The following is a 57,671-nucleotide window of genomic DNA, read 5'->3' as shown; positions in this document are numbered from 1 at the left end:
GCGACCTGATCTACGTCCAGGGCCATTCCTCGCCGGGCATCTATGCCCGCGCCTATCTGGAGGGCCGCCTGACCGAGGAGCAGCTGCTGAGCTTCCGCCAGGAAGTCGGCGGCAAGGGCCTCTCGTCCTATCCGCATCCCTGGCTGATGCCGGATTTCTGGCAGTTCCCGACCGTCTCGATGGGCCTCGGGCCGCTGATGGCGATCTACCAGGCGCGCTACCTGCGCTATCTGCACCATCGCGGGCTCGCCAACACCGACGGCCGCAAGGTCTGGGCCTTCATGGGCGACGGCGAGATGGACGAGCCGGAATCGCTCGGCGCGATCTCGCTCGCCTCGCGCGAGAAGCTCGACAACCTGGTCTTCGTCATCAACTGCAACCTGCAGCGCCTCGACGGCCCGGTGCGCGGCAACGGCAAGATCGTCCAGGAGCTGGAGGCCAACTTCCGCGGCGCCGGCTGGAACGTCATCAAGGTGCTGTGGGGCTCGGGCTGGGACCAGCTGCTCGCCCGCGACACCACCGGCATGCTGGCGCGCCTGATGGAGGAGTGCGTCGACGGCGAGTACCAGGACTTCAAGTCGAAGAACGGCGCCTACATCCGCGAGCACTTCTTCGGCAAGTACCCGGAGACCGCCGCCCTGGTGAAGGACTGGAGCGACGAGGACATCTGGCGGCTCACCCGCGGCGGCCACGACCCGAGCAAGGTCTTCGCGGCCTACGCGGCGGCGGTGAAGCACAAGGGCCAGCCGACCCTCATCCTCGCCAAGACCGTCAAGGGCTACGGCATGGGCGAGGCCGGTGAGGCGCAGAACATCACCCATCAGCAGAAGAAGATGGGCGAGGCGGTGCTCAAGCAGTTCCGCGACCGCTTCGGCATCGACCTCACCGACGACCAGATCGCCGAGATCCCGTTCATCCGCTTCCCCGAGGGGTCGCCGGAGCACACCTACCTGATGGAGCGCCGCAAGGCGCTCGGCGGCCCGCTGCCGGCGCGGCGGGAGAAGTCTCAGGCCCTGCAGGTGCCGCCGCTGGAGGCGTTCTCGGCCCAGCTGAAGGAGACCGCGGGCCGCGAGATCTCCACCACCATGGCGTTCGTGCGGGTGCTCAACACCCTCCTGCGCGACAAGAACATCGGCAACCGCATCGTGCCGATCGTGCCCGACGAGAGCCGGACCTTCGGCATGGAGGGCATGTTCCGGCAATTCGGCATCTTCAGCCAGGTCGGCCAGCTCTACCGGCCCGAAGACGCCAACCAGCTGATGTATTACCGTGAGGACGAGAAGGGCCAGATGCTCCAGGAGGGCATCAACGAGGCCGGGGCGATGTCGTCCTGGATCGCGGCCGCGACCTCGTACTCCCACTCCGACGCGCCGACGATCCCGTTCTACATCTACTACTCGATGTTCGGGTTCCAGCGCATCGGCGACCTGGCCTGGGCCGCCGGCGACATGCGCGCCCGCGGCTTCATGATCGGCGGCACCGCCGGCCGCACGACCCTCAACGGCGAGGGCCTGCAGCACGAGGACGGCCACAGCCACCTGATCTCGGCCACCATCCCGAACTGCGTCTCCTACGACCCGACCTTCTCCTACGAGGTGGCGGTGATCGTGCAGGACGGCCTGCGCCGGATGTATGCCGAGCAGGAGGACGTGTTCTACTACATCACGGTGATGAACGAGAACTACGAGCATCCCGGCATGCCCGAAGGGGCCGAGGCCGGGATCCTCAAAGGCATGTACCTGTTCCGCGAGGGCAAGGCCGGCGCCGCGAACCGGGTTCAGCTGATGGGCTCGGGCACGATCCTGCGCGAGGTGATCGCCGGGGCGGAGCTCTTGGAGCAGGATTTCGGCATCGCCGCCGATATCTGGTCCTGCCCGAGCTTCACCGAGCTGCGCCGCGAGGCGATGGCGGTGGAGCGCTGGAACATGCTCCACCCGACCGAGCCGCAGAAGACCGCTTACGTCGAGACCTGCCTGTCGGGCCGCCAGGGCCCGGTGATCGCGGCGACCGACTACATGCGGCTCTTCGCCGACCAGATCCGCCCCTACGTGCCGGGCCGCTACAAGGTGCTCGGCACCGACGGCTTCGGCCGCTCGGATTACCGGGTGCGCCTGCGCGAGTTCTTCGAGGTCAACCGCTACTGGGTCGCCGTCGCGGCGCTCAAGAGCCTGGCCGAGGAGGGCGCCGTACCGGCCGCCAAGGTCGCCGAGGCGATCGCCAAGTACGGGCTGAACCCGGAGAAGCCGGCCCCCTGGACGGTCTGAACCATCAGCGGTGCGCGTGGCCCTGTTCTGCCGGACGTCACAACACGCTCCGGGGAAGCTGAATGGCGCGGGTCTCCCCTCTCCCGTGTGGGAGAGGGGCCGGGGGCGAGGGTGACACGCTTCAGGGTAAAGCGCTGAGCGTGGTGCTGGCAGCGAAACGGTTCGGTCTTCTTGCGGCACCGTCTCCACCCTCACCCCTACCCCTCTCCCAAACGGGAGAGGGGATCCCGCGCTTGATTCTCAAAGGGAATTTGCCCGGACAACCCTGCGGGTGCCCGGGACCGGATGGCCTCGCGCGCCAAGAACTTCATCTGCAAAAACAGCTTAAGCGAATACAGTGGGAGAGTGCGCAGTGTCGATCGAGGTCAAGATCCCGGATATCGGTGATTTCAAGAACATCCCGATCATCGAGATCCTGGTGAAGGAAGGCGACACCATCGGGGCCGAGGACCCGATCGTGTCGCTCGAATCCGACAAGGCGACGATGGAGGTGCCCTCCCCGTCGGCCGGCGTGATCGAGAAGATCCTGGTCAAGATCGGCGACACGGTGAGCGAGGGCAGCCCGGTCCTGCTGCTGAAGGGCGAGTCCGAGGCGAAGGCGCCGGCCGCCGCCTCCGCCGCGACCCCGAATGCTGGCGCGGCGCCCGCCGCCGACACCGCCGCCCTGATGCCGAAGCAGGAGCCGGATCCGGCCAAGCCCGCCGCGCCCCCGGTCCCGGCCGCCCCGGCGTCGTCGGCGCCGGACTTCTCGAACGTCCATGCCAGCCCGGCCGTGCGGCGGCTCGCCCGCGAGCTCGGCGTCGACCTCAACGGCATCAAGGGCTCCGGCGAGAAGGGCCGGATCACCAAGGAGGACGTGAAGGGCTCGCTGGTGCACTCCGCCGCCCCGGCGCCGGCCGCCGGCACCGCGGTCGCCACCGGCAGCATGGGCATCCCGGAGATCCCGGCGGTCGACTTCTCGAAGTTCGGCCCGACCGAGGTTAAGCCGCTGCCGCGGATCAAGAAGATCTCCGGCCCGCACCTGCACCGCGCCTGGCTCAACGTGCCGCTCGTCACCCATTCGGACGAGTCGGACATCACCGAGACCGACGCCTACCGCAAGGATCTCGACACCGCCGGCAAGGACAAGGGCTACCGCGTCACCCTGCTGTCGTTCCTGATCAAGGCCGCGGTCTCGGCCCTGCGTCAGCACCCGGAGTTCAACTCGTCGCTGAACCCCGAGAAGGACGCGCTGATCCTCAAGAAGTACTACAACATCGGCGTCGCCGTCGACACGCCGGACGGCCTCGTCGTCCCGGTGGTCAAGGATGCCGACCGCAAGGGCATCATCGAGATCAGCCAGGAGCTGGGCGCGCTGTCGAAGAAGGCCCGCGACGGCAAGCTCGGCAGCGGCGACATGCAGGGCGCCACCTTCACGATCTCGTCGCTCGGCGGCATCGGCGGCACCGGCTTCACGCCCCTCGTCAACGCCCCCGAGGTCGCGATCCTGGGCGTCGTGCGCTCCAAGATGGCCCCGGTCTGGAACGGCAGCGAGTTCAAGCCGCGGCTGATGCTGCCGCTCTCGGTCTCCTACGACCACCGCGTGATCGACGGCGCGCTGGCTGCGCGCTTCACCCGCCACCTCGCCCACGTCCTCGAGGACGTCCGGCGCCTCGTCGTCTGACGAGACCAACAGCGAGGCGATCCGAATGAGCAACGAAGTCCGTCTGCCGGATATCGGCGACTTCAAGAACGTCCCGGTGATCGAGGTGCTGGTCAAGGCCGGCGACACGATCGCGGTCGACGACACCATCGTCGTCCTGGAATCCGACAAGGCGACCATGGACGTCCCCTCCTCCGTGGCCGGCACGGTCGCGGAGGTGAAGATCAAGCCCGGCGACACGGTCACGCAGGGTGACCTGCTGCTGGTGCTGGAGGGCGCGGCGTCTGCCGGTGCCGCGAAGCCCGCGGTCGCCGAGAAGGCGGCCCCGGCTCCCGCGGCTTCCGGCGGCTCGCCGCTGGCGGCCGGCACCGGCCAGGCGGGCTACGGCTCGCCGGCTACCGCCGGCGGAACTGGGGCGTCCGCCGCCCCGGCCCCGAAGGGCGCGGCCCCGGTCTCCGGCGAGGAGATGCGGGCCGAGGTGCTGGTGCTCGGCGCCGGTCCCGGCGGCTACACGGCGGCGTTCCGCGCCGCCGACCTCGGCAAGAAGGTCGTGCTCGTCGAGCGCTGGCCGAGCCTCGGCGGGGTGTGCCTCAATGTCGGCTGCATCCCCTCGAAGGCGCTGCTCCACGCCGCCAAGGTGATCGACGAGAGCCAGGCGATGGCCGCGCACGGCATCAGCTTCGCCGCGCCGCAGATCGACATCGACCAGCTCCGCAGCTGGAAGGAGGGCGTGGTCAAGCGCCTGACCGGCGGCCTCGGGGGTCTGGCCAAGCAGCGCAAGGTGACGGTGGTCACCGGCACCGCCCGCTTCGTCAGCCCGCACCAGATCGAGGTCGAGCACGAGGGCGCGAAGAAGATCATCGGCTTCGACAACGCGATCATCGCGGCCGGGTCCGAGCCGATCAAGATGCCGTTCATCCCGCACGACGACCCGCGGGTGATCGACTCGACCGGGGCGCTCGAACTCGACGGGGTGCCGAAGCGCCTCCTCGTGATCGGTGGCGGCATCATCGGCCTCGAGATGGCGACGGTCTACCACGCGCTCGGGTCCAAGGTGACCATCGTCGAGCTGATGGACCAGATCATCTCGGGCGCCGACAAGGACATCGTCACCCCGCTGTTCAAGCGGATCTCGAAGCAGTACGAGGCGATCCACCTCAAGGCCAAGGTCACGGCCGTCGAGGCGCTGCCGGAAGGCCTCAAGGTGACGTTCGAGGGCGGCTCGGCGCCGGCCACCGACACCTTCGACAAGATCCTGGTCTCGGTCGGCCGCCGTCCCAACGGCAAGCTGATCGGCGCCGAGGCCGCCGGCGTCGCGGTGGACGAGCGGGGCTTCATCCCGGTCGACAAGCAGATGCGCACGACGGCAGGCCACATCTTCGCCATCGGCGACGTGGTCGGCCAGCCGATGCTCGCCCACAAGGCGGTGCACGAGGGCAAGGTCGCGGCGGAAGCGGCGGCCGGCCAGAACTCGTTCTTCGACGCCAAGGTGATCCCGTCGGTGGCCTATACCGATCCGGAGGTGGCCTGGGTCGGCCTGTCCGAGACCGAGGCCAAGGCCAAGGGCATCAAGGTCGGCAAGGGCGTCTTTCCCTGGGCGGCGAGCGGCCGCTCGCTGTCGCTCGGGCGCGACGAGGGCCTGACCAAGGTGCTGTTCGACGAGGCCTCGAACCGGATCGTCGGCTGCGGCATCGTCGGCCCCTCGGCCGGCGACCTGATCGCCGAGGCCGCGCTCGCCATCGAGATGGGGGCGGATGCCGAGGATATCGGGCTCACCATCCACCCGCACCCGACCCTGTCGGAGACGGTCGGCATGGCAGCCGAGGCCTTCGAGGGCACGATCACCGACCTCTACATGCCGAAGAAGAAGGCGCATTGAGGTAGTTTTCAGGGTGCGACGGCAGCGTTGCTGCCGTCCTTCACAAGTTCAGACAAACAGAACGCGGGATCCCCTCTCCCGAGTGGGAGAGGGGCAGGGGTGAGGATGATACGCTTCAGTGTGAAGCTAAGACCGTCGTGCTGGCAGCGGGACGGTCAGCGCTAGACTCAGAGCCGTAGCACCCTCACCCCCGACCCCTCTCCCACACGGGAGAGGGGAGGTCCTGCGCTCAAATCTTCAAACAACTTCTCAAACCGAATCATTCGGGCGACCGTGAGGGGATCTCACGTCCCGCCCACGGCTTCTCGCGGCCGAAATCGACCCTGACCCAACGCAAGCCGGCGGGATCACGACCCCAACCTTGAGCGTTGCCGTCCCGATCGGTGCCCTCGAACGGCGCCGGCCGGGAGGCGGCTCCGCGCGCCGCCATCCCACACAATCAGGAGGACACGTCATGGACGAGCAACTCGAGAAGGCCGCCCTCGACTACCACCGCTTCCCGACGCCGGGGAAGATCGCCGTGCTGCCGACGAAGGACATGAGCACGCAGCGCGACCTCGCGCTCGCCTACTCGCCCGGCGTCGCCGCCGCCTGCCTCGCCATCGAGAAGGACCCGGCCCAGGCCGCCGAGCTGACCTCCCGCGGCAACCTCGTGGCGGTGATCTCGAACGGCACCGCGGTGCTGGGCCTCGGCAATATCGGGGCGCTCGCCGGCAAGCCGGTGATGGAGGGCAAGGGCTGCCTGTTCCGCAAGTTCGCCGGCATCGACGTGTTCGACATCGAGATCGACGAGACCGATCCCGGCAAGCTCGTCGACATCATCGCGAGCCTGGAGCCGACCTTCGGGGGCATCAACCTCGAGGACATCAAGGCACCCGAGTGCTTCGAGATCGAGACCCGCCTGCGTGAGCGGATGAAGATCCCGGTCTTCCACGACGACCAACACGGCACCGCGATCATCGCGGCGGCCGCGATCCTCAACGGCCTCGAGGTGGTCGGCAAGCGCATCGAGGACGTGCGCGTCGTCTGCTCGGGCGCCGGTGCCGCGGCCATCGCCTGCCTGAACCTTCTCGTCAGCCTCGGCCTCGACAAGGCGAAGGTGCTGGTCACCGACAGCCGCGGCGTGGTCTACCAGGGCCGCAACAACCTCGACGCCCAGAAGGCGCAATACGCGCAGGTCACCGAGGCGCGCACGCTGGCCGACGCGGTGCCGGGCACCGACATCTTCCTCGGCCTCTCCGCCGCCGGCGCGCTGACGCCGGAGATGGTCAAGGGCATGGCCGACAAGCCGCTGATCCTGGCGCTCGCCAATCCCGAGCCGGAGATCCGGCCCGAGGCCGCCAAGGCCGTGCGCCCCGACGCGATCATCGCCACCGGCCGCTCGGATTACCCGAACCAGGTCAACAACGTCCTGTGCTTCCCGTTCATCTTCCGCGGCGCGCTCGATGTCGGCGCGACCACGATCAACGAGGAGATGAAGCTCGCCGCAGTGCGGGCGATCGCCGAGCTGGCGCGGGCCGAGCAGTCGGACGTGGTGACGGCGGCCTACGGCACGCAGGACATCGCTTTCGGGCCCGATTACCTGATCCCGCGCCCGTTCGATCCCCGGCTGATCACCAAGGTCGCCCCCGCCGTGGCGCTCGCCGCCACCGAGAGCGGTGTCGCGACGAAGCCGATGCTCGACGTCGAGGCCTATCGACGCTCGCTCGAGAGCCGGGTCTACACCTCCGGCACGGTGATGCAGCCGGTCTTCGCCGCCGCGACCGAGGCCGCCCGCGCCCGCGTGGCCTATGCCGAGGGCGAGGACGACCGGGTCTTGCGCGCCGCGCAGGTCATCGTCGACGAGGGCCTGGCCCGGCCGGTGCTGGTCGGCCGGCGGGAGGTCATCGCCGACAAGATGAAGGCCTTGGGGCTTCGCATCGAGGTCGGCCGCGACGTCGACGTGCAGGACCTCGACGACGATGTGTTCCAGGCGCAAGCCGCCGAGGGATACTACGCCAAGCGCAAGCGCCACGGCCTGTCGCGCGAGGTCGCGCTGGCGGAGGCGCGCCGCAACCCGACCCTCGTCGGCGCGATGCTGCTCTCCCTCGGCCAGGTCGACGGGCTCCTGTGCGGCGGCACCGGCTCCTATCACAGCCACCTGCGCCACGTGCGCGAGGTGATCGGGATGGCGCCGGGGGTGAAGGCGCTCACCGCCATGAGCCTGTTGCAGCTGCCGCGGCACACGCTGTTCATCTGCGACCCCTACATCCACCTCGATCCCGGCGCGGAGGAACTGGCCGACATGACGCTGCTCGCCGCAGCCGAGATGCGCCGCTTCGGCCAGACCCCGCGGGTGGCGTTGGTCTCGCATTCGAGCTTCGGCACCGCCCGAAACCCGTCGGCCGAGAAGATGCGCAAGGCGCTCTCCCTCATCACCGAGCGGGCGCCGGACCTCGAGGTCGAGGGCGAGATGCAGGCCGACGCGGCCTTGAGCCGGCCGCTGATGGAACGGGTGTTCCCGGAATCGCGCCTCACCGGCGAGGCCAACCTCCTGGTGATGCCGAACCTGGATGCCGCCAACATCACCCTCAACGCCCTGAAGGTGGTGGCCGGCCAGGGCATCAGCGTCGGGCCGATCCTGCTCGGCGCCGCCGCCCCGGTCCACATCCTCACCCACACCACCACCGTACGCGGCATCGTCAACATGACGGCGCTGACCGCGGTGGCGGCCGCGAAGGCGGGCTGACACGAATGCCGGCCGCCGGACGACCCGGCGGCCGGGCCCGGACGGCATACGCACCACCCGGACCGTGAGACGCCAACGCGCCGCACGGCCGGCGGTTCCTGGACACATGCCCGTTTCTGGATTGTCGCGTCGCATGACGCAGTATCCGCGGCTCCCGCTGCGCCGAGCGAAGGTAATCGCACAAGGAATATTAACGGACGCTAGGGAAACATGACGCTCCGCCTCAAGGGGAGCGTCATGAGCCTAGCCCGCAAATTCGTTGGTCTGTGTGCCGTCAGCTTGGTGTCGAGCGCGCTGCTGGCAGGAGCGGTCGGGCTGTACCGGCACGCGGACGAGCAGGTGAAGGCCGCCAACGAGAACCGCCTCGCCTCGATGCTGCTGGCCGACGAACTCCGGCAGACGTCCGACGACCTGACGCGGCTCAGCCGAACCTACATCGCCACCGGCAAGGCCACCTACAAGCAGCAATACAAGGACATTGTCGACATCCGCGCCGGACGCAAGCCGCGGCCGGTCGATTACCACCGCATCTATTGGGATTACGTCGCTGCCGGCGAGGCCAAGCCGCGCCCGGACGGCGAGACCGTGTCGGTGGACGCCCTGATGGACCGCCTCGGCGTCACGGGCGCCGAGAAGCAGAAGCTGGCCGAGTCGGTCCGCAACTCCAACGACCTCGTCAAGGTCGCCAATGCCGCGATGAAGCTGGCGGAGGGCGGCGAGCCGGGTGCCCGGGACGAGGCGATCCGGCTCGTCCATACCGACGAGTATCACGCCGCCAAGGCGCGGATCATGAAGCCGATCGACGACTTCTACGTCATGCTGGATGCGCGCACGAAGCAGACGGTCGCCGACGGCGAAGGACGCGCGCAGCTTGCCTTCGCGCTGGTCCTCGGCCTGCTCGCCATCACGATCGCCTCGGTCGTCGCCATGGCGTGGTTCGCCTGTGGCGCGCTGGTGCGCGGCTACGCCTCGGTCGGCACCGCGATGGGCCGGATCGCCGCCGGCGACTACGCCGCCGAGGTGCCGGGAACCGGGCGGCGCGACGAGGTCGGCGACATGGCCCGCAGCCTGGAGGCGTTCAAGGCCAACCTCGCCGCCGACCTGGAGGCCCGCCATGCCCGCGAACGCGAGGAGCGCAGGACGCTTCGGCGGACGCAGACGGCCGCCCTGGCCGACGCGTTCGAGGAAGCGGTGGGCGGCATCGCCCGCACCGTCGCGGCCTCGGCGACCGAGCTGCGGGCGACCGCGCAAGGCATGTCGCAGCTCGCCGGGGGCACGGCCGAGCGCTCCGCCACCGTGAACCAGGCGGCGCACGAGGCCTCGGCCAACGTCGCCACCGTGGCCGCCGCCGCCGAGGAGCTGAGCACGTCGGTCGGCGAGATCGCCCGCCAGGTCTCGGATTCGGCGGCCCTCGCCAAAGCCAGCGTGACGGAGGCCGCCCAGACCGCCGAGCTGGTGCGCACCTTGAGCCAGGCGGCGACCCGGGTCGGGGACGTGGTGGCGATGATCAACGGCATCGCCGGCCAGACCAACCTGCTCGCGCTCAACGCCACCATCGAGGCGGCGCGGGCCGGCGAGGCGGGACGGGGCTTCGCGGTCGTCGCCGCCGAGGTGAAGGAGCTCGCCACCCAGACCGCCAAGGCCACCGAGGAGATCGCGAGCCAGATCGGCGGCATCCAGGGCGCGACGCGCCAAGCCGTCGATGCCATCGGCGGGATCGCGACGCGGATCGAGGATCTGAGCGGCATCTCGACCGCCATCGCCGCCTCGATCGAGGAGCAGGGCGCCGCGACCCGGGAGATCGTCCGCACCATCAGCCAGGCCGCCGCCGGCACCGGCGCGGTGACGGCGACGATCACCGGCGTGGCCGACGCGGCGGGCGAGGCCGGGCAGGCGGCCGGACGGGTGCTGAGCGTCGCCTCGGCGGTCTCGCACGAGGCGGAGCACTTGAGCATGGAGGTCACGCGGTTCCTGGACCGGATCCGGGCGGCGTGAGCCGAGTCACCGGGGGCGGCCCGCCGCCCCCGGCTCACACCTGATCGAAATCCACCGTCACCCGCCCGGAGGTCGGGCGGGCCTGGCAGGTGAGGACGAAGCCGGCCTCCACCTCCCAGGGCTCCAGCGAATAGTTCACCGCCATGGCGACGCGGCCGTCGACCACCTTGGCGCGGCAGGTGCAGCACATGCCGCCGCGACAGGAATAGGGAAGGTCGAGGCCGGCACGGATCGCGGCGTCGAGGACCGCCTCGCCCTCGGCCACCGGCACCTCGGTGGCGATGCCGTCGGTGATCACCGTGGCGAGCGCGGCCGGCGCGGCCGCCGCCGAGACCGGGCGGGCGGCGCGGGTCCGGCCCGGCTCGGCCGGGGTGAAGCGCTCGACATGGACGCGCGCGCGGGGCAGGCCGAGCCCGATGAGCGCGCCCTCCACCGCGTCGATCATCTCGCCCGGGCCGCACACGAAGGCGTGGTCGACCATGGCCGCCGGCACGATGCTGCGCAGGAACAAAGCCGCCTTCCCGCCGTCCAGCCGCCCGTTGAGGACCGAGAGGTCCTGCGTCTCGCGCGACAGGACGTGGAACACCGAGAGCCGGTCGAGGAAGCGGTCCTTCAGGGTCTCCAGCGCCTCGCGGAACAGGATCGAGCCGGTGGCGCGGTTGCCGTAGAACAGGAAGAAGCGGCTCTTCGGCTCGGCGGCGAGCACGGTGCGGATGATCGACAGGATCGGGGTGATGCCCGATCCCGCCGCGAAGCCCACGAAGGTGCGGGCCGCGTCGGGCTGGATCTCGACGCCGAAGCGGCCCATCGGCGGCATCACCTCGATCTCGTCGCCCGGCGCGATCGCCTGGTTGGCAAAGCCCGAGAACAACCCGCCCTCGACCCGCTTGATCGCGACGCGCAGGTCGGGATCGCCGACGCCGGAGCAGATCGAGTAGGAGCGCCGCACCTCCTCGCCGTCGACCGTGGCCTTCAGGGTCAGGTACTGGCCACAGGCGAAGCCGAAGGCCTCCCGCGCCTCTTCCGGCACCGCGAAGGCGATCGAGACGGCGTCCGGCGTCTCGCGGCGGATCTCGGCGACGCGCAGGCGATGGAAGCGGGGGGTCATCGGCGCCTCAGATGCACTTGAAGGAATCGAACGGCTCGCGGCAGGCCCGGCAGCGCCACAACGCCTTGCAGGCGGTGGAGCCGAACTCGGAGACCTTTTCCGTGGCGGCCGAGCCGCAATGCGGGCAGGCGACCGTCTCCTCGCCGAACAAGGCCCGGCGCGAGGCTTTTCCCGCCGGCGGAGCGATGCCGTAGGCAGCAAGCTTCCGCTTGCCGGCCTCGCTCATCCAGTCGGTGGTCCAGGCCGGCGCCAGGACCAGGCGCACCCGGGCCTCCGGGATGCCGGCCTCGGCCAGGGCCGTCTGCACCTCGATGCCGATCACGTCCATCGCCGGGCAGCCGGAATAGGTCGGGGTGATCGCGACCTCGACCCGGCCATCCGCGACCGTCACGCCCCGCAGCACGCCGAGATCCGCGATGGTGAGGACAGGGATCTCGGGATCGCACACCGTCGCGGCGGCCTCGTGCGCGCGGCGGGCGAGATCCGCTTCGGCGGGGGTCACCAGGCCGCCCCCGGATGGGCGCGCTGCAGGTATTGCAGGTCGGACAGGATGAAGCCGAGATGCTCGCTGTGGCGTCCGGCCCGGCCGCCGCTCTGCATCCAGGTGCCGGGGGGGCGGGCGAGCGTCGCCTCGCCGAGGATGTGGTCGAGCGTGGCGTCGAACTCCGCCCGCAGGGTCCGGGGATCCGGCAGCGTGCCGGCCTCGATCAGCGCGGCCTCGGCGGCATCGACCTCGAACAATTCGCCCGTATAGGGCCACAGCTCGTCGAGGGCGGCGCGGGCGCGGGCATGGCTCTCGTCGGTGCCGTCGCCGAGCCGGATCAGCCACTCGCCGGAATGCCGCAAGTGGTAGGCGGTCTCCTTTTCGGCCTTCGCGGCGATGGCGGCGAGCGTCGCGTCGCGGGAGGCCATGAGCGCGCGGTAGTACGGATCGATGAAGGCCGAGACCAGCACCTGCCTGACGATGGTCGCGGCGAAGTCGCCGTTCGGCTGCTCGACCAAGAGGCAGTTGCGGTACTGCCCGGCCTCGCGCCGATAGGCGAAATCGTCCTCGGAGAGCCCCTCCCCCGCCACCTCGGCAGCGTAGGCGTAGAAGGCGCGGGCCTGGCCGACGCAATCGAGGGCGATGTTGGCGAGGGCGATGTCCTCCTCCAGCATCGGCGCGTGGCCGCACCACTCGGACAGCCGGTGCCCGAGGATCAGCGCATCGTCCGCCAGGGCCAGGATGCCGGCCAGCAGTGGGGTCTCGGTGAGGCTGAGGGAGGTGGTGGGCATGGAGGCCTCGGGAGGATCGGGTCGCGCCGGCGACGGATGAGGCGCGGGCAGATATGGCGTCACATATGCCCGACCTCGTCCGGCACCTCGTAGAAGGTCGGGTGACGGTAGATCTTCGAGGCGGTGGGCTCGAACATCACCTCCTTGTCGGCCGGGTCCGAGGCGACGATGGCCGCGGACGGCACGACCCAGAGCGACAGCCCCTCGCCGCGGCGGGTGTAGACGTCGCGGGCGGCCTGGAGCGCCATGGCGGCATCGGCGGCGTGGAGCGAGCCGACATGCTTGTGCGCCAGGCCGTTGCGGGAGCGGATGAACACCTCCCAGAGCGGGATCTTCGGCTCGGCCATCGTCCCCTCCCTCACGCCGCCTGCTGCAGGGCGTCGGCCTTCGCCGCCGCCCGACGGGCGCGCTTCGCAGCATGCGCCATCGCCGCCTCGCGCACCCAGGCGCCGGCGGCGTGGGCGTCGCGGCGCTGCTTCATCCGCTGGCGGTTGCAGGGGCCGTTGCCGGCCAGCACCTGCTTGAACTCCTCCCAGTCGATGGCGCCGTAGCGCCAGTGGCCTGCCGCCTCGTCGTAGGCGAGGTCCGGGTCGGGGAAGGTCAGGCCGAGATACTGGCCCTGCGGCACCGTCGCGTCGACGAATTTCTGGCGCAGCTCGTCGTTGGAAAAGCGCTTGATCTTCCACTTGGCCGATTGGTCGGAATGCTGGCTCTCGGCGTCGGGCGGCCCGAACATCATCAGGCAGGGCCACCACCAGCGGTTCAGGGCGTCCTGGGCCATCGCCTTCTGCTCGGGCGTGCCGCGGCAGAGGGTCAGCATGATCTCGTAGCCCTGGCGCTGGTGGAAGCTCTCCTCCTTGCAGACGCGGATCATCGCGCGGGCGTAAGGACCGTAGGAGCAGCGGCAGAGCGGGATCTGGTTCATGATCGCCGCGCCGTCGACCAGCCAGCCGATGGCGCCGATATCGGCCCAGGTCAGGGTCGGGTAGTTGAAGATCGAGGAATATTTCGCCCGGCCGGCGAGCAGCTGGTCGAACAGCTCCTCGCGGCTGGTGCCGAGGGTCTCGGCCGCCGAGTAGAGGTAGAGCCCGTGGCCGGCCTCGTCCTGCACTTTTGCCAGCAGCGCGGCCTTCCGCTTGAGCGTCGGCGCCCGGGTGATCCAGTTGCCCTCCGGCAGCATGCCGACGATCTCGGAATGGGCGTGCTGCGAGATCTGCCGGGTCAGCGTGCGTCGGTAGGCCTCCGGCATCCAGTCGTTCGGCTCGATCCGCTCCTCGGCGTCGATCCGCGCCTGGAACCGGGCGGCCCGCGCAGCCTCCTCCGGGCCGGCGACCGGGGCGGTGGTGTCTCTGGCGTTCAGGGCCTGCGTGTACATGGCCGCGCCTCCCTCGAAGTTCTGGACCTCGATATATCACGAAATTTTCTTATCGCAAGATTTTCCGTAACACGTTGCGGTGCGGGAGGGCCGTCGGGCCGCGTCGAGCCTGGGGCGGCGGCCCTTCGACGGCGGCCGATTCTCGCACCACCCCTGACGCGACAAGCGAGCAGAACCGGCTGGTCACCCGACGAACCGCGCCGCGAACTCCGCTCCCGGCAACGGCAGCGGGCCGGTGTCGCGCGTGGCGTTCGCATCGAGCCAGGCTTCCGCGGCCGGCGCGACGGCGCGGTAGATCGTGGCGCACAGTCTCCGCGCCGCGGCCCCGGGCCAGTCCTCCGGCAGGAGATCGGCCGGCAGCAGCGGGTCCTTGAGGACGGCGCGGCGGTACTCGTGGATCAGCAGGATGCGCAGCACCAGGGCGTCGAGCCCGGACGGAGGATGCGCGGCAACGGCTGCGCCGGCCGCCGCGAAGGTGCCGGCGAAGCGGGCGTAACGCTCGCCCACCTCCGCCACCGGCCAGGCCCGGGCGGCGAGGCGGCGCGCGGTGCCCGGATCCTCCGGCCGGGCGGCGAGGCGCAACACCCCCTGCGTCCCGGCCGCCTCCCTCGCCCCGATCATCAGGTCGGGCCCGAGGCTGCCGTAGCCGCACGCCGCGAGCTCGGCCCGCCGGTCGCCACCACCGTCGAGAAGCAGGAGGTCGAAGGCGCCCGACCAGGCCGGCGCCGCGGGGCCGTAGATCCGGGCGGTCGCCTGCGCGAAGGCGGCGGTGCCCGACGCGGACAGGCGGTAGAAGCTGTTGCGGCCGAGCTTCCAGCGCTCGAACCATCCATCGGCGACGAGCCGCGACAGGGCCGTGCGCACCACCCCGTCCCCGATGCGGAAGGCCCGGGTGATCGCGAGCAGCGATTCGAGCGACAGCACCCCGCCCCGTGGCACCACCGCGTCGCCGAACACCGTGACCACCAGGGAGCCGGCGCGGATCGGCGTGCGGGCGTGGAAATGGGCGATGAGTGGCGCCAGGAGGTCGGCCATTCCGGTCCTTCGGGATCAACGCTCCCCGATAAGGGCGCCGGCCCGGGGCTGTCGAGCCGCGCTTGACCAACCGGCCGGTCGGTCAATAATGGGCGCACAAGAACGGCAGGACGAACGGGAGGCACGCCATGCGGCTGGAGAGCTACGTCCAGGGACGCTGGATCGCGCCGGGGGGAGACTGGACCGGCATCCGCAGCGCCGTCACCGGCGCGGTGGTGGCGGAGGTCGGCAGCGGCGGCCTCGACATGGGCGAGGTGCTGGACCATGCCCGCCGGGTCGGCGGGCCGGCTCTGCGCCGCCTTACCTTCCACCAGCGCGCCGAGATGCTGAAGCGGCTCGCCGCCTATCTCAACGAGCGCCGGGACGGGCTCTACGCCCTGTCGCACCGGACCGGCGCGACCCGGGCCGACAACCTGATCGACATCGACGGCGGCATCGGGACGCTGTTCGTCTACGCCTCGAAGGGGCGGCGCGAATTGCCGAACGCGACGGTCCTGATCGACGGCGCGGTGGAGCCGCTGTCGCGCGGGGGCAGCTTCGTCGGGCGCCACGTGCTGACCAGCCGGGTCGGCTGCGCCGTCCACATCAACGCCTTCAACTTCCCGTGCTGGGGGCTGCTCGAGAAGCTCGCGCCCGCGATCCTCGCCGGCGTGCCGGTGGTGACGAAGCCCGCCACCATCACGGCTTACGTCGCCCATGCGCTGGTGCGGCTGATCGCCGAATCCGGGATCCTGCCGATTGGTGCGCTGCAATGCGTGGTCGGACCGACCGGGGACCTGTTCGATCACCTCACCGGACAGGACGTGGTGTCGTTCACCGGCTCGGCCGAGACCGCGCAGCGGCTCCAGCGCCATCCGGTGATCGCCCGCGAGGCGGTGCATTTCGTGGCCGAGCGCGACTCGCTCAACGCCGCGATCTTAGGGATCGATGCCGGGCCGGGCAGCCCGGAATTCGACCTCTTTATCCGCGAGGTCGCCAAGGAGATGACCGTCAAGGCAGGCCAGAAATGCACGGCGATCCGCCGGGCCCTGGTGCCCCGCGCCCAGGTGCCGGCGGTGATCGAGGCCCTGAGCCGACGCCTGGCCTCGGTGCGGATCGGCGACCCGGCCCGCGACGACGTGCGGATGGGGCCGGTGGTGGGGCTCGCGCAGCGCCGCGACGTGCTCGCCCGGGTCGAGGCCCTGAAGGCGGAAGCGGAGCTGGTCTTCGGCGATCCGGCGCGCCTGACCGTCGAGGGGGCGGATGCCGAGACCGGCGCCTTCCTGCCGCCGATGCTGCTCCACTGCGCCGATCCGCTGCGCGCCCGGCAGGTGCATGCGCTGGAGGCCTTCGGCCCGGTCTGCACGGTGATGGGCTATGACGGGCTGGAGGAAGCGGCGACGCTCGCCAATCGCGGCGAGGGCAGCCTCGTCGCCTCGCTCTACACCCACGACCCGGCGGCGGCGTCCGAGCTGGTCTTCGGGGTCGGGGCCTATCACGGCCGCCTCGTCGTCATCGACCGCGACTGCGCCAAGGAGCAGACAGGCCACGGCTCGCCGATGCCGCACATGATGCATGGCGGTCCCGGCCGGGCCGGCGGCGGCGAGGAACTCGGCGGCGTGCGGGCGCTGTCGCACTACATGCAGCGCACGGCGCTTCAGGGCTCGCCGGCGATGCTGAGCCGGATCACGCAGAGCTGGATCAAGGGCGCGCCGGAGGACATCCGCCCCGAGCATCCGTTCCGCTGCCACTTCGAGGATCTGGCGATCGGCCGCAGCTTCCACTCGGCCGAGCGGGTGATCACGCTCGCGGATATCGAGCATTTCGCGCATTTCACCGGCGACACCTTCTACGCCCATATGAGCGAGGAGGCGACGAAGGGCCATCCGTTCTTCCCCGGCCGGGTGGCGCACGGCTACCTGCTTCTATCCTTCGCCGCCGGCCTGTTCGTCGATCCCGATCCGGGCCCGGTGCTGGCCAATTACGGGCTCGACTCCTTGCGCTTCCTCAAGCCGATCCAGCCCGGCGAGGCGATCCGCGTGCGCCTCACCGCCAAGGAGAAGTCGCCGCGCAACGCGCAATACGGCGAGGTGCGGTGGGACGTGGAGATCCAGACGGCGGCCGGGGAGACGGCGGCGACCTACGAACTGCTGACCATGAACGCGATGCGGGGGGCGTGAGGAACCGCGCGGCCCGCCCCCTCCCCCTGTGCGGGGGAGGGGGCGGTAAGCGTCGCGCCTCAGCCGAACCGTCCCGCCCGCAATGCCTCGATCGCCATCCCGGGCCTCCGCCCCGCCAGCAGATCCGCCACGATGCGCCCGGTCCCGGCGCTCTGCGTCAGGCCGAGATGGCCGTGGCCGAAAGCGTAGATCACCCGCGGGCTCGCCCGCGACGGGCCGATCACCGGCAGGCTGTCGGGGAGCGACGGCCTGAATCCCATCCATTGCCGGCCGCCCTCCGTCCGCAGGCCCGGCAGGAAGGCCGCGGCCTTGCGTAGCATCGCGTCGGCGCGGGCGAAGTTGGGCGGGCGGTCGAGCCCCCCGAACTCGACGGCGCCGCCGACCCGGATGCCGGTGGACAACGGCGTGACCACGAAGCCATGGCCGCCGAAGGTGAGCTGGCGGCGCAGAGCGAAGGCGCCGGGGGGCAGCGTGGTGTTGTAGCCGCGCTCGGTGTCGAGGGGCACCCGGTCGCCGAGGCGGCGCGCCAGCGCCCGCGACCAGGCACCGGCGGCGAGCACGCAGGCCTCGGCGTCGCGCGACGTTCCGTCGGCGAGGGTCAGGCGCACGCCGTTGCCCTCGGGCGCGATGTCCCGCACCTCGCCCGGCGTGAGCACGGCGCCCTTCGCCATCACGTCGGCGTGGAGCGCCAGGGCGAACCGGTGCGGATCGTCGACCGTCATCCAGTGCGGCGTGAAGGTGCCGGCGACGAAGCGGGGCGACAGGCCGGGCTGCAGCTCGGCGAGGCGCTCAGCCCGGACATGCTCGAAGGCGATGCCCTCGCGCTCCCGCGCCGCCCAGCCGGGCCCGGCGGCGGCGAGCTCCGCCTCGCTCTCGTAGAGTTCGAGGTTGCCGTCGCGGCGCAGCCGCCCGCCGAGGCCGGCCGAGGCCACCATCGCCTCCATCGCCTGCGCGGCGAGCCGCATCAGGCCGGACTGGACTTGCGTCGCGTGGCGGTGGCGATCGGGTAGGCTGGCGCGCCAGAAGCGCAGCAGCCAGGGGGCGATCCGTGGCAGGTAGGCCGGCGGCAGCGCCAGCGGCCCGAGGGGATCGAGCATCCAGCGCGGCGCCCGCCGCAGGATGCCCGGCGAGGCGAGCGGCAGCACGTCGGTGAAGGCGAGCGCCCCGGCATTGCCGAAGCTCGCCCCCTCGGCGACGCCGCCGCGCTCGATCAGCCGCACCCGCCAGCCTTCCGTGAGGAGGTGGTGGGCGCAGGCGAGGCCGACGATGCCGGCCCCGACGATGATGACCTCGCGGGCCAAGGCGGCTCCTTTTAAGCGGCGAGCTTCAGGGTCGGGCGACGCTCCAGGGCGGTGCGGATGATCGCCTCGACGGCGGCCCGGCGCTCGCCCGAGAGCGGCTTCCGCGGCATGCGGACGTGCTCGGTCGAGCCGATCGCCAGGGCCTCGGCGAGCTTGATGTTCTGGACCAGGAAGGTCGAGACGTCGAGGTCGAGGAGCGGGCGGAACCAGCGGTAGATCTCGAGCGCGTCCGCCGTGCGGCCGGCCTTCATCAGGCGGTAGATCGCCACGGTCTCGTCCGGGAAGGCGACGACCAGGCCCGCGACCCAGCCGACCGCGCCGACGCTCAGCGCCTCGAAGGCGAGGTTGTCGACGCCGGTCAGCACCGCGAAGCGGTCACCGAAATGATTGATGATCTCGGTCGAGCGGCGGATGTCGTCGGAGGATTCCTTGATCGCGACGAAGCGGGAATCGGAGGCCAGCCGCTCCATGATCCGGGGCGTCACGTCGACCCGGTAGGCGACGCGGTTCGAGTAGATCATCACCGGCAGGTCGCCGGCGGCAGCGACCGCGCTCAGGGTCGCGACGGTCTCGTCCTCGTCGGTGTGGTAGATCGGGCTCGGCACCACCATCAGGCCGGAGGCGCCGGCCTTGGCCGCACGGGCGGCGAGCGCGCAGGCCTCGCGGGTGCCGGCCTCGGAGACGGTGAGCAGCACCGGCTTGCCCCCGGCGACCGACTGGGCGGTCTTCAGCACCTCGAGCCGCTCGTCGGGCGACAGCATCGGGCCCTCGCCGAGCGAGCCGCAGACGATGAGGCCGTCGCAGCCGGCCTGCATCTGGAGCGCGAAGCAGCGCTCCATCTCGGCGTGGTCGAGCGCGCCGTCGGCGGTGAACTTGGTGGTGACGGCGGGAATGACGCCTGTCCACATGGTCGTATCTCCTTGAGGTGTGATGAGGGGGTGAAGGGATCAGGCCGCCTCGGCGACCGGGGACGACTGGGGGCTCTGCGGCGCGGTCCGGGCGGCGCGGCGGTGGCGCCAGTGCAGCCACTCGCCGACGACGCCGCGGCGGAAGAACGAGACGCAGAGGATGAAGATCAGGCCGATCACGACGGTGACGAGGTCGCCGATGGTGGCGAGGTAGTTTTGCAGCCCGACCACCAGGGCGGCGCCGACGAGCGGCCCGAACAGGGTGCCGACGCCGCCGAGCAGCGTCATCAGCACCACCTCGGTCGAGGTGTGCAGCGACACGTCGTTGAGCGAGACGAGGCCGAAGACCAGGGCCTTGAGGGTGCCGGCATAGCCCGCCACCGCCGCCGAGAGCACGAAGGCGAGGAGCTGGAACCGGGCCGCGTCGTAGCCGAGCGACACCGCCCTCGGCTCGTTGTCGCGCACCGCCTGGAGGATCTGGCCGAAGGGCGAGTGCACCACCCGGTGGATGAACAGGAAGCCGGCGACGAACAGCGCGAGCGCCACGTAGTACATCGCGGTGTCGTTCGAGAGGTCGACGAGGCCGAAGAGCGTGCCGCGCGGAATGCCCTGGAGCCCGTCCTCGCCGCCGGTCCAGCGGAACTGCACCGCCAGGAAGTAGACGATCTGCGAGAGCGCCAGCGTGATCATCGCGAAGTAGATGCCGCGCCGCCGGATCGCGAGGCCACCGATGGCGAAGCCGACGAGCGCTGCCGCCGCGACGCCGGCCGCGAAGGCCGCTGGCACCCCGAGCGGGTGGGCGCCGAGCCGGATCATCAGCGCGCCGGTGACGTAGCCGGCGGTGCCGAGGAAGGCGGCGTGGGCGAAGGAGACGAGGCCGGTGAAGCCGAGCAGCAGGTTGAAGGCGCAGGCGAACAGCCCGTAGGCCATCACCTTCATGACGAAGATCGGGTAGATCAGCGCCGGCACCAGCGGCACCACGAGGAGCCCGGCGACGAGGCCGGCGAACAGATGCCTGGAGTTCATCTCACGCCTCCCGCCCGAACAGGCCGGCCGGGCGCAGCAGCAGCGCCAGGGCCATGATCACGAACACCACCACGGTCGAGGCCTCCGGATAGACCACCTTGGTCAGCCCCTCGATCAGCCCGAGGCCGAGGCCGGTCACCATGGCGCCGAGGATCGAGCCGAGGCCGCCGATCACCACCACGGCGAAGACGATGTTGAGGAGGCTGCCGCCCATCAGCGGGGTGATCTGCATGATCGGCGCGGCCAGGACCCCGGCGATGCCGGCCAGCGCCACGCCGAAGCCGTAGGTCAGGGTGATCATCACCGGCACGTTGATGCCGAAGGCCTGGAGCAGGCGCGGATTCTCGGTGCCGGCCCGCAGGTAGGCGCCGAGCTTGGTGCGCTCGAACAGGTACCAGGTGGCAAGGCAGATCAGCAGCGAGGCCGCGACCACGAAGACCCGGTATTTCGGCAGCAGCATGAAGCCGACATCGACCGGGCCCTGCAGGATCTCCGGCGGCTCGTAGCCCTGGCCCGACACCCCGAAGAAATAGCGAAACCCCCCTTCCATCACGAGCGCCACCCCGAAGGTGAGGAGCAGGCCGTAGAGATGGTCGAGGTGGTAGAGCCGGCGCAGCAGCGTGCGCTCGATCGCCATGCCGAACACCGCGACGAGGGCCGGCGCCAGCACCAGGGCGAGCCAGAAATTCACCTGGAGGTCGGGCTGGCCGAGCCAGGGGCCGACCTGCGTCAGCCCGATCCAGGCCAGGAACGCCGCCATCATGAACTGCGCGCCGTGGGTGAAGTTGATGATGTTGAGCAGGCCGAAGATGATCGCCAGCCCCATGCTCAGCATGGCGTAGAAGCAGCCGCCGATGAGCCCGATGGTGAGCTGGGCCATGAAGGCCTGGAGGGAGATGTCCGACATGGGGAGCACCGGGGAAGGACTGGCGGGACGGTTCGGTTCATCCCCTCCCCCCCGCAGAGGGGGGAGGGTCGAGGCGTCGTGTCACCCCTTCGCGTTCAGCGGGCAGGCGTCGCTCGGCTTCGGGTAGACGTCGTCGCCCTTGAGCACCGCCTTGACGTGGTAGAAGTCCCAGTCGCGCTTCGACTCCGCCGGCTTCTTCACCTGGAGCAGCAGCAGGTCGTGCACCAGCGCGCCGTCGGCGCGAAGCTTGCCGTTGCGGATCACGGCGTCGTCGATGGTCATCGAGCGCAGCTGACCCATCACCGCGCCGGCCTCGTCGGTGCCGGCCGCCTGGATCGCCTTCAGGTAGCTCAGCACCGCCGAGTAGATGGCGGCCTGCGAGGCGCTCGGCATCCGCTTCATCTTGGCGAAGTATTTTTCCGCGAAGGCGCGCGAGCGGTCGTCGTAATCCCAGTAGAACGCCTCTGTGAGGTACATGTCCTGGGCCTTGGCGAGGCCGAGGCTCTTCACGTCGGTGATGTAGGTGAGGAGCGGCGCGATCACCTGCTTGTCGCTGCGGCCGATGCCGTATTCGGCGGCCTGCTTGACGGCGTTGACGGTGTCGCTGCCGGCATTGGCCAGCGCGATCACCTGGGCGCCGGTGCTCTGCGCCTTCAGCATGTAGGACGAGAAATCGCCGCCCGGGAAGGGATGGCGCGAGACGCCCAGGACCTTGCCGCCCTCGGCCTCGACCACCGCGGCCGCGTCCTTCTCCAGCGAATGGCCGAAGGTGTAATCGGCGGTGACGAAGTACCAGCTCTTCTTGCCGGCCTGCATCAGGGCCTTGGCGGTGCCGGCGGCCAGCGCGTAGGTGTTGACCATCCATTGCGCGCTCAGGGGCGAGCACTTGTCGGTGATCGCCGCCATGGCGACGCCGGCCGAGAGCATGGTCACCCGGTTCTTCTGCTTGGCGATCTCCATCACGGCGAGCGCCGTCGAGGAGGTCGGGAAGTCGGCGATCATGTCGACCTTGCCCTGGTCGAACCACTCGCGGGCGAGGTTCGCCGCGATGTCGGGCTTGTTCTGGTGGTCGGCGGCGACGAGCTCGACCGGCGCGCCCAGCACCTTGCCCCCCATCTCGTCGATGGCGATCTGCGCCGCCACCGCCGAGCCGCGGCCGGTGAAGTCGGAATAGATGCCCGACAGGTCGTTGAGGATGCCGACCTTCACCACCCCGTCGCTGACCTTGTCGGCCGCGAGGGCGCCCGACGCCACAGCGGCGAGCGACAGCCCGAGGGCACACCCGATGACACGCGACCGCATGATTCCCACCTCCTTGATGATCCGGTTGACCGACGCGCACCGCCGCCGGGGGTCACACCCCGAGCAGCCGGCCGACCTCCTCCTCCCGCGCCGCGACCTCGTGCGCCGCGATCTCCGCGGCGATGCGGCCGTGCTCGACCACGTAGTGGCGGTCGGCGAGGTGGCGGGCGAAGTGGAAGTTCTGCTCGACCAGCACGATGGTGAAGCCGCGGCTCTTCAGCATCGCCACGGCGCGGCCGAGCGCCTCGACGATGACCGGCGCCAGCCCCTCGGTGATCTCGTCGAGGAGCAGGATGCGGGCGCCGGTGGTGAGGATGCGGCCGAGCGCCAGCATCTGCTGCTCGCCGCCCGAGAGCCGGCCGCCATAGCTGTCGGCCCGCTCGGCGAGGTTGGGAAACAGCGCCAGCACCTCGTCCAGCGGCAGGCCGCCCTCGCCGAGGCGGGGCAGCAGGGTCAGGTTCTCGCGGGTGGTGAGGGTGCGGTAGACGCCGCGCTCCTCCGGGCAGTAGCCGAGGCCCAGCCGCGCGATGCGGTGCGGCGGCAGCCGGATCGCCTCGACCCCGCGCACCCGCACCGAGCCGGCGCGCCGGTCGGTCAGGCCGAGGATGGCGCGCAACGTCGTGGTGCGGCCGGCGCCGTTGCGGCCGATCAGGGTCACGCACTCGCCCTCGCGCACCGTGAGGTCGATGCCGTGCAGGACGTGGCTCTCGCCGTACCAGGCCTCGAGCCCGCGCGCTTCGAGAACGACCTCACGCATGACCGCCCCCGAGATAGGCCGCCTTCACCGCCGGATCGGCCGAGACCGCCGCGTAAGGGCCCTCCGCCAGGATCTCGCCCCGCTGCAGCACCGTGATGGTGTCGCAGAGGTCGGCCACCACCGACATGTTGTGCTCCACCATCAGGATCGTGCGTCCCTTGGCGATGCGCCGGACCAGACGCTTGATGCGGTCGACATCCTCGATCGCCATCCCTTGCGTCGGCTCGTCGAGGAGCAGGAAGGGCGGGTCGAGGGCGAGGGTCGTGGCGATCTCGAGCGTGCGCTTGCGGCCGTAGGACAGGTCGGCGGCACGAGCCTCGGCGGCCTCGGCGAGGCCGACCTCCGACAGCAGCCGCATCGCCTCGTCGTCGAGCACGGCCAGCGAGCGGCTGGAGCGCCAGAACTGGAACTGCGTGCCGAGCCGCCGCTGCAACGCCACCCGGACGTTGTCGCGCACCGAGAGGTTCGGGAAGATCGCCGAGATCTGGAACGAGCGCACCAGCCCACGCCGGGCGATGGCCGCCGACGAGGCCTTCGTGATGTCCTGGCCCTCGTAGAGGATCTGTCCGTCCGTCGGCACGTGGACCTTGGTGAGCAGGTTGAACACCGTGGTCTTGCCGGCGCCGTTCGGCCCGATCAGCGCGTGGATCGTGTGCCGCCGAACCTTCAGGTCGAGCCCCCGCACCGCCCGGAAGCCGCCGAACGCCTTGGTCAGCCCCCTGGTTTCGAGTGCGATGTCGGGCACGGTGTCGTCCTCTGCGTGGTGTGATTCGTAGATTGTATAAAATATGCGATGCAGTCAAGCGGGCTCGCAAAGCGATCTGCCTCGGCGGGCGGACGGCTCGGCGAGGCGGGTGCGGAAGCGGACCTTGAGCCCTGGAGCCGTCGTGGCGCCCCTTACGGCATCGTCGTCAGATGATGCCGGATCTCGGCGGCGACGATCTCCGCGTGGGTTCGGGCGAGATCGTGGTCCGCCCCGGGGATGACGCGAAGGCGGGCTTGCGGAAGCAGGGAGGCCAGCCGCTGCCCAACCGCCACCGGGCTGATCGGATCAGCGTCTCCCCACAGTAACAGCGCCGGCGCATCGATGGATGGGATCTGCGCCGACAGGTCTTCGACGGGATCGGCGATCCACCGGGCGGCGTTCGGGAAGGCCGAGGCGTAGTCGGAGCGCCAGTCGCATCCGCCCAGATCCGCCACTGGCACGCCGCCCGACGTCACGGCCAAGACGAGGCTCTTGACCAGCGTCGGAAAGGCCAGCGCCAGCTTGATCGCGACGTAGCCGCCCATCGATTGAGCGATCAGCGCTGTCGGCTCGCGGATCTGCCTTGCGGCCAGGGAGACGAGATCGTCGATGCAACCCACTGCCGGATCGGGCGGCTCGTCACCGAGGCCCGGCCACGAGACGAACACGCCGTCGAGGCCTGCATGGACGGCAACGGGTTTCCAGAAGGAGGCGCTGCCGCCGGCACCAGGGAGAAACAGCGTCTTGAGCATCCAGACCCATCCATGCTTCCGGTCCCGGAGGGCCGGCGCGGGGTGAGAGCGGGCCAGATCTCCGGGCGCCCGACCTTACGTCATGGCTCCGCCGACTTGCGATAGATCTCCACCAGCGAGCGCCCGGCATGCTCGACATGGATCCGCAGGAGATTCGCCGCCGCCACGACCTCCCCCGCCTCGCACAGATCGAGGATCGTGGTGTGCTCCATGTCGGCGCGGGCGACGTCGCCGGTGACGGAGAGTTGCAGCCGGGTCGGGCGGTCGCAATCCTGGAGCAGGCCGGCGATGATCGACAGCGAGCGCGGCCGGCCGGCATGGCGCAGGAGGCCGAGATGGAAGCGCCGGTTCAGCTCGCCCCAGTTCTCGACCTGGCCGGCCTTGAGCGCGGCGCTGTACTCGTCGCGCAGGGAGCGCAGCTCCGAAAAGTCCTCCGGCGTGAGGTGGCGGGCCGAAAGGATCAGCAATTGCGGCTCCAGCGAGACGCGAAGCTGGAACACGTCCTCGATCTCCTCGACCGAGAGCCCCGAGACCACGGCGCCGCGATGCGGCACGATCTTGACGAGGCCGCCGGCCTCCAGCTGAAGCAGGGCCTCCCGGATCGGGATCCGGCTGATGCCGAACTCCTCCGCCAGCGCGTCCTGGCGCAGCTGGAAGCCGGGCGCGAGGGCGCCCGAGAGGATGCGCTCGCGCAGGGCCTCGGCCACGGCCGCCGAGACGGTGCGATGGCCGAGGCTTCCAGGAACGGATCGGGCTCCGCCCGCGCGTGCCGTCACGGCCATGCTCTCGACTCCACCGCTTCTCTCAAACGCATATTGTATACGATCGCTGCTTGGCAAGGCCGTCAGAAGGTCGGCGGGGTGCAGGCACTCACCACCTCGCACGGATGCGGCCCGACGCAGCGGAAGCGATGCGGCCGGCGGCTGGAGAAGTAATAGGCGTCGCCGGGCCCGAGCACCCGCCGCTCGTCGTCCACCATCACTTCGAGCCGCCCCGAGAGCACGATCCCGCCTTCCTCCCCGTCATGGACCAGGGGCACGCGGCCGGTATCGGCACCCGGCTCGTAGCGCTCCTTGAGCAGTTGCAGGGCGCGGCCGAACAGGTTGTCGCCGACCTGGCGGTAGGAGATCCGGCCCTTGCCGATCTCGACCAGTTCCTCGCCGGCGTAGAATGCCTTCTCGCTCCGCTCCGGCGTCAGCGAGAAGAACTCGGCGAGCCCGATCGGCACCGCGTCGAGGATGCGCTTGAGGGCGCCGACCGACGGGTTGGTGTGGCCCGATTCGATCAGCGAGATGGTCGAGTTCACCACGCCCGCGCGCTTGGCCAGCGCCCGCTGCGACAGGCCGTGCAGCAGGCGCACGTGGCGCAGGCGCGCCCCCACCTCGTCGTTGGTCACGCCGGCTCCCCTGTTGAGGCTGTTGCGGATCGGGCAACACTCTATCGCGGCCCCGTGCAGCGGCAAAGGGTTACGGCGGGGCAGAAAAGGACTTGTTGCCAGTGCCGGAACGGTCTTGTCTGGCGGCGACCGTGCCTCAGAAAGAGACCGCCATGAACGCCCATCCGCCGCGCCTCAACCGTCCGAGCCTCGACGCCTACTGGATGCCGTTCACGGCCAACCGCCAGTTCAAGGCCGCGCCGCGCCTGCTCGTCGCGGCCGAGGGCATGCACTACACCACCGACGACGGGCGCGAGGTCCTCGACGGCACCGCCGGCCTGTGGTGCGTCAATGCCGGCCACGGCCGCCGCCGCATCGCCGAGGCCGTCGAGCGCCAGCTCTCGACCCTCGATTACGCGCCCTCGTTCCAGATGGGCCACCCGATCGCCTTCGAATTCGCCGAGCGCCTCGCCGCCATCGCGCCGGGCGGTGCCCTCGACCGGGTGTTCTTCACCGGCTCGGGCTCGGAATCGGTCGATACGGCGCTCAAGATCGCGCTGGCCTACCAGCGCGCCATCGGCCAGGGCACGCGGACCCGGGTGATCGGGCGCGAGCGCGGCTATCACGGCGTCGGCTTCGGCGGCATCTCGGTCGGCGGCCTCGTCAACAACCGCCGGATGTTCCCGCTGCTGCCGGGCGTCGACCACCTGCGCCACACCCACGACCTCGCCCGCAACGCCTTCGTGCAGGGCCAGCCCGAGCACGGCGCCGACCTCGCCGACGATCTGGAGCGGCTGGTGGCGCTCCACGGCGCCGAGACGATCGCCGCGGTGATCGTCGAGCCGGTGGCGGGCTCGACCGGCGTGCTGGTGCCGCCGAAGGGCTACCTCGAGCGCCTGCGCGAGATCGCGACGAAGCACGGCATCCTCTTGATCTTCGACGAGGTCATCACCGGGTTCGGCCGCCTCGGCGCGCCCTTCGCCACCGACTATTTCGGCGTGACGCCCGATCTCATCACCACCGCCAAGGGCCTCACCAACGGCACGATCCCGATGGGCGCGGTCTTCGCCACCCGGGCCGTCCACGACGCGCTGATGCACGGGCCCGAGGGCGCGATCGAGCTGTTCCACGGCTACACCTATTCGGGGCACCCGGTCGCCTGCGCGGCCGGCCTCGCCACCCTGGAGATCTACGCGGAAGAGGACCTGCTCACCCGCACGACGCAGGTCCAGGCGCAGTGGCACCAGGCGATGCATGCCCTGCGCGACTGCCCGCACGTGATCGACATCCGCACCATCGGCCTCATCGCCGGCATCGAGCTGGAGCCCCGGGCGGGCGCGCCGGGGGCGCGGGCCTACGACGTCTTCACCGATTGCTTCGAGAAGGGCCTGCTGATCCGCGTCACCGGCGACATCATCGCCCTGTCGCCGCCGCTGATCGCCGAACCCGAGCACATCGACACGATGGCCTCGATGCTGGGCGAGGCGCTGCGCCGGGCGGCGTAGGGATCTTCCCTGCCGGACGTCGACACCCCCCTCGTCATCCCCGGGGCCGCGACAGCGGAACCCGGGATCCAGGACCGCTGGCGGTGGACGATGAAGCGGATCGCGCGCCGCTCCATCCTCAAGCGTCAGCGGTCATGGATCCCGGGTTCCCGCCTGCGGCGAGCCCCGGGATGACGCGGAGATTGACCCGCCAAACGCAGCTCGACATGCGAGCCGTGGATCACCCGTTTCATCACCGGATTCGATTCTGCTCATGAACACCATCGGACACTTCGTCGGCGGCAGCCAGACCCCCGGCCGTTCGGGCCGCACCGCGCCGGTCTTCAACCCAGCCACCGGCGAGCCGTCGGGCCATGTCGCGCTGGCGAGCGCCGACGAGGTCGGGGCCGCGGTGGCGGCCGCCCGCGCCGCCTTCCCGGCCTGGGCCGCCACGCCGCCGCTCCGCCGGGCCCGCATCCTCAACAAGTTCCTGCACCTGCTTGAAGAGCGCATCGACACCCTCGCCGCGGTGATCACCGCCGAGCACGGCAAGGTGCTGTCCGACGCCAAGGGCGAGATCCAGCGCGGCATGGAGGTGGTCGAGTTCGCCACCGGCGCGCCCCAGCTCCTCAAGGGCGAGATCACCGAGAATGTCGGCACCCGCGTCGACAGCCACTCCCTGCGCCAGCCCCTCGGCGTCGTCGCCGGCATCACGCCGTTCAACTTCCCCGCCATGGTGCCGATGTGGATGTTCCCCGTCGCGCTGGCCTGCGGCAACTGCTTCGTGCTCAAGCCCTCCGAGCGCGATCCCTCCGCCGCCCTGGTCATGGCCGAGTGGCTGAAGGAGGCAGGGCTCCCCGACGGCGTGTTCTCGGTGGTGCAGGGCGACAAGGAGGCGGTCGACGCCCTCCTGTACCACCCCGACATCCAGGCCGTGTCCTTCGTCGGCTCGACCCCGATCGCGAAGTACATCTACGAGACCGCGGCGCGCACGGGGAAGCGGGCGCAATGCCTCGGCGGGGCCAAGAACCACATGGTGGTGATGCCCGACGCCGACATGGACCAGGCGGTCGACGCCCTGATGGGCGCGGCCTACGGCTCGGCGGGCGAGCGCTGCATGGCGATCTCGGTGGCGGTGCCGATCGGCGAGGAGACCGCAGACCGGCTGATGGAGAAGCTGGTGCCGAAGGTCCGCGCGCTGAAGGTCGGGCCCGGCACCGACCCCGAGGCCGAGATGGGCCCGCTGGTGACCGCGCAGCACCGCGACAAGGTGAAGGGCTACATCGACCGCGGCGTGGCCGAAGGCGCCGAGCTGGTAGTCGACGGCCGGGGCTTGAGCCTGCAGGGCTACGAGAACGGCTACTTCGTCGGCGGCACGCTGTTCGACCGGGTGACGCCCGAGATGACGATCTACAAGGAGGAGATCTTCGGCCCGGTGCTGGCGGTGGCGCGCGCGCCGGACTACGCGACCGCCGCGCGGATGATCAACGAGCACGAGTTCGGCAACGGCACGGCGATCTTCACCCGGGACGGCGACGCGGCGCGGGAATTCGCGCACCAGATCCAGGTCGGGATGGTGGGGATCAACGTGCCGATCCCGGTGCCGATGGCGTTCCACTCGTTCGGCGGCTGGAAGGCGTCGCTGTTCGGCGACCACCACATGCACGGGCCTGAGGGCGTGCGGTTCTACACCCGGCTCAAGACGATCACGACCCGCTGGCCGACCGGCATCCGTGCCGGCGCCGAGTTCGTGATGCCGACCATGCGCTGACGGTCCGCAGGATCCGCGACACGACACCGCCGGGCGGGCCTCTTCCCTCCGCCCGGCGCCCGGGAGGCCGGTACGCCGCGGTCGCCGACCGTGCCATCGACCATTTCAGGCGGATCACCGCCACCGACGGCCACGCGGCCGGCGACCTTGGTGCTCCGGCACGTCGCCGACATCGCCATGGCGGCGGCCCGCAACGCCGACACGGCATGCCGGATCGGCGGTGAGGAGATCGTGGTGGTCATGCCGCGGATCGACCTCGCCCAGGCGGCGCAGATCGCCGAGGTGCGGCGTGCCGCCACCGGCGACACGACCGTGCCGGTCGGGGCCGGCCGCGCCGTCGCCCTCCGCCTCGGGGCCTGTCAGCAGACAAAAAAAGGCCGCCCTTGCGAGGCGGCCCGAAGTCTAGGGAGGAAACGCCCAAGAAGGGCAGCACCGCCGCGACGCCATCGCCGCAGTGCGTGAAATCGTTTTCACATTTTGCGCCGCCGGAGGCAAGCGAGTCGATGGCGGGGCCGCCATGCGTCAGTCACATGACGCGAGGGGTCCGGCCCGCCACGCCCGTCGCTCGCGCTGCGCCAGCACCGCCAGGGTCGGCTCGGCGGCGAGGAGCTTGCGCGTGTAATCCTCGCGCGGATGGTCCAGGACCTCGCGCACCGTCCCGGTCTCGACCAGGCGCCCGGCCTGCATCACCCCGACCCGGTCGGCGATCTCGTCGACGACGCCGAGATTGTGAGTGATGAACAGCACGGTCAGGCCGTGGCGGTCGCGCAAGCCCAGGATCAGGCGCAGGATCTGGGCCTGGATCGACAGGTCGAGGGCCGAGACCGCCTCGTCGGCGACGACGAGCTTCGGGCGGGTGATGAGAGCCCGGGCGATGGCGATGCGCTGGCGCTGGCCACCGGAGAATTCGTGCGGATAGCGGGCAGCGGCGCTGCCGGGCAGCCCGACCTCCTCGAGCGCCCGGGCGATCAGGGCCTGGCGGTCGCGGCCCCGCGGCGCGTCGTCGAGGAGGCACAGCGGCTCGGCGACGATGCGGCCGACCGAGTGGCGCGGGTTGAGCGAGCCGTAGGGATCCTGGAACACCATCTGGAAGTCGCGGCGCTTGCGCGCCAGGGCCGTGGGCGACAGCGCGAACAGGTCGTCGCCGCCGAGGCGCACGGTGCCGCTCGTCGGCCGGTCGAGGGCCATGACGATGCGGGCCAGAGTGGACTTGCCGCAGCCCGATTCCCCGACCACCGCGAAGACGCTGCCGGCCTCGACGGCGAGGCTGACATCGTCGACCGCCCGCAGGGTCCGCGTCGCGCCGCCGCGCCCGCGCAGGGCGTAGTCGCGGGTGAGGTTCTCGATCGACAGGAGCGGGGCGGTCACCGGGCGCCTCCTCCCGCGGCGAGAGGCGGACCCTCGCCGAGGCCGGCCCTAGCCCGGCGCGGCAGCGCCGCGATCAGGTCGCGGGTGTACTGCGCCGTGGGGTGGCGCAGGACCGCGGCGGTCGCCCCCTGCTCGACGGCGCGGCCGCGGCATAGCACCAGGGTCCGGTCGGTGCTGCGGGCGATCACCCCGAGGTCGTGGCTGATCAGGATCAGCGACAGGCCGAGATCGGCCACCAGCTCGTCGAGGATGTCGAGGATCTCCTTCTGCACCGTCACGTCGAGGGCCGTGGTCGGCTCGTCGGCGATCAGCAGGTCGGGCTCGAGCGCCAGCGCGATCGCGATGCCGACGCGCTGGCGCTGGCCGCCGGACATCTCGTGCGGGTAGCTGTCGATGCGCCGGGCCGGATCGGGGATCCGCACCCGGTCGAGAAGGCGCAGGGCCTCGGCCCGCGCCTCGGCCCGGCCGACCCTGCGGTGCAGGCGGATGCCTTCCGCGATCTGCTGGCCCGCCGTCATGGCGGGGTTGAGCGCCGTCATCGGCTCCTGGAAGATCATGCCGATGCGCCGTCCGCGCAGACCGCACAGCGCGCGCTCGCCCATCCTCAGGATGTCCTGCCCCTCCAGCAGGATCTCGCCGGAGGTGCGGGCGGTGCGCGGCAGGAGCCCGATGGCGGCGAGCGACAGCATCGACTTGCCGGAGCCCGATTCGCCGACGATGCCGAGGCTCTCGCCGCGGCCGACCTCGACCGAGACGTCATCGACGACGCGGACCGGGCCGGCAGCGCCCGGGAAGGCGATGGACAGGTTGCGGATCGCGAGCATCAGGAGGCCTGCCGGCGGCGTGGATCGAGGCGGGCGGCGAGCCCGTCGCCCAGGAGGTTGAGGCCGAGCACCGCGGCCGCGATGGCGAGGCCGGGGGCGAGCGCGAGATGGGGCGCCTGGGTGAGGTAGGTCTGCGATTCGGCGAGCATCCGCCCCCAGGTCGGGGCCGGCGGCGGCAGGCCGAGCCCGAGGAAGCTCAGGCCCGCCTCGGTCAGGATCGCCATGGCGAGCTGGATCGTCACCTGCACGATGATCTGCCCGGCAATGTTGGGCAGCACGTGCTCCGCGGTGATCCGGGCCGTGCCCTTGCCGGCCATGCGCGCGGCCATGATGTACTCGCGCGCCCAGATCTGCATCGCCGCGCCGCGGGTGACCCGGGCGAAGACCGGGATCATGAACACCCCGATGGCGATGATCGCGGTCAGCGCCCCGGGGCCGAGCAGCGCGCCGAGCATGATCGCCGACAGGATCGGCGGCAGGGCGAACAGCGCATCGCAGACCCGCATCAGCACCGCGTCGAGCCTGGAATTCGCCGCCGCCGCGACGCCGGCGAGCGTGCCGAGCCCGACCCCGACCCCGACCGCCGCGAAGGCGGTGGTGAGCGAGTTGAAGGCGCCGCGCATCAGCATCGAGGCGACGTCGCGCCCGAGATGGTCGGTGCCGAGGGCGCCTGAGACCAGGGGTCCTCTGAGCTTCTGGAGGATGCGCATCCGGGCCGGGTCCTCGGGGGTCCAGACCAGGGAGGTGAGCGCGATGCCGACGAGGCACGCCGTCAGGACGCCGCCGACGAGGAGCGCGGCGCTGCCGGGGCGCCGGCCGCGCCGCAGCCGCAAGACCGCGCCGGGGACCTTGGCCAGGGCCGTCATGCGCGCCTCCTCAGGCGGGGATCGACGACCGTGTAGAGCAGGTCGACGCCGAGATTGACCACGATGACGATCGTGGCGAACACCATCACGACGTTCTGGATCACGATCAGGTCGCGCTGCGCCAGGGCCTGCCAGGCGAGCCGGCCCATGCCGGGCAGGGTGAACACGTTCTCGACCAGCACCGCGCCGCCGATCAGGAACGAGATCTGCAGGCCCAGCATCGTGATGACCGGCACCAGCGCGTTCGGCACCGCGTGGCGCCACAGGGCGCGCGAGACCGAGGCGCCCTTGGCCCGGGCGGTGCGGACGAAATCCTCGTTCATCACCTCGACCACAGAGGCCCGCGTCACCCGGGTCAGCACCGCCGATTGCGGGATGGCGAGGGCGAGCGCCGGCAGCAGCAGGGCGCGGAACGCCGCCACCGGCTCGCCCCAGCCCGGAAAGCCGCCGGCCGGCAGCCAGCCGAGGCCGAGGGCCACCACCATGATCAGCAAAAGCCCGATCCAGAAATTCGGCACCGCGATGCCAGCCTGCGCGTAGAGGGTGGCGGCGCCGTCCGCCACCCCGCCGGGACGGGCCGCCGCGGTGACGCCGAGGGGCAGCGCGATGCCGACGGCGAGGAGGACCGCCAGCCCGGTCAGCGGCAGCGTCACCGCCAGCCGCTCCAGGATCAGCCCGCCCACCGGCACGCCGTAGGTGTAGGAGATCCCCATGTTGCCGGTCACGAGCCCGCCGAGCCAGCGCAGGTAGCGCAGGACCGCCGGGGCATCGAGGCCCATCTGGGCGCGCAGGGCCGCCAGGGTCTCGGGCGTCGCCGAGGTGCCGAGCATCGCCGAGGCCGGATCGCCGGGCACGATCTCCATCATGCCGAAGACGAGGACCGAGATCAGCAGGACGGTCACGGCGAAGCCGGCGGCGCGGCGGAGGAGGTGCCTCAGCATCGGGTGAACTCGGGCATTGGGAGCGCTTTGCTGTGATCGAACGTGATGTCGAGGAAAGCCAACCCCGACGCGTGAGGCGCGGGCTTTTCCCCTCCCCCCTCTGCGGGGGAGGGTACCCGGCGGAGCCGGGCGGGAGAGGGGAACCACGCTGCCGGAAGAAACCGAACCGTTCTGAAGGGCGCCCCCTGGATCAGCGTCGCGCTGCCCCTCTCCCGGCTCACTGCGTTCGCCACCCTCCCCCGCAGAGGGGGGAGGGAGAATCCCGCGCCCTTACTTGCCACGAGACAGACTTGCTTGTCCCTAGACAGACTTGGCGCCCGTGGAGCAGTGCGACGCGTGATTTACGTCCGACAGATCGATGCCCTATTCCGTCCATCGCACCTCGGTCAGGTCGTTCGACGGTACCGGCTCGTTCTTCCAGAAGCCCGTCAGCTTGGCCCGCCACACGCTGAGCTTCGGCAGCACGAACAGGAACAGGGCCGGCACGTCCTCGGCCAGGATCGTTTGCGCCTCGCCGTAGAGCTTCAGCCGGGTCGCCTCGTCGGTGGCCGCGGCGGCCTTCGCCACCACGTCGTTGAAGGCCGGGTTCTTGTAGCCGAAATAGTACGGGTCGTTCGCATAGATCGCGATGTCCATCGGCTCCGCATGGGCGATGACCGTCATGTCGAAGCTGCGGTCGCGCATCACCTCCTGAACCCATTTGGCCGGAAACTCGGTCGGCACGATGTTCATCGTCACGCCGACCTCGGAAAACATCGCTTGCAGGATTTCCGCCGTGCGGGTGGCATAGGGCATCTGCGGCGACTTGAAGCTGAAGGTCAGGCCCTTGGCGTAGCCGGCCTCTGCCAGGAGCGCCTTCGCCTTCTTGGGATCGTAGGGATAGACCCCCGTCAGGTCCTTGTAGCCCGGGTCGTTGGGCGTGTAGTGGCTGCCGATGGCTGCGCCGTAACCGGAATAGGCCCCTTCGATCAGCAGCGTGCGGTCGACCGCCATCATCAGCGCCTGGCGCACGCGCTTGTCGCTGAACGGCTTTCCGGCGTTGTTCATGCCGGCCACGACCTTCATCTCGGTCAGGCCCGGCTCGGCCGTGAACGCCTTGTCCTTCTGGAACGCCGCGTAGAGCTCGGGCGCCGGCAGGAGCGGGAAGGCGTCGACGTCGCCGGCCCGGAGCGCCGCGGCGGCGGCCTGCGGATCGCCGATGAAGCGGAACGTCACCTTGTCGAGACGGACCGGGCGGGCGGCGTCCCAGTAATCGGGGCTGCGCGCCAGCTCGACCCGGTCACCCTTGCGCCAGGAGGCGAAGCGGAACGGCCCGGTGCCGACCGGATTGGTCTTCAGCCCGTCGCGCGACGTCGGCTCCACCATCACCGCCGCCGGCTGGCCGAGCCAGAACAGCAGGTTGCCGGAGGGCTTCGAGAGGGTCAGGACCAGGGTCTGCGGATCGGGCGCCTTCACGTCGGCGATGGCCGCGTAGAGCGCCTTCTGCGGGTTGACCGAGCCCGGCGCCCGGATCGCGTCGAGGGAGAACTTCGCCGTCTCGGCGGTGAAGGGCGCGCCGTTGTGGAACTTGACCCCGGTCTGGAGCGCGAAGGTGTAGGTCAGGCCGTCGGGCGAGATCGTCCAGCTCTTGGCGAGCTGCGGCTGTACCTTGCCGTCGCGGTCGATCCGGGTCAGGCCCTGAAACACGTTCTGCCACACCACCTGGCCGATCACCGTCGGGGCGGCGCTGGTCGGGTCGAGGCCCGGCGGCTCCACCGGCATGCCGACGACGAGGTCGGTGCGCGGCGCCGCCTGGGCGCTCCCGGCGAGCCCAGGGAGTGCGAGCCCGGCCAGGAGGGCGCCCGCCAGGACGTGGCGACGTGTGGAGCGCGTGCGAAGAACCATGAAATCCCCGATCGTCCGGCCGCCTCTTCCGGGTGGCCTTGCTGACGCGAGGAGATCAGGATTTTTGGCGGGGCCGCAACAACGATCTGAGGGGCGCCCCGCAGGCCGAGGGCCGCCTTACGCCAGCGGAGCCTCGTCCATCCTCGCCGCCAGCTGCAGGTCGTGCTCGGACATCTCACCGGCCGAGCGAATGGGGCTCAGGCCGTGCCGACGATAGAGCGCTGTCAGCGGCTCCCAATCGCGCAACACGATCTCGTAGAGGCCGCGATAGATGAAATTCTTCGCAGCCAAGCCGCGGGCGACGTCCTGGCCGAGGACGTTGCTCACCGCCTCGATCTCGAGGTAGTTCACGATGATGTGGAGGCATGAGGAGAATTCATCGTTCGCACCTTCCGGAAAGCCGATCGGCAGGGAGGGATACGCCTGCCTGAGCGCGTCCCAGATCTCCTGCCATCCGGACGTGTTCCCGTGCGAGTACCACGTCAGGTACCAGTGCATCTGCTCATGGAGATAGGTGCAAAGCACCTGCTCCTCAGCTTGAAAGTTGCCATTCAGGGTCAGAACCGGATGGCTGTAGCATGGCCCGGACGGAGCGATCCTGACCGTCCTGGTATATTCGTAGCGCTGGAGATCGTGGGTCGCCCAGAGCTTGAGCAAGAGGCTACGAACGCGCTCGGCGGATTTCTGCGCGGCCGACAAATCGATGGCGATGCGATCGTTCACGTCCGGGCCCCCAGGGTGGTTCAAGCTCGTCACGATCGGTCGTTTGACACGCCGCATCGTGATTCGCATCTGGGTAAGGCCTGCGCCGCTGGCCTTCGATCCTGAGGTCTTGAGCCTCTTGGCCGTCAACCCGCCTCGACGACCAGCCGCGCCGCCGCCTCCCCGGCCGCCCCGAGCGGCGCCGGCCGCCGCGTCTCCTTCGACAGCAGCACGCAGACCGATTCCGCCTCGCCCGCCACCACGTCGCCGGTGAGGATCCGGTGGCGGAAACCGAGCGACGTACGGCCGGCCCGGGCGAGCCAGGTCGCGGTGCGGACCCGGCCCGGATAGTGCAGCTCGGCCCGGTAATCGATGACGAAGCGGGCGATGACGAAGAACGTGTCGGGGGTGAGCAGCGGGGTCAGGTGCGTCCCGAAGAACTGCACCCGGCCGCTCTCGCAGAAGGCGGCGAAGACCGCGTTGTTGACGTGGCCGTTGGCGTCCGTGTCGCGGTAGCGCAGCACGTCCTCGCTCCACAGCACCCGCGGATCGCCCTCGAGCCCGTCGGTCATCGCCCTGCCCTCCTCAGCCGTTGCGCGGGGCGGTGCCGCCGAGGTGGAAGACCCGGTGCGGCACCAGTTCGCCGCGCTCGACGTCGCCGACCGCGACCAGCACGCCGCCGCAGGTCGCGTAGGCCTTGCCCTCGGTCGGGGCATCGCGGCCGCGCAGGATCACCGGCTGGCCGCGCATCAGCCGCATCGCCATGTCGCGGGAGACCGGCACGTGCGGCACCGCGTCGAGCGCCGTCTCGACCGGGCGCAGGACCGCGGCATTGGCCTCGGCCTCGGCGGCCTCGAGCGCCGCGACGGTGCAGGACTGGTCCTCGGTGAAGGGGCCGACGCGGGTGCGGCGCAGGGCCGAGACGTGGCCGCAGCAGCCGAGCGCCCGGCCGAGATCGCGGGCGATGGCGCGGACATAGGTGCCCTTGCCGCACTCGGCCTCGATCACCGTGCGCTCGGGGGTGTGGGCGACGACCGCGAGCCGGTCGATCTGCACCGGCCGGGCGACGAGCTCGACCACCTCGCCGTCGCGGGCGAGGTCGTAGGCGCGCTCGCCCTGGATCTTGATCGCCGAGTAGCGCGGCGGCACCTGCTCGATCGCGCCGACGAAGCGCGGCAGCATCGCCTCGACCTGCTCCTGGGTGGGACGGTCGTCGGAGGTCGCGACCGGGCGCCCTTCCGCGTCGTCGGTGTCGGTCTCGACGCCCCAGGTCACCGCGAAGACGTAGGCCTTGCGGCCGTCCATCACGAACGGCACGGTCTTCGTCGCCTCGCCGAGCGCGATCGGCAGGATGCCGGAGGCGAGCGGGTCGAGGGTGCCGGCATGCCCGGCCTTCTTGGCGTTCAGCGCCCGCTTCACCGCCGCGACCGCGTGGGTCGAGGTCATGCCGACGCCCTTGTCGAGGATCACCCAGCCGCTGATCTCGCGGCGCTTGGGCCGGTCTCCCGGCGGGCGGCCGCGGCCGCGCGGCCGGTCGGAGCGCGGACCGTCTTGCCGCTGACCATCTTGCCGCTGACCATCTTGGCGCAGGGCTCCGTCGCGGCCCTCGCGGGCGGGGCGGGTCGCCTGCGGCGCGGCCTCTGCGGGCTGATCCTCGTGCATCGTCATCTCTGCGTCCATTCTCGAACGGCGGCGGCCGCGGGACGTGGCGCCCGCGTTGGTCCGTGCCGGCCTCTTGTGGAATCTCAAGTCGTCGCCCGGGGCTCCGGTTCGGCCTGCCCGGGCGATGCCCTACTCCTCGGCGTCCGGCTCGGACCCGAGATCGCGCTGCACCTTGTCGCTGCGCAGGAGCGCATCGATGCGCGCCGCCTCGTCGAAGGTCTCGTCGCGGCGGAAGCGCAGGTCGGGGGCGAATTTCAGCGCCACCCGGCGGGCCACTTCCTGGCGCAGGACCTTCTTGTTGCGCTCCAGCGCCTCGATCACCGGGCGCTCGTCCTGGCCGCCGAGCGGCATGACGTAGGCGGTGGCGAGCTTGAGGTCGGGGGACATCCGCACCTCCGGCACGGTGATCACGTGCTGGCTCAGCACCGGATCCTGGATGTCGCCGCGGCTCAGCACCTCGGCGAGGGCGTGCCGCACGAGTTCGGCCACGCGCTGCTGGCGCTGCGACGGGCCGGTGGATTCCTGGGGTTTGCGCACCATCGTCTCTCCGGGCTCGGACCGGGCCGCGGGGCGTCTTCGTCCCACCACGGCCTCGCGGCCGTCTCAGGGCCCTCACGGCTGTCATCTTATGAACCGACGAGCCCGGGACGCTGGCGTCCCGGGCTCGCGGTATTCTCTATGAGCCGCCGCCATGACGGCGGACGGCCGATGGCAGCGGGATCGCCGTCAGAGCGAGCGCCGCTCCTCGTGGACGATGTAGCACTCGATGACGTCGCGGGGGCGCATGTCCTGGTAGTTCTCGAACGCCATGCCGCATTCCTGGCCGGACGCCACTTCCTTGGCGTCGTCCTTGAAGCGCTTGAGCTGCGAGAGCTTGCCTTCGTGCACCACCACGTTGTCGCGGATGAGGCGGACATGGGCGCCGCGCTCGACCCGGCCGTCCTCGACCCGGCAACCGGCGATCTTGCCCACCTTCGAGACGTTGAAGATCTCGAGGATGCGCGCCTCGCCCAGGCGCTCCTCGCGGAGCGTCGGCGGGAGCAGGCCCGACATCGCCGCCTTCACGTCATCCACGAGGTCGTAGATGATGTTGTAGTAGCGGATCTCGACGCCCGCCCGCTCGGCGGCCTCGCGGGCCTCCTTGTGGGCGCGGACGTTGAAGCCGACCACGACCGCACCCGAGGCCTGGGCCAGGGTGATGTCCGACTCGGTGATGCCGCCGACACCCGTGTGCAGGATGCGGGCCGCCACCTCGTCGTTGCCGAGCTTCTCGAGCGAGCCGGCGATGGCCTCGACCGAGCCCTGCACGTCGCCCTTGATGACGAGCGGGAACTCCTTGCGGCCGGCGCCTTCCTTGAGGTCGCGCATCATGTCCATCAGCGTCCGGCCGGCACCGCTGCCTGTGGCCGCCGCGCGCTCGCGCTTCACGCGGGCACGGTACTCGGTGACCTCGCGGGCCCGGGCCTCGTTCTCGACCACCGCGACGCGGTCGCCCGCCTCCGGGGTACCGTTGAAGCCCAGAACCTCGACCGGCACCGACGGCGCCGCTTCCTTGGCGTTGCGGCCGGCATCGTCGACGAGGGCACGCACGCGGCCCCACTCGGCACCCGCCACGATGATGTCGCCGGTGCGCAGGGTGCCGCGCTCGACGAGCACCGTCGCCACCGGGCCGCGGCCGCGGTCGAGCTTGGCCTCGATCACGGTACCTTCCGCCGACCGCTCCGGGTTGGCGCGCAGGTCCAGGATCTCGGCCTGGAGGGCGAGGCCCTCCAGCAGCTCGTCGAGGCCGTCCCGGGTCTTGGCCGAGACCTCGAACTCGAGGGTCTCGCCGCCCATCGACTCGACCTGGATGTCGTGCTGCAGCAGCTCGGTGCGCACCCGCTGCGGGTTCGCGTCGGGCTTGTCGATCTTGTTGATCGCCACGATCAGCGGCACCTCGGCCGCCTTGGCGTGGGAGATCGCCTCGATCGTCTGGGGCATGACGCCGTCATCGGCCGCCACCACCAGCACGACGATGTCCGTCACCCGGGCGCCGCGGGCGCGCATCGAGGTGAACGCCGCGTGGCCGGGGGTGTCGATGAAGGTGATCTTGCCGCCGGACGGCGAGGTCACCTGGTAGGCGCCGATATGCTGCGTGATGCCGCCCGCCTCGCCGGAGACGACGTTGGCGTTGCGGATCGCGTCGAGCAGCGAGGTCTTGCCGTGGTCGACGTGGCCCATGATGGTCACGACCGGCGGACGCGGCTGGGTGTCCTCGTCGATATCGGCCTCGTCGAAGAGGCCTTCCTCGACGTCCGACTCCGCGACGCGGCGGACGGTGTGGCCGAGCTCCTCGGCGATGAGCTGCGCCGAATCCGAGTCGATCACGTCGGTGATCTTGTGGATCTGGCCCTGCTTCATCAGCATGCGGATCACGTCGACCGCCCGCTCGCTCATCCGGTTGGCGAGCTCCTGGATGGTGATCGTCTCCGGGATGACCACCTCGCGGGCCAGCTTCTCCTTCTGCTCCACCTGGCGGTGGCCGGTCAGGCGCTGGTTGCGGCGGCGGAACGAGGCGAGCGAACGGGTGCGCTCGTCCTCGCCCGAGGTCGCGGTCGCGATCGTCAGACGGCCGCGGTTGCGGTCGCCGCCGGGCGACTTCGGCGTCTTGGGCGGGGTGATGACCTTGAGCGGCATGCCGGGACGGCGGATGACCCGCTTGGTCTCGGCCTCCTCCTCCGCCGCGGCCGGACGGCCGGTGGCGGGACGCGCCGTCGCGGCACCCGCGGCGGGCTTCGCCGCGGTCGCCGGCTTGGCGGCGGTCGGCTCGGGCTTGACGGGCTCGGGCTCCGGCTTCGGCGCCGGGCGGGCCATGAAGTTCAGGTCGCGCGGCTTGCGGGCATCGGCCGTCAGCGTGCGGCGCGGCTCGGCCGGGGCGCTCGGACGGGTGATTCCGGTGCTCGGGGTCGCCGGACGGGTGCCGGCGGGCGCGGCCGGACGCGGGGCGGTCCCGGCCGGAGCACCCGGACGGGCGCCGGCGACGGCGGGACGCGCACCGGCTGCCGGACGGGCAGCACCAGTCGGAGCGGCCGAGCGGGCAGCACCGGCCGCCGCCGGGCGGGCCGCGGCCGGAGCCGCAGGACGCGGGGCAGGAGCCGTGGCCGCAGGCGCAGGCGCAGCTGGGGCAGCGGCGGGAGCCGGAGCGGCAGCCGCAGGAGCCGGGGCGGCGGCGCGGGCCGCATCCTCCTGGGCACGACGCTCGGCCTCCTCGGCGGCACGGCGCTTGCGCGCGTCCTCCTGGCGGCGACGCTCCTCTTCCTCGTGCTTGCGGGCCTCGGCGGCCTCGCGCTCACGCTGCTCGGCGGCCTCGCGCTCGATGCGGCGCTGGGCCTCCTCGGCGGCGCGACGGCGATCCTCCTCCTCGCGACGCTTGGCGTCGACGAGGGCGGCCATGCGGGCGCTCTGCTCCTGATCGCTCAGGGTGCGCAGCACGACGCCGGAGCGGGCGGCCGGCCGGTCCTGGCGCGATCCGCCGGGACGGCCCTGCCCCTGGGGAGCGGAGCGCGCCTGGCTCGGTGCCGATTCTTTCGGCGCAGCCGGAGCCGGCGCGCCGCCGGGGCGACGTTTCACCGTCTCGACCACGACCGCCTTCGAGCGGCCATGGGAGAAGCTCTGGCGCACCGTCCCCTGCTCGATCGGACGCTTCATCGAGAACGTCTTCGCGGGACCGGTATGCAACGTCTTGTCGCCCGGATTCTTCGTCTCACTCATTCAGTTCAGACCCTGGGGGTTCTCATCCGTCCCGGGACCCGGCCTCCCGGCGGCCGCCTCCCATCGTATTCCCGGGAGCGAACCCGCCGACCGGGCCGATCCCATTCGATTCACTCAACCACCGGCCTCCGGGGGGCCGGTCCGCAACGATGCTCCATCATCCTGGGCAGCGTCCGGGACAGCCGCGTCGGAGCCCGGAGGCTCCGTTCCGGCGGTTCCCGGCGTCGCCGCCTCGCCGCGGAAGACGTGGAGCCGACGCCAACGCGCGAGCAAGCCGGCAGTGCCGGCTCCCGCGACGAGGGCAGCGTGTATCACATGATCCCGGCCCAAGGCCATGTCCAATTCTTCACCGGACAGGTCGTCGATCACCGGGATCCTCGATATGGCATCGCCATACCGCCTTCGCAATGCCTGGGCGAGCTTGCGGCGCCCGTCGGCGCTGGCGTCGCTGGCATGCACCAGGGCCTTCACCCCGGTGAGGCTGTCGACCGCGCTCTCGACCTTGGTGAAGCCGGTGACGACGCAGCCCGCCTTGTTGGCCAGCGAGAAAGCCTGGCGCAGGTCGTCGCGCAACCCCGCCTCGATCACATCGGCGAGATCGGCGGCCGCAACGGCATCCTTCCGCTTGAAGGCGCGCTGGAACAGCCGCTTCCTCACCGCGTCGGCCACCGCCGCCCGGGTCGCCGTGACCCAGGCGCCGCGGCCCGGAAGCTTGGCGCGCAGGTCCGGCACCACCCGGCCGTCGGGCGCCAGCGCGAAGCGGATCATCCGGTCGGGGTTGCCGGCCTGCCGCGTGACCAGGCAGGTGCGCTCCGCGTTGGCGCGGCCGCGCCCCGCGCCGGCATCGAGGATGTCCGGCGGCAGCGCGTCCGCGTCCTGCGTCTCGTCCTGCATGGTCGCGCTCATGGTGTGAGGCTCCCCTCCCCGCCTCAGGTCGGCTGGCGCTCGGCGGCCGCGGCGGCGTCCTCCTCGACCGGCACGGTCTCGGAGTCCTCGCCCTCGGACGACTCGCCCTCGGCCTCCTCACCCTCAGGCTGCTCGCCCTCGTCCTCCTGCATCTCCTCGACCGGGGGCGCCTCGACCCAGCCGGCATGGACGCGGGCGGCCATGATCATCGCCTCGGCCTCGGCGCGGGAGAGCTCGAACCCGTCGAGATAGCCGGCATGGCGCACCGCCTCGGGGCCGCGCCCTTCCGTGTAGCCGACGAGGTCGTCGGTGGCGCAGCCGGCGAGGTCCTCGACGGTCTTCACCTCGTTCTCGCCCAGGGCCACCATCATCGGGGTGGTGATGCCGTCGATGTCGCGCAGCTCGTCGGCGACGCCGAGCTCGATGCGGCGGGCGTCGTTCTCGGCCTCGATGCGGTTGAGATAGTCGAGCGCGCGGGCCTGGATCTCGGCGCCGGTCTCCTCGTCGAGACCCTGGATGTTGGCGAGCTCCGTCGGCTCGACATAGGCAATCTCCTCGACCGAGCGGAAGCCTTCCGCGGCGAGGAGCTGGCCGACGGTCTCGTCGACGTCGAGGGCCTGCATGAAGGTGTTGGTGCGCTCGACGAACTCCTTCTGCCGGCGCTCCGATTCCTCGGCCTCGGTCAGGATGTCGATGTCCCAGCCGGTGAGCTGGGAGGCCAGCCGCACGTTCTGGCCGCGGCGGCCGATGGCGAGCGACAGCTGGTCGTCGGGCACCACCACCTCGATGCGGTCGGCCTCCTCGTCGAGCACCACCTTGACCACCTCGGCCGGCTGCAGCGCGTTGACGATGAAGGTCGCCTGGTCCTGCGACCACGGGATGATGTCGATCTTCTCGCCCTGCAGCTCGCCGACCACCGCCTGGACGCGGGAGCCGCGCATGCCGACGCAGGCGCCGACCGGGTCGATCGAGGAATCGCGCGAGATCACCGCGATCTTGGCGCGCGAGCCAGGATCGCGGGCGACCGCCTTCACCTCGACGATGCCGTCGTAGATCTCCGGCACTTCCTGGCCGAAGAGCTTGGCCATGAATTGCGGGTGCGAGCGCGAGAGGAAGATCTGCGGCCCGCGCACCTCGTGGCGGACGTCGAACAGGTAGGCGCGGATGCGGTCGCCGGGGCGGAAGGTCTCGCGCGGGATCGACTCGTCGCGGCGGACGATGCCCTCGCCGCGGCCGAGATCGACGATGACGTTGCCGTACTCGACGCGCTTCACGAGACCGTTGACGACCTCGCCGATGCGGTCCTTGTACTCGTCGTACTGGCGCTCGCGCTCGGCCTCGCGGACCTTCTGGACGATCACCTGCTTGGCCGACTGGGCGGCGACGCGGCCGAAGTCGAACGGCGGCAGGGTGTCGGAGATCACGTCGCCGACCTGGGCGGCCGGGTTGTGCCGGCGCGCCGCCACGAGGTCGATCTCGCGGGCGTCGTTCTCGACCTCGTCCACCACCAGGAGGTGACGCGACAGGCGCAGCGCCCCGGTGCGCGGGTCGATCTCGGCATGCACGTCGGTCTCGGCGCCGTAGCGCGAGCGGGCGGCCTTGGCGATCGCCTCCTCCATGGCGCCGATCACGATGGCGCGGTCGATCACCTTCTCGCGGGCGACCGCATCGGCGATCTGGAGGAGTTCGAGCCTGTTGGCGCTGACGACGGCCATCGGTTCAGTCCTTCCTGGTTGGAGATTCTGATTGGGTTGGAATTGTCTTCGGATCGCTCAGCGGGCGGCGGGCGGGGCGGCGCCCTCGTCCACGTCGTCCTCGTCGTCGTCCTGCGGCGGGGCCGAGCCGCGCCGCAGCGACTCGCGCACCAGCGCATCGGTGAGGACGAGATGGGCCTCGGCGATGTCGCGCAGGGTGAGGTCGTAGGCGGACGGCAGGCCCTCCTTGACGTCGGGCAGCTCGATGCGGACCTTGTCTCCGTCCGGCGCCCGGATGATGCCGCGGAAACGCTTGCGGCCATCGAGCGGCATCGCCAGCTCGACCTTGGCCTCGTAGCCGGCCCAGCGGGCGAAGTCGCCGGCGCGCACCAGCGGCCGGTCGATGCCCGGCGAGGAGATCTCGAGGTAGTAGGCGCCGCCGATCGGATCGTCGACGTCGAGGATCGGCGAGATCGTGCGGCTGACGGTCTCGCACTCGTCCACCGACATGGTGCCGTCCGGCCGCTCGGCCATGATCTGCACCGTGCAGCCGTTCTGGCCGCTGATGCGCACCCGCACGAGGCGGAAGCCGAGGCCCTCGATCGCGGGCTCGATGATCTGCGCGACGCGAGCGGCGACGCCGGTCTCGGTGATCAGGCGCTTCTCGGCCGGGTGTTGGTCTGGGGCGTCGGTCATGGGTGTGAGAGCCGTGGCGCAGTCCCGTGAGGGGAGGCAATCTGGCGTTCGGCTCGCGTCCGGGGAGGCTTGCGGCAATAAAAAAGAGCGGGCCCCGGGGGACCCACTCCCGCACCGTAGCCTCATCAGCCACGAACAGAACTGTTGTTGCGGAGATAATCCGGGACCGCGCGAAATGCAAGGCGCTCGGCGGCGGGGCCGCCGGGCGCCTGCGTCTCCGGCCGGAAGGAGGCGCCGGGCGGGACGGCCTCAGCCCGCCAGCGCCGGATAGTCGATGTAGCCGCGCTCATCACCGCCGTAGAACGTCGACCGGTCGTAGCGGTTGAGCGGGGCATTCCGGCGCAGGCGCTCGGCCAGGTCGGGGTTGGCGATGAACAGCCGCCCGAAGGCGATGGCGTCCGCCCGGCCATCGGTGATCGCCGCCTCGGCGGTGTCGCGCACGTAGCCGCCGGCGGAGATCACCTTGCCGCCGAAGGCCGCCTTCACCCGCGCCGCGGCGTCGGGCGCGTCGGGATTGATGGCGTTGACGTCGCTGTTCTGGTCGGCGCGGGGCTCGACCACGTGGAGATAGGCGAGGCCCCGTGTGCCGAGCTCGGCGGCGACGTGGTCGAACAGGGCGCCGGGATCGCTGTCGCGCATGGCGTTGAAGCTGCCCCAGGGCGAGAGCCGCACGCCGATCCGGTCGGCGCTCCAGGCCTGCGCCGCGGCATCCACCACCTCGAGCAGCAGCCGCGCCCGGTTGGCGATCGGGCCGCCGTAGCGGTCGGTGCGGGCGTTGACCCCGTCCTGCAGGAACTGGTCGAGCAGGTAGCCGTTCGCCGAGTGGATCTCGACCGCGTCGAAGCCGGCGGCGCGGGCGTTGCGCACCGCCTGCGCGAAGCCCGCGACGATGCCGGGGATCTCGGATTCCTCCAGCGCCCGCGGCGTCTCGAACGGCACCGGCTGGCCGCCCGCATCCATGTGGCCCATGCCGGTCACCGGCCGGGCCGAGGACGAGACCGGAACCGCGCCGCCGGGCTGCATCGAGGAATGCGAGACGCGCCCGGTATGCCAGATCTGCGCCGCGACCAGCCCGCCGCGGGCGTGGATCGCCTCGGTGACGCCGCGCCAGCCGGCGATCTGCTCCTCGCTGTAGAGGCCCGGCGCGCCCGGATAGCCGCGGGCCTGCTCGCTGATGTCGGTCGCCTCGGTGATGATCAGGCCGCCGCGGCTGGCGCGCTGGCCGTAATAGGTGGCGTTCAGCGGGACCGGCACGTCGCCGGGCCGGCGGGCGCGCAGGCGGGTCAGCGGCGCCATCACGACGCGGTGGGCGAGCGACAGGGCGCCGAGCTGGACCGGCTGGAACAGGGGATCTTGAAGCGACACGAATCGGGTCTCCGGGCTGATGCGGCCGAGATGGCCGATCGCGCGCCGGCGGTGTAGTGCCGGGCCGGAGGAGCCGCCTTAACGGGAAGCGTTACAATCCAGGGAGACGACCCGCGATGGAGACCCGCGACCTCGCGGTGCTGGCGGCGGCGGCGGGCGCCGGCAGCCTCTCGGCGGCGGCGCGCCGCCTCGGACTGACCCCGATGGCGGCCTCGCGCCGCCTCGCCGCCCTGGAACGGGATTGCGGCGCCCGCCTCCTGCACCGCACCACCCGCTCGGTCTCGCTCACCGCGGAGGGCGAGGCGCTGCTGCCCTACGCCCAGGCGATGCTGGAGGCCGAGGAGGCCGCCCGCGCCGCCCTCAGCCCCGGCCAGCTCTGCGCCACCGGCCTGCTGCGGGCGACGGCGCCGGCCGCCTTCGGGCGCAAGGTGGTGGTGCCGCTGATGCCGGACCTGCTCGCCGCCCAGCCGGGCCTGCGGATCGACCTGCAGCTGACCGATGCGGTGGTCGACATCGTCGGCGAGGGGTTCGACGTCGCGATCCGGATCGCGCCGTTGCGGGATTCCGGGCTGATCGCCCGGCGGCTCGCCCCCAACCCGCGCCTGCTCTGCGCGAGCCCGGCCTACCTCGCCGCGCGGGGCGCGCCGGCCGGCCTCGCCGATCTCGCGGACCACGAATGCGTGCGGCTGACCGGCGTGACGCACTGGCCGTTCCGCGCGGGCCACCTTTCCCGCAACGTGCGGATCGAGGGGCGCTTCACGTCGAGCAGCATCGAGGGGGTGCACGAGGCCTGCCGGCGCGGGCTCGGCCTCGCGCTCCTGTCGTACTGGGACGTGAAGGACGAGCTGGCGGCAGGGCGCCTCGCCAGCGTCGCGCTGAACGATGCCGAGCCGCAGGACCTGTCGATCTGGGCCCTCTACCCGACGGCGCGCTACGCGCCGCCGAAGCTGCGGGTGTTCCTGGCGGCGCTGGAGCGGGGATTGGCGTGAGGGATCACACCGACAGCCAACGCCGCACCTGCGCCTCGACCATGCCGGAGCGCGGGCCCGCCTCGACCACCTGGCCGCGATCCATCACCGCGTAAGTGTCGCACAGGTCGCGGGCCCATTCGAAGTATTGTTCGACCAGCACGATCGCCATGTCGCCCTTGCCGCGCAGGTAGTCGATCGCCCGGCCGATATCCTTGATGATCGAGGGCTGGATGCCCTCGGTCGGCTCGTCGAGGACGAGGACGCGGGGGCGCGTCACCAGGGCGCGGCCGATGGCGAGCTGCTGCTGCTGGCCGCCGGAGAGGTCGCCGCCGCGCCGCCCCAGCATGTCCTTGAGCACCGGGAAGAGGTCGTAGATCTCGGCCGGCACGTAGCGATCAGCGCGCTTGCAGGGCGCAAAGCCGGTCTCGAGGTTCTCCTTGACGGTGAGGAGCGGGAAGATCTCGCGGCCCTGCGGCACGAAGGCGATGCCCTGGCGGGCGCGGTCGTAGGGGGCGAGCCGGCTGATGTCGCGGCCGTCGAGCTTGACCGCGCCCTTCGACACCGGCTGCTGGCCGACGATGGCGCGCATCAAGGAGGTCTTGCCGACGCCGTTGCGGCCGAGCACCGCCGTGACCTTGCCGAGTTCGGCCTGGAGCGAGACGCCGCGCAGGGCCTGTGCCGCGCCGTAATGGAGATCGATGGTCTCGACGGAGAGCATGTCCGAAAAGATCCTCAGCGGCCGAGATAGACCTCGACCACCCGCGGGTCGGCCGAGACGGAATCGATCGAGCCCTCGGCCAGCACCGCGCCCTCGTGCAGGCAGGTGACGCGGCACTGGAGCGCGCGGACGAAGTGCATGTCGTGCTCGACCACGATCACCGCGTGGTCCCGGGCGATGCGGCGCAGCAGCGTCGCGGTCGCCTCGGTCTCGGCATCGGTCATGCCGGCGACCGGCTCGTCGACGAGGAGGAGCTTCGGGTCCTGCGCCAGCAGCATCCCGATCTCGAGCCACTGCTTCTGGCCGTGCGAGAGGTCGGCCGCCGGCCGGCCGCGGTGGGCGATCAGCCCCACCGTCTCCAGGATGGCGTCGATCTGCGCCCGCTCGACCCGGTTGCGCCAGCCGAACAGCGACGCGGTCGCGGCCCGCGGGCCTTTGAGCGCCAGGAGGATGTTGTCGGCGACCGACTGGCTCTCGAACACCGTCGGCTTCTGGAACTTGCGGCCGATGCCGAGCTCGGCGATCGCCGCCTCGTCCATCCGGGTCAGGTCGTGCACGCCGTCATAGATCACCTGGCCGGTATCGGGCCGGGTCTTGCCGGTGATGCAATCCATCATCGTGGTCTTGCCGGCGCCGTTCGGCCCGATGATCGCCCGCATCTCGCCGGGCATCAGGGTCAGGGACAGGCCGCGCAGGGCGCGGTAGCCGTCGAACGTCACCTTGATGTCGTCGACGTAGAGCAGGGCCTGGGTGAGGCGCTTGTCGTGGACCGGGTCGGAAACCGGCAGGGCGATCGCCGCGCTCATGATCCGCGGCCCTCCTCGGCGAGTGCGGGGGGAATGTCGCCCGGTTTGGGGCCGGGCAGGCGGGCCTTGGCGCGGCGCGAGCCGAGCCGCTCGGTCAGGGTGCCGAGGATGCCCTTGGGCAGGAACAGGGTGACGACGACGAACAGCGCGCCGAGCGCGAACAGCCAGGCATCCGGCATCGCGCCGGTGAGCAGCGTCTTGGCGTAGTTGACCAGCACCGCGCCGAGGGCCGCGCCGACCAGCGTGCCGCGACCGCCGACCGCGACCCAGATCACCGCCTCGATCGAGTTGGCGGGAGCGAATTCGGACGGGTTGATGATGCCGACCTGCGGCACGTAGAGGGCGCCCGCCACCCCGGCCATCATCGCCGAGACGGTGAAGGCCAGGGCCTTGTAGTGCGCCGTGCGGTAGCCGAGGAAGCGGGTGCGCGATTCGGCGTCGCGGATCGCGATCAGCACCTTGCCGAAGGCCGAGGTCGTCATGAAGCGGGCGACGAGGTAGGCGAGCGCAAGAGCCAATGCGGTCAGGACGAACAGGGCGACGCGGGTCCCTTGCGCCTGGACGTTGAAGCCGAGGATGTCCTTGAAGTCGGTGAGGCCGTTGTTGCCCCCTAACCCCATGTCGTTGCGGAAGAAGGCGAGCATCAGCGCGAAGGTCATCGCCTGGGTGATGATCGACAGGTAGACCCCGGTCACCCGCGAGCGGAAGGCGAGCCAGCCGAACACGAAGGCGAGGATTCCCGGCACCAGCAGCACCATCACGGCGGCGAAGGGAAACCAGTCGAAGCCGTGCCAGTACCAGGGCAGCGACTTGTAGTTCAGGAACACCATGAAGTCGGGCAGGATCGGGTTGCCGTAGACGCCGCGCGGGCCGATCTGGCGCATCAGGTACATGCCCATCGCGTAGCCGCCGAGCGCGAAGAACGCGCCGTGGCCGAGCGAGAGGATGCCGCAATAGCCCCAGACGAGGTCGAGGCTGAGCGCCAGGATCGCATAGGCGAGGTACTTGCCCATCAGCGAGACGGCGTAGGTCGGCACGTGCAGCGCCGAGCCCGGCGCCGTCATGAGGTTGAGGGCCGGCACCACGAGGCAGGCGAGGGCCAGGACGCCGAGGAAGATCCAGCCCGGCTTGTCGATGCGGGAGAGCAGCATGGTCAGGCCTCCACCGCCCGGCCCTTGAGCGCGAACAGGCCGCGCGGCCGCTTCTGGATGAACAGGATGATGAAGACGAGGAGCAGGATCTTGCCGAGCACCGCACCCGCATAGGGCTCGAGGAACTTGTTGGCGACGCCCAGCGTCAGCGCCGCGACCAGCGTGCCCCACAGGTTGCCGACGCCGCCGAACACCACGACCAGGAACGAGTCGATGATGTAGCCCTGGCCGAGATTCGGCGAGACGTTGTCGATCTGCGACAAAGCCACGCCCGCCACGCCGGCGATGCCCGACCCCAGGCCGAACGTGAAGGCGTCGATCCACGGCGTGCGGATGCCCATGGCGGCGGCCATGCGGCGGTTCTGGGTGACGGCGCGGGTCTTCAGGCCGAACGAGGTCGCCTTCAGGATCAGGTTGAGGGCGACGAAGACGGCCATCGCGAAGACCACGATCCACAGCCGGCCCCAGGTGATCGAGAGGCCGAACAGGTCGAAGGCGCCGGACATGTAGGAGGGTGCGCCGACCTCGCGGTTGGTCGGCCCGAAGACCGAGCGCACCGCCTGCTGGAGGATCAGGCTGATGCCCCAGGTGGCGAGCAGCGTCTCGAGGGGACGGCCGTAGAGGTGGCGGATGACGGTCCGCTCGATCAGGATGCCGACGGCGCCGGCGACCAGGAAGGCGAGCGGGATCGCGATCGGCAGCGACCAGTCGAACAGGCCGGGGGCCCTCTGGCGGATCAGCTCCTGCACCAGGTAGGTGGTGTAGGCGCCGAGCATCACCATCTCGCCGTGGGCCATGTTGATGATGCCCATCACCCCGAAGGTGATGGCAAGGCCGATGGCGGCGAGCAGCAGCACCGAGCCGAGCGACACGCCGTACCAGGCGTTCTGCACGTTCGCCATCAGTGCCTGGCGGGTCTCGATCGCCGACACGCCGCGGGCGGCGGCGTCGCGCACGCTCGAAGCCGCGTCGCCCGAGAGGCCGCGCAAGATCCCGAGCGCCTCGCTGTCGCCGCGGTTCTGGATCGTGTCGACGGCCGCGAGCCGGTCGATCTCAGGACTGCCGGGCTTGGCCAGCAACGCCGCGGCGCGGGCCTCCTGCAGGCTGCGCTTCGCGCTCGCATCGGTCTCGCGGGCGAGGGCCGCGTCGAGGGCCGGAAGGGCGGCGACGTCGCGGGCCTTGAACACCGCGTCGGCGGCGGTGCGGCGGGTGGCGGCGTCGGGGGCGAGGAGATTCAGGGTGCCGAGGGCCGCGTCGATGGCGCGCCGCACCCGGTTGTTGACCCGCACGGGCTTCAGGCCGTCCGGGCCGACCGCCGCGCCGGTGCGGGCGTCGGTGACCGTGGCGCCGTCCTTGATGGCGAGCGCCTTGTCGTCCGGGCGGTAGAGCAGGCGGTTCTCGGCGAGCGCGCGCAGGACCGCACCGGCCTTCGGGTCGCCGCTGGTGGCGAGCGCGGCGATGCCGGCCTCGATGTCGGAATAGCTGTCGCTGGCGAGCCGGGCATAGGCAGCATCGGACCCGGTCTGCGCCGCGGCCGGCAGGGCCCAAGTGACACACCAAGCGGTGCACCAGGCGACGAGGAGAAGGACGAGGCAGCGGCGCATGCAGAGATGTCCGAGGAGGTTATCGTCTTCCTTGCGGAAGAGGTCGTGGGCGTGGTGGCACCGGGTTCTCAGGCACCCACCCCTTTCCCGCACGACTGCAGCGTCAGCGGAAGGAGATCCGGGATCCAGCACAGAAAGTCGCGAAGCGTCAGCATGTCTGCACCGTCGCAACAGTGAGAGCCGCTTCGCGGCAAGTCTTGCGGCTGGATCCCGGATCTCCTTCCGCTCCGCTGCAGTCGTCCGGGAAAGGGGAGCCGAACGGCATCCCCTCGGGCCCCTCCCCCCTCGGGGAGAGGCCCGGCAGCAGGCGCTTTACGCGCCGCCGCACTTCTTCGTCTTGGTGTTGTAGTTGCCGCACTTGAGCTGCACCCAGTCGGCCTCGAGGTCCTTCGAGCCTTCGAGCTGCTTCGACCAGGCCTCGCCGGGGATCAGCTCCTTGGTCTTCCACACCACGTCGAACTGGCCGTTCGCCTCGATCTCGCCGATGAAGACCGGCTTGGTGATGTGGTGGTTGGGCAGCATCTTGGCGGTGCCGCCGGTGAGGTTGGCCTGCTCGGTGCCGGGCAGCGCGTCGATCACCTTGTCCGGGTTGGTGGTGCCGGCCTTCTCGACCGCCTTCACCCACATGTTGAAGCCGATGTAGCTCGCTTCCATCGGGTCGTTGGTGACGGCCTTGGGGTTCTTCTTGAACTCCTGCCACTTCTTGATGAACGCCTCGTTCTCCGGGGTCTTCACCGACTCGAAGTAGTTCCACGCGGCGAGGTGGCCGACGAGCGGCTTGGTGTCGATGCCGGCCAGCTCCTCCTCGCCGACCGAGAACGCCATCACCGGGATGTCGGTCGCCTTGATGCCCTGGTTGCCGAGTTCCTTGTAGAACGGCACGTTGGCGTCACCGTTGACGGTCGAGACCACCGCGGTCTTCTTGCCGGCCGAGCCGAACGCCTTGATCTTCGACACCTCCGTCTGCCAGTCCGAGAAGCCGAACGGGGTGTAGTTGATCATGATGTCCTCGTCCTTCACCCCCTTGTACTTGAGGTAGGCTTCGAGGATCTTGTTGGTGGTGCGCGGGTAGACGTAGTCCGTGCCCTCCAGCACCCACCGCTTCACGCTGCCGCCGTCCTCCGACATCAGGTAGTCGACGGCCGGGATCGCCTGCTGGTTCGGGGCGGCGCCGGTGTAGAACACGTTGCGCTCGCTCTCCTCGCCCTCGTACTGGACGGGGTAGAACAGGATGTTGTTGAGCTCCTTGAAGACCGGCAGCACCGACTTGCGCGACACCGAGGTCCAGCAGCCGAACACCGCGGCGACCTTGTCCTTCGCGATCAGCTCGCGCGCCTTCTCGGCGAAGAGCGGCCAGTTCGAGGCCGGATCGACGACCACCGCCTCGAGCTTCTTGCCGAGCACGCCGCCCTTCTTGTTCTGCTCGTCGATGAGCATCAGCATGACGTCTTTGAGCGTCGTCTCGGAGATCGCCATCGTGCCCGAAAGCGAGTGCAGGATGCCGACCTTGATGGTCTCCTGCGCCGAGGCGACCGTGGTCGTCAGCGTGCCGAGCGCCAACCCGCCCGCGACCGCGGCGCGCGAGAGCCAACCCTTCCACGTCATGTTCATCGTCTCCCTGGGCCAAGGCGCCCGGACCCCGATCCGCAAAGGGCATGCCAAGGAATTTTTTGAAATGGTTCCCCGGGGGGCGGCTCAAATTCTGGGCACACGCCGGATTTCGGGGCCAATCGCCGTTTCTTTCGGCGCACCCCTGCCCATGCGAGCGCCATCATGCCCAAGATAGCGCCAAGGCTACGCTTAAGGGGCCACTGCCCTAGCTGTTGACGGGATGCGGACCGTCGAGGCGTGAGGAGAGCCGGGGTGATCGAGGACCTCTGGTACAAGAACGCGGTGATCTACTGCCTCTCGGTCGGCTCCTTCATGGATGCCAACGGCGACGGCATCGGCGATTTCGAGGGGCTGGAGCGGCGCCTCGATTATCTGCTCGGGCTCGGCGTCACGGCGATCTGGCTGCACCCGTTCCAGCCCTCGCCGGGACGCGACCACGGCTACGACGTCGCCGACTATTACGGCGTCGATCCGCGCTACGGCACGCTCGGCGACTTCGTCGCCTTCACCCACGCCGCCAAGCAGCGCGGGATGCGGGTGCTGATCGACCTCGTGGTCAACCACACCTCCGACCAGCATCCGTGGTTCCAGGCCGCCCGCTCCGACCCGAATGCCCTCACCCGCGACTGGTACGTCTGGTCGAAGACGAAGCCGCCGCAGGCCCACGAGGGCATGGTGTTCCCGGGCGTGCAGAAGAGCACCTGGAGCTACGACAAGGAAGCGAAGGCCTGGTACTTCCACCGCTTCTACGACTTCCAGCCCGACCTCAACACCGCGAACCCCCACGTCCAGGCCGAGATCCTGAAGATCATGGGGTTCTGGATCCAGCTCGGCGTGTCGGGCTTCCGGATGGATGCGGTGCCGTTCGTGATCGCCGAGAAGGGACCGGAGGTCTCCGGCGAGCCGCGCGAGCAGTTCGAGCTGCTGCGGCTGTTCCGCGAGTTCCTACAATGGCGCCAGGGCGACGCGATCATCCTGGCCGAGGCCAACATCCTGCCGCGCCAGGACCTCGACTATTTCGGCGAGGACGCCGACCGCATGCACATGATGTTCAACTTCCAGGCCAACCAGACCCTGTTCTACGCGCTCGCCTCGGCCGATTCGCGCCCGCTGGTGAAGGCGCTGGAGAAGACCCGGAACCGGCCGGCCTCGGGCCAGTGGGCGATCTTCCTGCGCAACCACGACGAGCTGGATCTCGGGCGGCTGACAGAGAAGCAGCGCCAGACGGTGTTCCAGGCCTTTGGCCCTGAACCCGACATGCAGCTCTACGGCCGCGGCATCCGCCGGCGCCTCGCGCCGATGCTCGGCGGCGACCGGCGCCGGATCGAGCTCGCCTACAGCCTGATGTTCACCCTGCCGGGCACGCCGGTGCTGCGCTACGGCGACGAGATCGGTATGGGCGACGACCTCTCGCTGCCCGAGCGCGACTGCGCCCGCACGCCGATGCAGTGGTCGCACGAGCCGCAGGGCGGCTTCACCCTGAGCGACACGCCCGAATCGCCGCCGATCCACCACGGGGCTTATGCCTACCAGCACGTCAACGCGGCGGGGCAGCGCTGTGCGCCGGAATCGCTCCTCAACTGGATGGAGCGCATCATCCGCATGCGCAAGGAGGTGCCGGAGATCGGCTGGGGCGACTTCACGGTGATCGAGACCGGCCATCCCGGCGTGCTGGCTTTGCGCTACGACTGGCGGAAGAACTCGGTCCTGTGCCTGCACAACCTTCAGGCCGAGCCGCGCGAGGTCGGCTTCGCCACCGGCCTCGACGGCGACGGCCGCAACCTGATCGACCTCCTCACCGGCCAGCGCAGCCTCGCCAACGACGACGGCCGGCACTGCGTCCTGATGGAGGGGTACGGGTACCGGTGGTACCGGGTCGGGGGGCTGGATTACCTGCTGCGGCGGAGCGAGATCTGAGGGCCCGGCTTGCTCGAGGATCCCGACACGCACCGGGTCATTCCGGGGCTGCGACGCCGAGCCCGGAATGACCCGGAGGATGGGTGGACGGGCGTGGGCTCATCGAGCGAAGCCGTCCGTCAGGCCCCCACCTCCGCCGGCATCCCCAGCCCCGCCTCCTCCGGCGAGAACTCTCCCTCCGGCCGGTCGGACCAGACGACGTCGCGGTAGATCGGCAGGCAGACGCCGATCCGCTTGTATTCCGCGATCCGGTTGCGGACCGTGCGGACCGAGACGCCGAGCATCCTGGCGGCGTGGGTGCGGTTGCCGCGGCAACGGATGAGCGTCTCGATGACGAGCTTGCGCTCGGCCTCCGCGAGGGTGGTCGCTGGCGCCATGCTGATTTCCTCCTGGTGACGAGAGCCCCCGGGCTTTTGCTTGGTGTGAGGACCTGGAAAAGCTGCGCAATCAGGGTTAACAAGTCGTTAACAGGAGGATCGACCAAAATCGGTATCGCCCTATGCTTGTGATGCAGGGCGCAGATCGATGAGAAATACAGTGAGCGTCACGTGATCAGCGGGAGTTGTCGGCGGGAGGAAAGGCGGTCCGAGGCGGCATTCGAGGCGCGAGGGGCATTCCTCCCGGCCGCGGGCGCATGACGAGAGGCGTCGAGCCCGTGTGTTATTGCTTGATCCGCCCGGTGAAACCGCACGGCCGGCCGGCGGCGACCACCCCTTCGGCGCGGCGGCGCGGGGCCGTCGCGCCGCTGATCCCGCCTTACCTCGGTCGCGCCGGCGGCAGAACTTGCCCCAGGACGCGCGAGAAAAATCCGCGCGGGCGCCTACGCGCCCGCCGGCACCAGCCCGGGATCGATCGTGCGCGGGCTGGCGAGCCAGTGCGGCACCGGCAGGTCGCGGGCGCGCAGGAAGCCGGGATCGAACAGCTTCGAGGCGTAGCGGGTGCCGTAATCGCACAGGATCGTCACGATGGTGTGGCCGGGGCCGAGATGGCGGGCGAGCCGGATCGCCCCCGCGACGTTGATGCCCGACGAGCCGCCGAGGCACAGCCCCTCCTCCGCGAGCAGGCCGAAGACCAGCGGCAGCGCCTCGGCGTCGGGGATGCCGAAGGAGATGTCGGGCCGGAAGCCCGCGAGGTTGCCGGTGATGCGGCCCTGGCCGATGCCCTCGGTGATCGAGCTGCCCGAGGCCTTGAGCTCGCCGGTGGCGTAGTAGGGATGCAGCGCCGAGCCGTCGGGATCGGCGAGCCCGATCGTCACCCCCGGGTTGCAGGCGCGCAAAGCCGCCGCGGTGCCGGCGAGCGTGCCGCCGGTGCCGGCGGCGCAGATGAAGCCGTCGACCCGTCCCCCGGTCGCCTCCCAGATCTCCGGCCCGGTCGTGGCGACGTGGGCGTCGCGGTTGGCCGTGTTGTCGAACTGGTCGGCAAAGAAGGCGCCGCCGGGCTCGGTGGCGGAAAGCCGTGCGGCGAGGCGGCCGGCGACCTTGACGTAGTTGTTGGGATTGGCGAACGGCACCGCCGGCACCTCGACGAGGTCGGCCCCGGCCAGCCGCAGCGCCTGCTTCTTCTCCGCCGACTGGGTGTCGGGGATCACGATCACGGTGCGGTAGCCCCGCGCCGCGCCGACGAGCGCCAGCCCGATGCCGGTATTGCCCGCCGTCCCCTCGACGATGGTACCGCCCGGCCGCAAGGCGCCGGCGCGCTCGGCGGCCTCGACCATGAACAGGGCGGCGCGGTCCTTCACCGACTGTCCCGGATTGAGGAACTCGGCCTTGCCCAGGATGGTGCAGCCGGTCTCCTCCGAGGCGCGCTTGAGGCGGATCAAGGGCGTGCCGCCGATCGCGGCGAGGATGTCGGGGCGGATCATCGCGGGGCCATCCGTATGGGCGGGCGCGAGGGCCCGCGGGGGTAGCGGTGATGCCGCGAAACCGGATGGGCGGCAAGGCGCACGGCTCGTCGCAACGACAGGCATCGTCGTGCCGAATGCGCAGCCGCCCCATGGTGAGCCCTACCCCTTTCCCGGACGACTGTAGCGTCAGCGGAAGGAGATCCGGGATCCAGCAGAAGAAGTGCCGCGAAGCGGCTCTATATTTGCAACGTTGCAGCCACGAGGACGCTTCGCGACCTTTTATGCTCGATCCCGGATCTCCTTCCACTTCGTTTCAATCATCCGGGAAAGGGGAGCCTCGGGATGGGCCGTCCGCGGGTGAAATACGAGGGGGGATCGACGCCTGTTCCGCGTCTCGCCAGGCATGAGCGAATTTGAGCTGCCTGGAATGCCTCTACTCCGCGTTGACGCCCGCCCCGGCAAATGTCAGCCTTCCTGACTTAGAGCGCCTAACAGAACGGCACGATCGGGTCTGTTGGGCGTTGGGGTGGTATGGCTCGCCCGCTTCTTCCCGACGACCTCTGGTCTGCGATCGCCCCGCTTCTGCCGCCGCACCCGCCTCGCC

At 70.5% G+C, this 57,671-nt stretch carries 47 protein-coding genes and 1 pseudogene (1 of these 48 running past the window's edge); 11 read left to right on the top strand and 37 right to left on the bottom strand.

Going from position 1 to position 57,671, the window contains the following annotated elements:
• The 5 genes from aceE to FF100_RS28060 all read left to right on the top strand — a co-directional run.
• A protein-coding gene (gene aceE / locus FF100_RS28080; protein WP_139039060.1) for a pyruvate dehydrogenase (acetyl-transferring), homodimeric type crosses the window boundary here: on the top strand, positions 1-2,264 show its 3' portion. It extends 394 nt beyond the left edge of the window; only the last 2,264 of its 2,658 coding nucleotides appear in the window; the start codon falls outside the window, past its left edge; its stop codon occupies positions 2,262-2,264.
• Positions 2,265-2,616: 352 nt separating this feature from the next.
• On the top strand, positions 2,617-3,927 hold the full coding sequence (gene aceF, locus FF100_RS28075) for a dihydrolipoyllysine-residue acetyltransferase (RefSeq protein WP_139039059.1): 1,311 nt from the start codon (positions 2,617-2,619) through the stop codon (positions 3,925-3,927).
• 25 nt (positions 3,928-3,952) lie between these two features.
• Positions 3,953-5,785, top strand: a complete 1,833-nt coding sequence (lpdA, locus tag FF100_RS28070; protein WP_139039058.1) for a dihydrolipoyl dehydrogenase — start codon at positions 3,953-3,955, stop codon at positions 5,783-5,785.
• Between the two features lie 454 nt (positions 5,786-6,239).
• Positions 6,240-8,513, top strand: a complete 2,274-nt coding sequence (locus FF100_RS28065) for an NADP-dependent malic enzyme (protein ID WP_139039057.1) — start codon at positions 6,240-6,242, stop codon at positions 8,511-8,513.
• A gap of 210 nt (positions 8,514-8,723) precedes the next feature.
• A complete protein-coding gene (locus tag FF100_RS28060; protein ID WP_139039056.1) occupies positions 8,724-10,508 on the top strand; it encodes a methyl-accepting chemotaxis protein in 1,785 nt (594 codons plus the stop codon).
• A gap of 34 nt (positions 10,509-10,542) precedes the next feature.
• Here FF100_RS28060 and paaE read toward each other — a convergent pair whose 3' ends face one another.
• The 6 genes from paaE to FF100_RS28030 all read right to left on the bottom strand — a co-directional run bounded on the left by paaE (position 10,543) and on the right by FF100_RS28030 (position 15,301).
• Entirely contained in the window at positions 10,543-11,616 is a 1,074-nt protein-coding gene (gene paaE, locus FF100_RS28055; protein ID WP_139039055.1) for a 1,2-phenylacetyl-CoA epoxidase subunit PaaE, read from the bottom strand.
• Positions 11,617-11,623: 7 nt separating this feature from the next.
• Positions 11,624-12,121, bottom strand: coding sequence for a 1,2-phenylacetyl-CoA epoxidase subunit PaaD (paaD, locus tag FF100_RS28050; RefSeq protein WP_139039096.1), 498 nt, complete (start codon positions 12,119-12,121; stop codon positions 11,624-11,626).
• Positions 12,115-12,891, bottom strand: coding sequence for a 1,2-phenylacetyl-CoA epoxidase subunit PaaC (gene paaC, locus FF100_RS28045; protein ID WP_139039054.1), 777 nt, complete (start codon positions 12,889-12,891; stop codon positions 12,115-12,117). The genes paaD and paaC overlap by 7 nt, the downstream gene beginning before the upstream one ends.
• A gap of 59 nt (positions 12,892-12,950) precedes the next feature.
• Positions 12,951-13,238 (bottom strand): 1,2-phenylacetyl-CoA epoxidase subunit PaaB, encoded by a 288-nt coding sequence (gene paaB / locus FF100_RS28040; protein WP_139039053.1) that lies wholly within the window; start codon positions 13,236-13,238, stop codon positions 12,951-12,953.
• Positions 13,239-13,249: 11 nt separating this feature from the next.
• A complete protein-coding gene (gene paaA, locus FF100_RS28035; RefSeq protein ID WP_139039052.1) occupies positions 13,250-14,266 on the bottom strand; it encodes a 1,2-phenylacetyl-CoA epoxidase subunit PaaA in 1,017 nt (338 codons plus the stop codon).
• A 183-nt stretch (positions 14,267-14,449) separates the two neighbouring features.
• The gene (locus FF100_RS28030; protein WP_139039051.1) at positions 14,450-15,301 is read right to left on the bottom strand and encodes a PaaX family transcriptional regulator C-terminal domain-containing protein; all 852 of its coding nucleotides are present in this window, start codon (positions 15,299-15,301) and stop codon (positions 14,450-14,452) included.
• 128 nt (positions 15,302-15,429) lie between these two features.
• Here FF100_RS28030 and paaZ point away from each other — a divergent pair, with 128 nt between their 5' ends.
• Complete coding sequence (paaZ, locus tag FF100_RS28025; RefSeq protein WP_139039050.1) at positions 15,430-17,460, top strand: phenylacetic acid degradation bifunctional protein PaaZ; 2,031 nt, start codon at positions 15,430-15,432, stop codon at positions 17,458-17,460.
• Positions 17,461-17,519: 59 nt separating this feature from the next.
• On the opposite strand, the gene FF100_RS28020 is transcribed toward paaZ, so the two are convergent.
• The 10 genes from FF100_RS28020 to FF100_RS27975 form a co-directional block, all read right to left on the bottom strand.
• On the bottom strand, positions 17,520-18,761 hold the full coding sequence (locus tag FF100_RS28020) for an NAD(P)/FAD-dependent oxidoreductase (protein ID WP_139039049.1): 1,242 nt from the start codon (positions 18,759-18,761) through the stop codon (positions 17,520-17,522).
• Positions 18,762-18,772: 11 nt separating this feature from the next.
• Positions 18,773-19,669: a dihydrodipicolinate synthase family protein gene (locus tag FF100_RS28015; RefSeq protein ID WP_139039048.1), complete on the bottom strand. Its 897-nt coding sequence runs from the start codon at positions 19,667-19,669 to the stop codon at positions 18,773-18,775.
• Positions 19,670-19,708: 39 nt separating this feature from the next.
• The gene (locus FF100_RS28010; protein ID WP_139039047.1) at positions 19,709-20,695 is read right to left on the bottom strand and encodes a branched-chain amino acid ABC transporter permease; all 987 of its coding nucleotides are present in this window, start codon (positions 20,693-20,695) and stop codon (positions 19,709-19,711) included.
• A 1-nt stretch (position 20,696) separates the two neighbouring features.
• A complete protein-coding gene (locus FF100_RS28005; protein ID WP_139039046.1) occupies positions 20,697-21,602 on the bottom strand; it encodes a branched-chain amino acid ABC transporter permease in 906 nt (301 codons plus the stop codon).
• An 81-nt stretch (positions 21,603-21,683) separates the two neighbouring features.
• A complete protein-coding gene (locus FF100_RS28000; protein ID WP_139039045.1) occupies positions 21,684-22,904 on the bottom strand; it encodes an ABC transporter substrate-binding protein in 1,221 nt (406 codons plus the stop codon).
• Positions 22,905-22,956: 52 nt separating this feature from the next.
• Positions 22,957-23,661, bottom strand: a complete 705-nt coding sequence (locus FF100_RS27995) for an ABC transporter ATP-binding protein (protein ID WP_139039044.1) — start codon at positions 23,659-23,661, stop codon at positions 22,957-22,959.
• Positions 23,654-24,406, bottom strand: a complete 753-nt coding sequence (locus FF100_RS27990) for an ABC transporter ATP-binding protein (protein ID WP_139039043.1) — start codon at positions 24,404-24,406, stop codon at positions 23,654-23,656. The genes FF100_RS27995 and FF100_RS27990 overlap by 8 nt, the downstream gene beginning before the upstream one ends.
• A 152-nt stretch (positions 24,407-24,558) precedes the next feature.
• The gene (locus tag FF100_RS27985) at positions 24,559-25,158 is read right to left on the bottom strand and encodes an alpha/beta fold hydrolase (protein WP_139039042.1); all 600 of its coding nucleotides are present in this window, start codon (positions 25,156-25,158) and stop codon (positions 24,559-24,561) included.
• An 80-nt stretch (positions 25,159-25,238) separates the two neighbouring features.
• On the bottom strand, positions 25,239-25,940 hold the full coding sequence (locus FF100_RS27980; protein WP_139039041.1) for a GntR family transcriptional regulator: 702 nt from the start codon (positions 25,938-25,940) through the stop codon (positions 25,239-25,241).
• Between the two features lie 62 nt (positions 25,941-26,002).
• On the bottom strand, positions 26,003-26,554 hold the full coding sequence (locus FF100_RS27975; RefSeq protein ID WP_139039040.1) for a cupin domain-containing protein: 552 nt from the start codon (positions 26,552-26,554) through the stop codon (positions 26,003-26,005).
• A 152-nt stretch (positions 26,555-26,706) separates the two neighbouring features.
• Between FF100_RS27975 and aptA the strand changes: the two genes are divergently transcribed.
• From aptA to FF100_RS38055, 3 genes are all read left to right on the top strand, one after another.
• On the top strand, positions 26,707-28,038 hold the full coding sequence (gene aptA, locus FF100_RS27970; protein WP_139039039.1) for an omega-aminotransferase AptA: 1,332 nt from the start codon (positions 26,707-26,709) through the stop codon (positions 28,036-28,038).
• A 253-nt stretch (positions 28,039-28,291) separates the two neighbouring features.
• On the top strand, positions 28,292-29,788 hold the full coding sequence (locus tag FF100_RS27965) for a CoA-acylating methylmalonate-semialdehyde dehydrogenase (RefSeq protein ID WP_139039038.1): 1,497 nt from the start codon (positions 28,292-28,294) through the stop codon (positions 29,786-29,788).
• A gap of 150 nt (positions 29,789-29,938) precedes the next feature.
• Entirely contained in the window at positions 29,939-30,250 is a 312-nt protein-coding gene (locus tag FF100_RS38055) for a GGDEF domain-containing protein (RefSeq protein ID WP_139039037.1), read from the top strand.
• A gap of 60 nt (positions 30,251-30,310) precedes the next feature.
• Here the strand turns inward: FF100_RS38055 and FF100_RS27955 are convergent, their stop codons facing one another.
• The 14 genes and pseudogenes from FF100_RS27955 to FF100_RS27890 all read right to left on the bottom strand — a co-directional run bounded on the left by FF100_RS27955 (position 30,311) and on the right by FF100_RS27890 (position 46,446).
• Complete coding sequence (locus tag FF100_RS27955; protein ID WP_139039036.1) at positions 30,311-31,156, bottom strand: ATP-binding cassette domain-containing protein; 846 nt, start codon at positions 31,154-31,156, stop codon at positions 30,311-30,313.
• On the bottom strand, positions 31,153-31,980 hold the full coding sequence (locus tag FF100_RS27950; protein ID WP_171070357.1) for an ATP-binding cassette domain-containing protein: 828 nt from the start codon (positions 31,978-31,980) through the stop codon (positions 31,153-31,155). Before FF100_RS27950 ends, FF100_RS27955 begins: the two co-directional genes overlap by 4 nt.
• Positions 31,980-32,846 (bottom strand): ABC transporter permease, encoded by an 867-nt coding sequence (locus FF100_RS27945; protein WP_139039035.1) that lies wholly within the window; start codon positions 32,844-32,846, stop codon positions 31,980-31,982. Before FF100_RS27945 ends, FF100_RS27950 begins: the two co-directional genes overlap by 1 nt.
• Positions 32,843-33,787, bottom strand: coding sequence for an ABC transporter permease (locus FF100_RS27940; RefSeq protein WP_139039034.1), 945 nt, complete (start codon positions 33,785-33,787; stop codon positions 32,843-32,845). Before FF100_RS27940 ends, FF100_RS27945 begins: the two co-directional genes overlap by 4 nt.
• A gap of 363 nt (positions 33,788-34,150) precedes the next feature.
• Entirely contained in the window at positions 34,151-35,671 is a 1,521-nt protein-coding gene (locus FF100_RS27935; protein ID WP_139039033.1) for an ABC transporter substrate-binding protein, read from the bottom strand.
• Positions 35,672-35,788: 117 nt separating this feature from the next.
• Entirely contained in the window at positions 35,789-36,394 is a 606-nt protein-coding gene (locus FF100_RS27930) for a hypothetical protein (protein ID WP_139039032.1), read from the bottom strand.
• A gap of 125 nt (positions 36,395-36,519) precedes the next feature.
• On the bottom strand, positions 36,520-36,945 hold the full coding sequence (locus tag FF100_RS27925; protein ID WP_139039031.1) for an acyl-CoA thioesterase: 426 nt from the start codon (positions 36,943-36,945) through the stop codon (positions 36,520-36,522).
• Between the two features lie 13 nt (positions 36,946-36,958).
• On the bottom strand, positions 36,959-38,035 hold the full coding sequence (truB, locus tag FF100_RS27920; RefSeq protein WP_139039094.1) for a tRNA pseudouridine(55) synthase TruB: 1,077 nt from the start codon (positions 38,033-38,035) through the stop codon (positions 36,959-36,961).
• 129 nt (positions 38,036-38,164) lie between these two features.
• Positions 38,165-38,572, bottom strand: a complete 408-nt coding sequence (rbfA, locus tag FF100_RS27915; RefSeq protein WP_395413759.1) for a 30S ribosome-binding factor RbfA — start codon at positions 38,570-38,572, stop codon at positions 38,165-38,167.
• A gap of 189 nt (positions 38,573-38,761) precedes the next feature.
• Positions 38,762-41,785, bottom strand: coding sequence for a translation initiation factor IF-2 (infB, locus tag FF100_RS27910; protein WP_139039029.1), 3,024 nt, complete (start codon positions 41,783-41,785; stop codon positions 38,762-38,764).
• A 114-nt stretch (positions 41,786-41,899) separates the two neighbouring features.
• A complete protein-coding gene (locus FF100_RS27905; protein ID WP_139039028.1) occupies positions 41,900-42,691 on the bottom strand; it encodes an RNA-binding protein in 792 nt (263 codons plus the stop codon).
• A 23-nt stretch (positions 42,692-42,714) separates the two neighbouring features.
• Entirely contained in the window at positions 42,715-44,406 is a 1,692-nt protein-coding gene (gene nusA / locus FF100_RS27900; protein WP_139039027.1) for a transcription termination factor NusA, read from the bottom strand.
• A gap of 78 nt (positions 44,407-44,484) precedes the next feature.
• Positions 44,485-45,081 (bottom strand): annotated as a pseudogene (rimP, locus tag FF100_RS27895) (ribosome maturation factor RimP); the annotation flags it as partial.
• A gap of 249 nt (positions 45,082-45,330) precedes the next feature.
• Positions 45,331-46,446, bottom strand: coding sequence for an alkene reductase (locus FF100_RS27890; protein WP_139039025.1), 1,116 nt, complete (start codon positions 46,444-46,446; stop codon positions 45,331-45,333).
• A 116-nt stretch (positions 46,447-46,562) separates the two neighbouring features.
• On the opposite strand from FF100_RS27890, the gene FF100_RS27885 reads away from it, so the two are divergent.
• The gene (locus FF100_RS27885) at positions 46,563-47,435 is read left to right on the top strand and encodes a LysR family transcriptional regulator (RefSeq protein WP_139039024.1); all 873 of its coding nucleotides are present in this window, start codon (positions 46,563-46,565) and stop codon (positions 47,433-47,435) included.
• Positions 47,436-47,439: 4 nt separating this feature from the next.
• Here FF100_RS27885 and urtE read toward each other — a convergent pair whose 3' ends face one another.
• From urtE to urtA, 5 genes are all read right to left on the bottom strand, one after another.
• Positions 47,440-48,135: an urea ABC transporter ATP-binding subunit UrtE gene (urtE, locus tag FF100_RS27880; protein ID WP_109971356.1), complete on the bottom strand. Its 696-nt coding sequence runs from the start codon at positions 48,133-48,135 to the stop codon at positions 47,440-47,442.
• Between the two features lie 14 nt (positions 48,136-48,149).
• On the bottom strand, positions 48,150-48,941 hold the full coding sequence (urtD, locus tag FF100_RS27875) for an urea ABC transporter ATP-binding protein UrtD (protein WP_139039023.1): 792 nt from the start codon (positions 48,939-48,941) through the stop codon (positions 48,150-48,152).
• Complete coding sequence (urtC, locus tag FF100_RS27870; RefSeq protein ID WP_139039022.1) at positions 48,938-50,092, bottom strand: urea ABC transporter permease subunit UrtC; 1,155 nt, start codon at positions 50,090-50,092, stop codon at positions 48,938-48,940. The genes urtD and urtC overlap by 4 nt, the downstream gene beginning before the upstream one ends.
• Positions 50,093-50,094: 2 nt before the next feature.
• The gene (gene urtB / locus FF100_RS27865; protein ID WP_139039021.1) at positions 50,095-51,696 is read right to left on the bottom strand and encodes an urea ABC transporter permease subunit UrtB; all 1,602 of its coding nucleotides are present in this window, start codon (positions 51,694-51,696) and stop codon (positions 50,095-50,097) included.
• A 312-nt stretch (positions 51,697-52,008) separates the two neighbouring features.
• Positions 52,009-53,301, bottom strand: coding sequence for an urea ABC transporter substrate-binding protein (gene urtA, locus FF100_RS27860; RefSeq protein ID WP_139039020.1), 1,293 nt, complete (start codon positions 53,299-53,301; stop codon positions 52,009-52,011).
• A gap of 258 nt (positions 53,302-53,559) precedes the next feature.
• On the opposite strand from urtA, the gene FF100_RS27855 reads away from it, so the two are divergent.
• Entirely contained in the window at positions 53,560-55,224 is a 1,665-nt protein-coding gene (locus tag FF100_RS27855) for an alpha-amylase family protein (RefSeq protein WP_139039019.1), read from the top strand.
• A 119-nt stretch (positions 55,225-55,343) separates the two neighbouring features.
• On the opposite strand, the gene FF100_RS27850 is transcribed toward FF100_RS27855, so the two are convergent.
• The gene (locus FF100_RS27850) at positions 55,344-55,601 is read right to left on the bottom strand and encodes a helix-turn-helix domain-containing protein (RefSeq protein WP_139039018.1); all 258 of its coding nucleotides are present in this window, start codon (positions 55,599-55,601) and stop codon (positions 55,344-55,346) included.
• Between the two features lie 443 nt (positions 55,602-56,044).
• On the bottom strand, positions 56,045-57,085 hold the full coding sequence (locus FF100_RS27845; RefSeq protein ID WP_139039017.1) for a cysteine synthase A: 1,041 nt from the start codon (positions 57,083-57,085) through the stop codon (positions 56,045-56,047).
• Between the last annotated feature and the right edge of the window lie 586 nt (positions 57,086-57,671).

Origin of the sequence: Methylobacterium terricola, assembly GCF_006151805.1 — a bacterium.
Taxonomy (GTDB): domain Bacteria; phylum Pseudomonadota; class Alphaproteobacteria; order Rhizobiales; family Beijerinckiaceae; genus Methylobacterium; species Methylobacterium terricola.
This window is presented reverse-complemented; position numbering and strand designations above follow the sequence as displayed.

What these genes read in the sequence shown, in the direction of transcription:
- lpdA (WP_139039058.1), top strand. Translation starts at nt 3,953, where the DNA reads ATGAGCAACGAAGTCCGTCTGCCGGATATCGGCGACTTCAAGAACGTC.
- FF100_RS28065 (WP_139039057.1), top strand. Translation starts at nt 6,240, where the DNA reads ATGGACGAGCAACTCGAGAAGGCCGCCCTCGACTACCACCGCTTCCCG.
- FF100_RS28060 (WP_139039056.1), top strand. Translation starts at nt 8,724, where the DNA reads ATGACGCTCCGCCTCAAGGGGAGCGTCATGAGCCTAGCCCGCAAATTC.
- paaE (WP_139039055.1), bottom strand. Translation starts at nt 11,616, where the DNA reads ATGACCCCCCGCTTCCATCGCCTGCGCGTCGCCGAGATCCGCCGCGAG.
- paaC (WP_139039054.1), bottom strand. Translation starts at nt 12,891, where the DNA reads ATGCCCACCACCTCCCTCAGCCTCACCGAGACCCCACTGCTGGCCGGC.
- paaB (WP_139039053.1), bottom strand. Translation starts at nt 13,238, where the DNA reads ATGGCCGAGCCGAAGATCCCGCTCTGGGAGGTGTTCATCCGCTCCCGC.
- paaA (WP_139039052.1), bottom strand. Translation starts at nt 14,266, where the DNA reads ATGTACACGCAGGCCCTGAACGCCAGAGACACCACCGCCCCGGTCGCC.
- FF100_RS28030 (WP_139039051.1), bottom strand. Translation starts at nt 15,301, where the DNA reads ATGGCCGACCTCCTGGCGCCACTCATCGCCCATTTCCACGCCCGCACG.
- paaZ (WP_139039050.1), top strand. Translation starts at nt 15,430, where the DNA reads ATGCGGCTGGAGAGCTACGTCCAGGGACGCTGGATCGCGCCGGGGGGA.
- FF100_RS28015 (WP_139039048.1), bottom strand. Translation starts at nt 19,669, where the DNA reads ATGTGGACAGGCGTCATTCCCGCCGTCACCACCAAGTTCACCGCCGAC.
- FF100_RS28010 (WP_139039047.1), bottom strand. Translation starts at nt 20,695, where the DNA reads ATGAACTCCAGGCATCTGTTCGCCGGCCTCGTCGCCGGGCTCCTCGTG.
- FF100_RS28005 (WP_139039046.1), bottom strand. Translation starts at nt 21,602, where the DNA reads ATGTCGGACATCTCCCTCCAGGCCTTCATGGCCCAGCTCACCATCGGG.
- FF100_RS28000 (WP_139039045.1), bottom strand. Translation starts at nt 22,904, where the DNA reads ATGCGGTCGCGTGTCATCGGGTGTGCCCTCGGGCTGTCGCTCGCCGCT.
- FF100_RS27995 (WP_139039044.1), bottom strand. Translation starts at nt 23,661, where the DNA reads ATGCGTGAGGTCGTTCTCGAAGCGCGCGGGCTCGAGGCCTGGTACGGC.
- FF100_RS27985 (WP_139039042.1), bottom strand. Translation starts at nt 25,158, where the DNA reads ATGCTCAAGACGCTGTTTCTCCCTGGTGCCGGCGGCAGCGCCTCCTTC.
- FF100_RS27980 (WP_139039041.1), bottom strand. Translation starts at nt 25,940, where the DNA reads ATGGCCGTGACGGCACGCGCGGGCGGAGCCCGATCCGTTCCTGGAAGC.
- aptA (WP_139039039.1), top strand. Translation starts at nt 26,707, where the DNA reads ATGAACGCCCATCCGCCGCGCCTCAACCGTCCGAGCCTCGACGCCTAC.
- FF100_RS27965 (WP_139039038.1), top strand. Translation starts at nt 28,292, where the DNA reads ATGAACACCATCGGACACTTCGTCGGCGGCAGCCAGACCCCCGGCCGT.
- FF100_RS27950 (WP_171070357.1), bottom strand. Translation starts at nt 31,980, where the DNA reads ATGCTCGCGATCCGCAACCTGTCCATCGCCTTCCCGGGCGCTGCCGGC.
- FF100_RS27945 (WP_139039035.1), bottom strand. Translation starts at nt 32,846, where the DNA reads ATGACGGCCCTGGCCAAGGTCCCCGGCGCGGTCTTGCGGCTGCGGCGC.
- FF100_RS27940 (WP_139039034.1), bottom strand. Translation starts at nt 33,787, where the DNA reads ATGCTGAGGCACCTCCTCCGCCGCGCCGCCGGCTTCGCCGTGACCGTC.
- FF100_RS27935 (WP_139039033.1), bottom strand. Translation starts at nt 35,671, where the DNA reads ATGGTTCTTCGCACGCGCTCCACACGTCGCCACGTCCTGGCGGGCGCC.
- FF100_RS27925 (WP_139039031.1), bottom strand. Translation starts at nt 36,945, where the DNA reads ATGACCGACGGGCTCGAGGGCGATCCGCGGGTGCTGTGGAGCGAGGAC.
- truB (WP_139039094.1), bottom strand. Translation starts at nt 38,035, where the DNA reads ATGCACGAGGATCAGCCCGCAGAGGCCGCGCCGCAGGCGACCCGCCCC.
- infB (WP_139039029.1), bottom strand. Translation starts at nt 41,785, where the DNA reads ATGAGTGAGACGAAGAATCCGGGCGACAAGACGTTGCATACCGGTCCC.
- FF100_RS27905 (WP_139039028.1), bottom strand. Translation starts at nt 42,691, where the DNA reads ATGAGCGCGACCATGCAGGACGAGACGCAGGACGCGGACGCGCTGCCG.
- nusA (WP_139039027.1), bottom strand. Translation starts at nt 44,406, where the DNA reads ATGGCCGTCGTCAGCGCCAACAGGCTCGAACTCCTCCAGATCGCCGAT.
- FF100_RS27885 (WP_139039024.1), top strand. Translation starts at nt 46,563, where the DNA reads ATGGAGACCCGCGACCTCGCGGTGCTGGCGGCGGCGGCGGGCGCCGGC.
- urtE (WP_109971356.1), bottom strand. Translation starts at nt 48,135, where the DNA reads ATGCTCTCCGTCGAGACCATCGATCTCCATTACGGCGCGGCACAGGCC.
- urtD (WP_139039023.1), bottom strand. Translation starts at nt 48,941, where the DNA reads ATGAGCGCGGCGATCGCCCTGCCGGTTTCCGACCCGGTCCACGACAAG.
- urtC (WP_139039022.1), bottom strand. Translation starts at nt 50,092, where the DNA reads ATGCTGCTCTCCCGCATCGACAAGCCGGGCTGGATCTTCCTCGGCGTC.
- urtB (WP_139039021.1), bottom strand. Translation starts at nt 51,696, where the DNA reads ATGCGCCGCTGCCTCGTCCTTCTCCTCGTCGCCTGGTGCACCGCTTGG.
- urtA (WP_139039020.1), bottom strand. Translation starts at nt 53,301, where the DNA reads ATGACGTGGAAGGGTTGGCTCTCGCGCGCCGCGGTCGCGGGCGGGTTG.
- FF100_RS27850 (WP_139039018.1), bottom strand. Translation starts at nt 55,601, where the DNA reads ATGGCGCCAGCGACCACCCTCGCGGAGGCCGAGCGCAAGCTCGTCATC.
- FF100_RS27845 (WP_139039017.1), bottom strand. Translation starts at nt 57,085, where the DNA reads ATGATCCGCCCCGACATCCTCGCCGCGATCGGCGGCACGCCCTTGATC.